Below are 57671 nucleotides of genomic sequence, written 5' to 3'. Positions count from 1 at the left end.
CAATCTGCATCTTTAGATTGATCTTTAAACGCTAATCTAATTGCTCTTTTCCAGCTTTGTGAAGATACTCTAGATCTAGTAACCCCACCGTAAATTGCGGTCTTAGGAGTTCCAGTATCATCACGGTTAATATTTGAAGATGGTACAGTTTGCAATACATTGATATCAAGATATAAATTTTTCATTTTTACTTCTCCTTAGATTTATTTTCTTTTTTATCGTTATCGTTCCAATAATAGTAATCTTGTCCCCATTTTAGGGATGTTTTTCTAGCGCTAGTTCTATCTAGTTGAATAAAAAATAGGTCACTTGCCAATTGAGCAAAATCCACTTTAACTTGTACATTGTTATTTTTACTTTTAAGAATCCTTAATAAATGTACTACGGAGTTAATAACACTAGTTGGATTTGACATCGCTAAAGTCATATCAACTCTTTTATCAAGGGATGTCTTAGTTGCTTCATCCATTTTAGAAGTTAAATTACTTATTTTACGCAAAGCTGAAAACAATTTCTGACCTCTCTCAGCTTCATCATCTTCTTGAATAGAACCGAATACTTTTTGATCAGTTCCCTGCTGAAAAATGGCATAGCAACAAAGTGCAGTGTAAATAGCTGTTTCAGCTATAGTCGGAGTGCCATCTTGAGAAAGAACTTGATTTACCTCTTTCTTTTCATAAGCTTGGTTAATAGCATCAAATATCATTGGCCAAACTACTGTTGCATAACGGTCATTTAAAGACTTAGAATTTCGTAAATTTGCAAGGGCAGCTTTATCCATATTTCCATTATTAAATAATCGATTAATACAAATTGAAGTTGCATTATAAACTCTATTTTTCATTTCTACCTCCTATTTTTCTTTTTTCGTTTATCAAGGTGAATAACTACATTTACGTGGAAACTATTATACGCAGTGAAGATATTTTCTCTTGATTTTTTATCTTCTTGATCTCTACCCATAATGGCTTTAGAAGGAACATTTGCCACTATTGCTTTAGCTTCTTGAGCTGCCACTTTTTCAAGTTCATTTTTCCACTCTAATATTTTTTTATCTTGATTATCGTCAGCAGATATACTAGCTAGCCACCCATAAAACAAGTTGTTTAATCTATCATAAAAATGACTTGTAACCCTTGATGCAAACGTACTATCAGACAGACCTAATAGGACTGCCGTTTTTTTGGCAAAAATCCATAAATCTTTTCCGACAGTTTGTGTTTGATTGATAGTATTGTCTATTCTTATAGGCCACTTATTTATCAACTCTGGATTTTCATCAAATAAAACATTAAGTTTAATACGCATATTATCTACAACTTCTGCATATGGAGATTGAGAAGTAGCATTTCCATCGCTTATAAGAGAAACAGAAACTAAATCTACATCTAAAATAGAATCAATTATTTTTTTATCTTTTAATACTTGTAACCAATGCATTAACCCTGGCATCAGTTGTGGATTATTTTTACTGTCTTTTTTATATTGATTTACACCAATATATTGGCCAAAGTTTCGCCACATCGCCACATCTAAGTTATTCTTACTTTTTACTGCCGGTTTAAACTTATCAATTTTTTTATCATATCTCCAAGTTGTCATTGGTTCAATACGCGCTTCAACACTATCGACTTTAGGCAATCCCGCAGTAAATATAGTTGGTTCACCAGCATCTGACCATTCAATATGAAGCATTCTTGACCATAAAGTATAAAGTTCGCTAATATTATCAGGAAGTTCTGCTCTCACACGTTTTCTTAAATATTCAGATATGTCATATTCCCAAACAGGCTTTTGCTCCTCAACATTAGTATCAGGATCTAAAACTAAATTATACATTAGGGTTTTAAATAGATTCTCTTGTTTTATAAAAAAAGGATTTAGTCCATATAGCCAACCTGATGAAACAGAGAATTTGTCTTTACTGAGCATCTTAGTCTTATCAGTTACTCCTGTATAGTTTTGGTAGGAAATAATCCAACGAGTAAATTCTGCTAAGCTTACTTTATTTTTATAACTTTCAGATTTAGGGGAGAAGAGAGATGGAGTATTATTACTTTCTGAAACAGTTCTATTCATTTGCTTAATAGCTACTGTTCCTTTTCCATTTTTTATTTGCTTTTTTGGCTCAACATGTTGGTTATACACTTCTTCAGTAACTTGATAAAAAGGTTTTTCACCAAATAAATCAAAACTATCTTTATAACTATTTAAATAGTCGAATACATCTGGTGTAAATTCATTAGACTGATAAAGCTTATTCCATTTTTTAAGTAGTACATTTTTATTATTAGAATCAAAATATACTCTAGTCAAAATAGCCAATAAAAATCTTAATATTGCTAAATCTTGAGACTTAGTATCACCAGCTAACTGACGATACTGCGAAGCATTTTGAAAAACTTCAGATAAAGAAACCAGTTGTTCTTGATCAGCAAAATCAATTACTTTTATCCAAGGTTTCTCAACTAAATTAAAACTAGTATTCATTCAATTTTGTTTCTCCTTTACTATTCAATAAAGTAACATATAACATTGCTATAAAGTAATGATAGTTCTAAAGTAATTAATAATCAAGAGTAAAATAAAAAAGATTATGATTTTATACAATCATAATCTTTTAACCTCATAAAAATGAGGAATACTATCCATAAAATACCAAATAACAGGGTCACCCTCACAAAAGTGAGGAATACATTTATTCTTTTGAATAACTTAAACCATACTTAGATGAGTACTTAATTCTATAACCATTTAAGGTTGCTTCCAAATTTTCATCCAAAGGCAAAATCAAAGATCCTTTTAGCCATACACTATCTTTGTATAAACTATAATAATATTTTTGAGTCAAATTTTCTAATTTTTTGATTGATTTATCAATATTATAAGTAATTGCTCTAGGAAGTCTAATGATTTGTGTAGCAATAATTTTATCTTTTTCAAGACTAGGCAGCTCTTCAATATTTGTACCATCAATTAAATAATCTTTATTTTTAGTATGTTTAAGCAGAATTACTTCAATTGTTTCTTCAATATCTCTAACAGCTGCCTGTGCCTTACTTTCATCTTTATCAACATCTACTTGAGATGAACTTAACCAACCATGTATCGTATCATCGCTATTAGGTTCACAAATTTGAAAAGCTCTTGAGGCTTGTAGCTTCTTTTTATTTTTAGCTTTAAAATCATAATAATCATCTTCAATGTCTTTTATATCAGCATTATTTTCTTCAGAATAAACTAATTGTACCAATTTTGAAATGTCAGTAGGTAGAATTAGTTTATCTTTTAAAAAGTAATCTGTTTTCATTAATAAATATTTATCATAAATTGCCTCATTTGCATCTCCGTAACTACCAAAATCATCAATCCCCATTACATATAATTGTGGCTTTTTCAATTTTTTAGGACGTGAAATATTATGACGATGAAGTCGTCCTGTTCTTTGAAGTAACAAATCCATTGGAGCAATATCAGTAAACAAAATATCAAAATCAATATCTAGAGATTGCTCCAAAACTTGTGTTCCAATCACAATTAATTTTTGTGGTCTTTTTCCATCTTTACCAATTAAATTTTGCAATTTTTGTTCAAGTTTTTCCCTTTCAGTTGCTAAATAAGCTGAATGCAGAACAAGAATATTAACATCATTTGGTAAAAGATCTGTTGCTATTTTAGCTAGTGACTGAGAACGTTTAACTGTGTTTACAATTACTCCTGCTACTCCACCGTCTTTAATACTTTGATATATTTTTTCAACAGTAGCTTCATCAGCAGCAACTAATCTTTTAACAGTAACATCAGTAGGAGAATTAGTACTCTCAAAATCACTAATCTGGGTTAATTTGTCTCCATCTAAAATACTCATTAATGGATATGCACAATTATCGTTCCAACTATCGTCAGCATCTATATTTGGAATTAAATATTTTCCTTCCGCATAAGCCTCTAGTAGTTCATTTCTTCTTTCAATTGGTAAAGTAGCAGATAAGGCAATTATTGGCACATGATAAGAACCCAACCACTTTATTACTTTTTTAAGATAGGAATTCATATATGTATCATAAGCATGAATTTCATCAATAATGACGATTTTTCCACTTAATCCTAAATGTCGTAAAGATAGATGTCTTTGTTTTAATCCCATCAAAAGTAAATGATCAATAGTTCCAATAGTAAAATCTGTCAAGATAGACTTTTTACCAGAAAACCAACTATTAATTACTACTGAGCCTTCATCATCAACATTTTGTGCATCGGGAATTTTTTGGTACTCTTTATTAAATTGTGCTTTACCATGCATCAACTTAATCGGTAAATTTTCTTGTTCTTCCGAAGCAATATTATTTAACCAATCTTGTACACGATTAAACATTGCATTTGTAGTAGCTTGAGTAGGAAGACCAAAAAATAATTCATTTCTACCAGTTTTAGTTGCTAATTCTTCCGCAGCAGTTAATGCTATTTCTGTTTTTCCAATTCCCATTGGAGCTTCAATTATTATCATGCCTGGATCCGTACTATTCTGAATAGCTTCAGACATTGTATATTGAATATTTCTAGGGGTAAACCCAAAACGCTTTTGATACAGTTCATCTGAATCAGTTATAGACTCAGGTTCCCACTTACCAGTATTACTTATCCAATTAAGGATTCCATCTTTAAGCCTCTCATTCATATCTAAATCTAAAAATTTTTGATCTAAAGATATTAATGGAAAGCTCGAAGCTAACCAATCTGCCATAATAACTAAGCCATTTAAAATAACAGCTTGAGATTGACTAACTTCTGGTAAATCATCTAAGCTTGATAATTCACAAATATCTAATCCATATTCAATTAATTCTTTTTGAGTTGATTTCCATTTTTCTTGGATTTCATTATTTTCACCATCATATTGTACATAATTACTTAAGTATTCTTGATATTCATCATCAAAGTCAAAAAACTCTGCTTGAGGTATACCGTGGTGTCCACCTATGATGGCTCCTAGACTTTCATTTAGTCCATTTTCTTCTAGAATAACTTCTCCTGCTTTAGCATGAGGTGTATCTCTATCAGAAAATTCATCCATTACATCCTCTAAATTCTCAAATCCACTTTCAATTAATTGCTCTATTAACTTATCATCCAAATCTTGACTATGATTATACGATTGTTTAGTTTGAAAAACTGGAGTCGCTTTACCTATATCATGAATAAAGCCTAAGAATTTAACTAAATTTTGAGCTAATTCTTCATTATCAATACTTTCTTGAATTATTCGTCGTTGTCCTTCATTTAAATAATGGTTATACAACCAATTAATCACATTCTTAGTATCAATCATATGAGCAATTAATGGAAGCCAAAGTTCGTTACCATCTTCATTTATTGATTTTTTCCCCCACAATGTTTGAGCTGCTATAGATAATCTTTTCATTTTTTCCTCCTAAAATTAATAATTATATTCTATCACTATTAATTTTTTATTCTCAAATCACAACTAATTATGGTAAACTAATTTTGAAAGTGATTATTTTTTGAACTTTCGTAAGATAAGAATGGCTTTAAATCAAGGATTGTGTAGGTATTCTCCACGTATGTGGAGGTAATCCTTTTACGTCTGAAGTTTGTGCTAAAGTATTGGAGTATTCTCCACGTATGTGGAGGTAATCCCTGTCTTATCAGCTTTATAGCCATCAAGAGATGGTATTCTCCACGTATGTGGAGGTAATCCAAGATAGCTATTATGAAGCTCTTCCTAATGAGTGTATTCTCCACGTATGTGGAGGTAATCCTTAACAATACTTACACTGACATTAAATTATACTGTATTCTCCACGTATGTGGAGGTAATCCCGTTAAAGATGACGATGTTGAAACTATGTTAAAGTATTCTCCACGTATGTGGAGGTAATCCCGAAGACGACCTTATTGATTTTCAAAACGTTAAGTATTCTCCACGTATGTGGAGGTAATCCCTTTAGTGTCAAATAGCCCACAAGCTAATTATTGTATTCTCCACGTATGTGGAGGTAATCCAGTTAAGGAGAGCTTAACAAAAACAGCACTATTGTATTCTCCACGTATGTGGAGGTAATCCTATCACGTCTGTTAATTCAACTAATTGTTTATTGTATTCTCCACGTATGTGGAGGTAATCCTCTTATTTGGAGACCAGCAGCTAAAGCTCTTAAGTATTCTCCACGTATGTGGAGGTAATCCCGGATATTGTCAACATTTTTTACATTGCGTGATGTATTCTCCACGTATGTGGAGGTAATCCTAATTGGGTCATGTGTGATTTCTTGCGGCAATAGTATTCTCCACGTATGTGGAGGTAATCCTCTAGCAAGTTACATTGTGAATGGAACAAAGTAGTATTCTCCACGTATGTGGAGGTAATCCTGAGAGTCTAGAAGTTTTGAAGCAAGACGATTTGTATTCTCCACGTATGTGGAGGTAATCCCTTTGTTCTAGCTAAAACACCAAATTTAGTATTGTATTCTCCACGTATGTGGAGGTAATCCTCTTAATGTATAGTTGACTTGTTGAACTGCTTCGTATTCTCCACGTATGTGGAGGTAATCCTAGAAAAAGGTGTCGATATATTCTGTGAAAAATGTATTCTCCACGTATGTGGAGGTAATCCCCATTTATTAGTATATGATGGAGTTATAAAGTCGTATTCTCCACGTATGTGGAGGTAATCCTGAGTTCTTTTCCTTACCTCAGCTTCTAATTATGTATTCTCCACGTATGTGGAGGTAATCCCGTGTACGGCGGCAGCTTTTACTTCAACCGTGAGTATTCTCCACGTATGTGGAGGTAATCCTTTTAAGCGTGTATATATGCGACCTTATAAAGAGTATTCTCCACGCATGTGGAGGTAATCCTAGTGTTGGAGATGCAGTTGCACATGCTACACAAGTATTCTCCACGCATGTGGAGGTAATCCCGTGACCGTAAATTTTACGACTTACAGCGTTTTGTATTCTCCACGTATGTAGAGGTAATCCTTTAATACATATTCCATATTTTTATTTAAAAAAGTACCTCATAATCATTAGACCCATGTCTGACAATTATGAGGTATTCATTTTTAAAATATTTTTTTATAAATAACCAAATATTTTGACTTGAAAAACAAACGACTTTCAAGTCAAAATAAATATGAACCCTAAGATCTTTGTGAATCTGAAGGTTCATATTATTATTAAGCTAACTAATTAAACTATTTGATCATAATTTAAAGCTTTTTGAGCTGCTAAATTAATTAAATTCCACTGTTTATCAAAGCTTGGTGAGAAGAAGAAATCAGCTTCTGCTAAGTCTTCTAGTGTTAACTTTTCTCTAATTGCTAAACTTAATACATTAGCTTGTGCCGTAATATCATAACTAGAAAGAGTAGATCCACCTAGAATTTGATGACTATCAGCATCATATACAATTGAAAGATATCCCTCTGGGTTATCTTTTTCTGGAATATATGCGGGTCTAAGATGGTCTTTAAAGATAACTTCACAAGCATTAATACCTGCACGTTCTGCCATTTTTTCACTTAATCCTGTAGTAACAGCATGCATGTTAAATGCTTCTAAGACCTGTGCTCCTACAATTCCAGCAAATGGACGAGATGGAGTTGTTTCAAATAAGTGTTCAACAACATATTGTGCTTCATGACGAGCGGCAATTGCTGAAGGAATTGGAACACGGCGGTTAGCTGGAATACTAAATGGAAATACTGCATCACCAATTGCATAAATATCTGGAGCACTAGTTCTAAAGTATTCATCTGTCTTAATGTAACCATTATCATATAGCTCAACAGTTCCATCTAACCATTCAGTATTAGGATTTACTCCTACAGCAATAATTACTAAGTCAGTCTTAATATCCCCATTATCAGTTTTAACTGCTTCTACTTTTTTATCACCGCTAAAACCAGTAACCTTAGTTTCCATTGCTAAGTTGACACCGTTTTTGGTTAAAACTTTCTCAAATATATCTGTATAGGTATTATTCAAATAATTTTCAAGAGGTTTTTTGCCAGCATCAATTAAAGTTACATTCTTACCGGCTTTAGCCATCACTTCTGCAGCAGCAATTCCGTTACCTGCACCAATAATTGCAACATTATGGATAGAGTCATCTTTTTGAGCTTCATCAATTTTTTTAGCCCAATAATATCCACGCATTAAATCAATATTTTCAAGATTTGCCCCTGGCAAGCTTAACTTAGCTGGGTTTACTCCTGATGAAATTATTAATTTATCATATGGAAATTTTGCTTCTTCTCCAGTTTTAACATTTTTAGCAGTAACAGTATTTTCAAAAGTATTAATGCTTACTGCCTTTGTATTATTATAAATGTGTCCATTTTTATTTTGTAATTGTTCAGGTCTAAAGTTTCTTACATCATTAATACCTGTAGTTTTTCCTTCTAGATAAAGTTTCATTCCACAAGACATAAATGAAACATAATCAGATTGTTCTAATATAGTAACATCTACATTTTGATAACGATTTAAAGTTTCAAAAGCAGCCTCATGACCACCATGTGAAGCACCGATAATAACAACTTTGCGCTTTTCCATATAATAACCTCTTTCTAGTTATTTATTAGCAATAGTAATTCTTTCTCTTGAATGTTCTGGCTTAATTATTTCTTTAATCACAACTTCAGCCATTGTTCCTGAAGTAAGCTTTGAATCGCCTTTATCATTATAAAGAAGTTCATCTTTGCCCAAAATGTAGTCAGTTGCAGGACCTGCTTCAAACTGCATTGCAGGAGAAATGCCCAACCAATCAGCATCATCAACTTCTTCAAGGTATTCAAGTTCTTTTAATTGTTCTACTGGTGTATTAATCCAAGCATCTGAACCTGGAAGAGCTTTAATATCTTCAACTACTCTGTGGTGATCTTCTCCAGTATGAAGACTACCTGCACCTAAAATGAAAATTACTCTAATATTATTTCTACGAGCAATGCTGATTAATTTTTTAGCTAAACGAATATGAGCAGCAGCATTATCTGGCGTAGTACCAAATGCATCTACTATTACATCAAATTTGTTGAGCATACTTTCTGGCATATCAAGAATATCACCAGAAATTAAATCAACATTATCACCCAATACTTCATGAGCTTTCTTTTCATTTCTAATAATTCCAACTGGGCTTAAATCTGAATTTTCTTCGGCAGCTTTGAAGATTGCACTGCCTGCCATGCCTGAGGCACCTATAATACCTATTCGTTTCATAATGATCTCCTTTTTTAACGTCTTGAATACACTTTCAGCATAACACTTAATTATCAATTTTTTTAATAATAAGTCTTAAAAGCGCTACCATTTTTTAAAAAAGGTGTTAAAATAGTATTTGGAGCTACTAATATAGTAACTCTTCAATTCCCATATCTTTTCAGATATATTCCATATTTTTATTTAATTCATATTATGTATTTTAGCAAGATTCACCTCTAAATATTGCTAAAAGCTTATATCACTCATATTCAATAAAAAAGGAAGGCTAATGTAGCCTTCCTTTTTTATTGGTTTAAAAGAAGTTATCAGTTAATTCACTCAAATCTACACCTATAAATTCTTTTTTCAACCATTTTTTATTATTATTCTTAAAAATAATAACTGAATCAATATCCTTACGAAGCCAGTTATCAAGTTCTGATTTTAATTTTTCTAACTGTGCTTTTGTTAATTCTCCTTCAAAAACTGATTTCTGGACATGACTTAGATATTTCTTACATATTTTAAAAATATGACGAGAAACTTTTGCTCCTACTTTGTCTTCTGATGAAATATCATATACTAATATTATATACATAATTAATTACCACCAAATTTTAAAGGGTTCATAAACTTCACCCTCAATCAAAGATTTAATTAATTTATAGCATTCTAATCTAATCAAATGGCGATACGAAACTTTTCGGTGTAAGGTGCGATGATGTATTTTATTTTTTAAATAATTATCATATTCACGTAAAACTTTTTGTTTTCCTTTATTCTTTAAATAACAGTAATTAGATTTTTGCTCAAAATCTTTTTCAGTAATTATTTTTTTATTAATCAAAGAAAAAATCAATCTATCTACAATAAGTGGTTTAAATATTTCTGATATATCTAAGCACAACGAAAATCGACGTTCCATAGTGGTATGAAGATAACTGATTGTCGGATTAAGTTGCGTGACGTAAATTTCTGATATACAAGTTGTATACATTAATGTATTTAAAAAAGAAATCAATGTATTAACCATATTATCTGGCGGTCGCCTAATACGTTTAGTAAAATCTGCCTTTCCATTAAAAATGGTATTCCATGCACTGTAATATGACTTATGAATTAAACCTTCTAATCCCATTAATTCTTTAATATCTTGTACACTATTTATTTTTCTCTGGAGCTCTTCTATATTATCAATATAAGACTTTAAATTAAATTTTTTTCGATTATAATATTTTAAATTTCTAAGCAAATTTTGTGTAGCTCCCAGCACAAACTTCTTAGCATAATATAATCGTCTTGTACTATTTTCATAAGCCATCACCTGTCTAATTAACAAGGTACCAGATACATTCTGTTCTCGAGGATAAAATGAGCCTGTATAATAACCATAATAGTTGAAAAAGTGAATTGGAATTTTATTTTGTGATAAATAATTTAAGCAATCTGTATTCACTTGTAATTTACCAAATATATAAATATCTCTTGTAACTTCTATTTTTAAGTCTTTATATTTACCATCATCTTTAACCATTCTGATAGTATTATCTTTTCTTTCGAGTTTTCCGCTTGAAAATAAATAATAATCTTCCATAATTTATCTCACTTAGAAAAACAGTACTCATAAAATGCACATGACTTACATATTGGCATAAGGTGGGGCTTTTCGGGCTTTTTTTGCTCACAAATATATTTTATATCTGCAATATATTTTTCCATTTGCTTTCGGTCGTCATCTGTATAATCAACTTTCACACACTTTTTAAGTAAAGGATAATCTAATAACCCCTTCGAAATATTTATTCCCTTTTTACGTAGATAATAGATGTAATACTTTAATTGCCAGAAAGATGCTGGTTCAATAGCATTACTTTTCTTTACTTCGTGAACAGTTTGCCAATTTTGGATTAAATCAATATTTATTTGATTGTCCATGGCAACATGGTGAAGACCTTCATTTACATAACTCGTTTTATCAAGTATGCTTCCAAGTTGAACTTTTTGACTAGTCTCTTCAAATTGAATTTGATGAGTAAATAGCCATAACTTTCTTTTACAAACAAAATAGTAATTTACCATATTTCCCGTAACTCGCACTTTTGTATTCGCCTTCTTTTCATAGCATATCATAATGCGCTTACATATAATTATTGCACAATATTAAGAAAATTACGAATAACTATACTATAGTATAATAAATAGAATTTTCCTTAGGTTAAATAAAAACTTGATGAAGCTGGAATTCTTTTTAATGCTCGTGATATTTACATTCCTCTTAGGTTAAATAAAAACGACTTATCACTTGCAATATCAGTTACTCGTGCGTGATTTACATTCCTCTTAAGTTAAATAAAAACAAAGAGAAGGATCCAGAAAGGCTTAAATTACTCAAATTTACATTCCTCTTAAGTTAAATAAAAACTTTTCTTTAATAAAATTTTTCCTAGCTATCTTATGAATTTACATTCCTCTTAGGTTAAATAAAAACAAGAATCTCAGCATGAATTGTACTAAATAGTTAGGATTTACATTCCTCTTAGGTTAAATAAAAACCATACCCCTGCAGTGTACGCTTTGAAAGTCTAAAAAGATTTACATTCCTCTTAGGTTAATAAAAACGTCATCTTCAGTTGTAGTTGTGTAGTAAGCCTTAATATTTACATTCCTCTTAGGTTAAATAAAAACCCTAAACATCGTGCTATGTTATCAGCATTAAATTCATTTACATTCCTCTTAGGTTAAATAAAAACGTGAAATATAGTTTCAGTGTTCCCGGTCAACCCGTATTTACATTCCTCTTAGGTTAAATAAAATTAGGTTAAATAAAAACTACTGCTGACCAGCTCAAGGCTGTATCTGATGCGTAATTTACATTCCTCTTAGGTTAAATAAAAACAAGAATCTCAGCATGAATTGTACTAAATAGTTAGGATTTACATTCCTCTTAGGTTAAATAAAAACCATAAGCTAATTTTTACCTGCTACCTCAACAATTATAGACCTATTTCTGTCTATCTGTCTAATTTAACTAAAAAATATACTATAATTTTTAGATTCTCCACCAAATCCTTTTACAGTAGTGTTTATAGCATCTGTCTAACTACAGGTATAATTCACTTATTGGACATCGACAGACTTTAAATAAAATTATCATCTTCTTCCTCTTTTGACTTATTCAAAGATAACCCAGTTTCTGAATTATAGTTAAAAACTTTAGCTAGAATAATATATCCCAGTTCTTGTAAATCTTTATTTTTAATTATTTCACTTTTATCAAGTAGATAAACAGGAAAACTTACAGTCATAGAATTTAAATAATTTTTTAGTTTTAAATTTTCTATTTTCAACTTTGTAATATCATTTGAATTTTTGTTTTCGTTCTTATATAAAACTCTTATTTTTTGTTTATTACGATCAAGTTGAATCAACTTATCTGTAATTTCAACCTTATTATCTAAGTACACTTGCTCAGGAATTACATCAACATTATTAATTCCTCTAAATCTAGAAACTATATCTTTCTTTATAAGTTCCGTTTCTTCAATATCTTGTAAATACTTAATTGAATTTTCAATTCTACTAATAAAATTATCATCATCTACTGAAATTTTTTCACTAGTATAGTTCGTATTAATTAAATTAATCTTATCTTGCTCTGTTAAAACACCATTCAAATTTTTAACTGCATTTTTACTTATGCTGAACATTGTCCAATCAACTATAGAATGCTGTCCTCTCTTAATCCCTGAAGTAGCCTTATTACCACCATCAAAAATATAAACGTTGGGATTTTCTCCTTTATAGTTTCGTTTACGATAACAACGTCCCATTCGCTGAAATAATCCATTTAGTTCTGATAATTCTGTCAGTAATAAGTCAAAGTCAATATCTAAAGAAGCTTCTACAACTTGAGTGCCAATCCAAACTTCTAAATTATGATTGGTCGTTTTGCCTGCATGAATAATTTCGTTTTCTTTTATACTGCGATCTTTTCTAATAAATCTACTATGAATTAAGTGAACATCAACACCTACTTCTTTTAGTTCTAAATATAACTTATTAGCCTTCTGAACAGTATTGCAAACTACTAATGTTTTCTTTCCTTGAGCTTTTTCTAAAATATCTTTCGATTCTAACTGAGCATGGATAGTTTTTACATTATGACGATGGTTAATTTTTGAATCTAAAAATGGTTTTTCAGGCATTGTAAATTTTAATCCATGTATATTCAACAAATCTAATATGAATGGGGCCAAAGTTGCCGTCATGATTTCAAACTTTCCACCATATCTTTGAATTTCTTTTAGACCATATATAATATATGCTAACAATGTAGGAGAATACATTTGTATTTCATCAATTACTACTTTAGAATAAGCTAAAGTTGCCATCTTAGGTTCATAATTAGAATAATGATAAACAAAAGAAAAAACTTGATCTAGAGTAGCAATGGACAATTGTTTTGACCATTGTTTTTCTTCTTCAATATATTTTTGAAAGTCACTATAGTTATTCTGATTACCAAATTCAGCAATAGCTTTAGAAACCATGTCAGAATGTATTAATCCAAGTGAATTATATGATTCATTGTTAAAGACAACATTCTTAATTCGATGATAAATAGCATTTATTGCACTCTTTAAAGGTAATACGAAAAATGACTTTCCATTTCCTAACCATCTTAAAGCAGCTTCTGTTTTACCTAATCCTGTTTGACCAATAACAATAATACTTTCATCTTGATGTTTGAAAGTCCATTTCTGCATTTCATTCCAATTAGCCTGAGGTTCAGATTTTCTCCAATGTTGCAAAATATTTTGAGATAATATTACTCTTGGAGATGACTCAACTTTATAGTGGCCCGAAGCAGCATAATCTAAACGATTAAGCAGACCTTTAATTTTTACATATTCGTCAAACTTATGACGTATTTTTAATTCATCTGCACCAGGCTTTTTTAACTCATTTTCAAGTGTCAGTTGTGATTGAAAGTTAAAATATGTACGACTTACATTTTCAGGAATTTGTAATTCTACCGGAATTTTTAATTTGTCTATTTCATTAGCTAATTTTTTTCTAAAGGTTTTAAAGAATCAATATCTTTTTTGTCTATTTCTTTAAAATCTCTTTTATGATGCCTTGCTACTGAATTAATTAAAACCCAAATTTGCTCTTCAGAAAATTTTCCTTCTAAGTCTTTTGCAGGAATCAAGGTAATACTGAGCAATCCATGAGGAATTTCACCATCTATATGCCATTTGTTTTTGCGTATTTTTTCTTGGAACTTATCATTAATTTTACCTAAGTCATGATATGCGCAGGCTAGCTGTAATAACTCCCAATCAGACCTAGTTAAAATCTCAGGATATGTATTTTTCAAAATTTTTAACTGACTAAGCAAATTATTAGTATGATCAATTAAAGTTTCTCCATTTGATTTTGCTAAAAATTCCATCATGCTAAAAAGACAGGCTCTCCCTCATTATCAAAAAGAAATACTTTATCTTTTAATAAATAAATATCAGAAGCGTACAGTACATGAACTTTTTTCCATTTGCGATAATGTTGCTTACGTTTTAGCGGAATTAATTTATAAGTTTTATTAATATTGTAATAAGTTCCATGTCCATTTACATCAACATTGCCATACATTGCATTATCATCTGGTTGGAAACTAACATAGTAAGTTTTCTTTACTTGAAAATCTTCATCTAATTTCTTTTTCTTTAAATCTACTACTTTTATACTTGTAATATTTACTAAGTCTTCTCGACGACCAAGATTAGGATATTCTTTAGGATACTTTAACGCTTGATATATTTCATCAACTTCATTTTGATTATCTGGGACAATATGAATGACCAAATTTACATCAACTAAAAGTTGCGTGTATCCAATCCCACGACTAACACCAAAGCCTTCAGCATCCAATTGATGACGTTTAGAGTCAAACTTATAACCATTTTTAAATTCATATCGAGTATACATATCACTAACCGTAGATGCATAGTCTCCACCAATACTTAACTTCATTTCATGATATGACTTAAAATCACACAAATAATGAATCATTCCTATAACAGTAGAATAAGGTGGAAGTGGATAACTTTCTCTAAACAAATGACTATTAGGTACTCGATAATTTGCTGTTTCTTGATGAATAGTTAATTTAATTGCTTTTAACACCATAAGAATTTGCAACTTCCTTCTTAAGCTTATTCATAAATTTAGCAACACTAATAGCACTTAAGTCTTCTTTAATCTTATTACTATTCTTAAAGATTCCATCCATTAGTCCTACTTCAGTATTATCTGCAATCTCTTTATCATCTAATAAACTCTTAATTGCTTCAATATCAACTTGATTATCTTTTATATTTACAGCATTTTCAAAAATAGGATTCTTAATATTATAAACCCCTCCAATAATAAACAAAGGCTTCAAATCTTCACGACGACCACGAATATCACGGTAAAGATATTGAATAGTAGATAATAATTTTGCTACTCGGCGATTTTTTTCTCCGTTATCTAAATTCGTACCATCATTTTCATCAATACCAATTTGATCTAAATCAATAGTAAGTGTGTAACAATAGAATGCATCTTGGATTTCAGACTGAGCAATACTATTACTAATCGAATTATCTTTTTCTGCTTTTCGAATACGACTAGCCAAACCCATATTAGTTAAGAAATCCATATCACCTCTATATGGTTCTTGACTAATAGCATTGGATAAACGAACTTTAGCAGAGCGAACTTTCGAGTTATTGCCTTTTTCTGTTTTCATATAACCAAAAAAGTCAATTTCTGGATAATCTTTTATTGAAGCATCCTTAGCAAACTGAATAACTTTTTTATCTCCGCTTCCATCAGTAGAAAGTGTTGCTACTGGCTCTCCTAGCTGTTCAATAATGTTATATCTCAAAGCTTGTCTTGAAATATAGGTATATTGTTGACCATCATTTCTAGTAAGTTTCTTTAAAGACGACACATTACCCAAACTTTCACCGTAGTTTGCACTTGAAGCTTGAAAAATAGCTGTTAATGTTAATCCTTGTTTAGTCATTTTAATTTTCTCCTTTTAATTCATCTACATTTCCAATAAGTCCTGCAACAAAAGCATAGCCATATTCTTCAAAAGCCTTATCATCTTCTTGATTATTAATAAACTCTTTAGGTACTATTTTGCCTAAATACATATAGGCATTTAATAGTAAATTTAAGAATTGCTGATGATTATTAGCTTTTAATGCTGTTAACATTCTATATGCTAATGTTTGGGCTTTGTTGGGGTTGTCATAGCCCTTACGAATTGCTATACCATAGCTTCTAACCTTACTAAATTCTCCCATATCAATACTCATACTGTATTCTCCTTTTTTTAAATTAAGTTGGTTTATAAATTCTTCATTTATCTGCAAAACTGCCATAATGTGGAAATTATTATATCTGCAACTAGATGGATCGCTTAATTTCATTAATTCCATTACATGTACTAAATCAATTAATCCCGTACTATTTAATAATCTTCGCACAACTTCATCAAAAATACTATAGTAATTAATTTCTTTATAACCTTTAATACCAGCAAAATACAAAGATTCTAAAATACTTTTTCCATTATGCAACTTGTTTTCACTAATAAGTGTGAATACTTTAGAAGCAATTGTGGGAACTATTTGAAAAGAATACTTTTCATTATCAAAACTTATGAGCTGAATATTACTCATTATATTTTTTTGCCGAGTTACAGCAGCTTTTTCAAAATTAGCAGAAAATGCACGATATGGTGTTGCATAGGCATTATTTTCCATATCTATGGTCATTTCATCGAGAACACTATCATTTTTTTTAATTAGTTCTTCAATTCTGCTATCATCATTAATGAAAATACCCCTATTTCCCATATTATAAGTAAATCCAGCGCTTACAGTTACATACAATAATTGGCAAATTGGGCAGATATACAAGTCATTCGTAAAGTTCCAAGCATTACTTGTCTTTCGATTTAAGTCATATCCCATCCCATTTAAAAATCCATAAGAATATGTCTGTTTCGGCATAGTACGATTACAATTTGAACACGTATACTTGTCTTTTTCAGTATCTCTATTTAAATATTCTTTTACTGGATCAACAAAATAATGTTGAAAATCATCATAAAAATCCAAATTCTTAGCTTGCGGATTTAAAAAGGATACCCCATCCCATGCATTTCTAATAACAAGATAACTTAATGTTTTAGCAGGGAAATACTTTTTAGAAATTGGAGTCTTAAAATAGTCAATTATTTCTAATAATTGTGGAATTAATTCCTTTAGAGTATTAAGTGTTTCATCATATCTTTTGGTTAACTCATTTTTCTTCTTCAACGTTTTAATTAACTTGCTACAAGCTTTTGTCTTATTAATTACATCAAAGTCTGAGTTGATAAACTTTATCACTTTAACGTAAGATTTACTATTTATCGAATATTTTAAAGTATTATCGAACCAATCCGTTAACTGATTTAGATTTTCTTGATTAAATTCCTCATAGTCATTATCTTGCCAGGTTTTTAATACTAGTTCCATAGATAAAATACGTTGAAAACGAGTATATTTTCCATATTTATTAATAAAATATTTAAAATATCTATCTGCAAAACTATTCAAAGCAGTAGATTTGACTATTAAAGCTGTTTCGTTAATTTTATAATCTTCTTTAGATAAAATCCTAGTTAATCCTACAATACCCGCATTTTCAAGCCAACTATTTGTACTAAATTTAATTGACTTTAATGTATTAGTTTTAACTTCTTCCATTTTTTCAATTACCTTTCTATACCGGAGAAATCATCCCGCTAAAAGTTCCAGTTTTTTCGCCTAAACCAGTATTCTCCAAAAATGTTAATAAAGCAGGATTCCCTTTAAGCATAAAAGTTCCAACTGTACACTCCACCATAGTATTGAAAGATTTACGAACAGTTTTCCGAGTTTTAATTGGGATAAAAGTTAAATCTTTTACCATAGATTGTAATTCTGGTTTATTTTCAAGTTTAGTCAAAGTATTTCTTCTAAGGGCAATATTATATGCTTCAATTTTATTTTCATTATCACAAGAGATAAACATGCCCTTTTCATCACGTAATACTAATGGTGACATGGTTTTAAATATAATATTATTACTTATGATAGGTTTTAATTCAATTATATATAACTTGCCAATATCCGCGTTTAAATTTGGTCCAAAGGTAAGATTCTTATCATGACTCAATTTAACAAATGCATTGTAATAGTTTAATCCTAAGTAAGTATCATCTGTTGAAAAGAAAAGCTTCATTTCTCCCTTTTCATTTAATATAATTTTGTCTTTGGTAAACTTTGAATTTGGAAAATATAAACTAGTTGTAAATAACTTTTGAGTTGGTTTTAAGTACAATTCTTCAAATAATTCAGGATTTACTTGTTGAAGTCCATGTTTAATCAAAGATAAAACTTTAGCATCATAATCAATATTAATTACAATATTACCTACTTTTTCAGACTTAGAATGTAATTTTATCGGTATTCCAAATTTCATTTGTTCCTCCTAATTAATTAACCATGTTTTTTTGTTTAAATAAATGATATCACTTACAATAAAAAAAGACCATTGATTTTTAATCAATGATCTATATTTCTCAAAAGTTATATAAATATATTTATACAAATAAACATTTTACATTTTTCACAAATTAAATAAACTATTATTAGTATAACACTAATACTCATTAATTTATATTTTTATAGAAAAATCACTTCTCTTAATGTTATGTTTCTAATATATGCTACAATCAACCTATAAAGCTTTTAAGAGAGGGCAACAATTTATGAAATTAAAAAAGAAATTAGCATTACTTTTAAGTTTAGTTTTATTGACAATTGGTCTTAGCGCATGTAGCAACATTGAAAATTGGGAACTTTCTATGCGATCAAAAATCGGTGCATTGCCATTAACCGTTTCAACTTATGATTCAAATGGTCAAAAAATTGATCAGATCAAAGCTAAGTCAGTCAACATTCACACCGATAAAAAAATGTCTCAAAAAGACACTGGTGGCAGTGAAAAATCAAGCGTAATTGATGTTGACTATGGACACAATCGTATGACACATGTTGGTTCAACTTTAATTGCTTATGAAGGACTTAAAAATTATGAAGATCTCTTTAATAAACATGTTAAAATTAAAGATCAAAATTTTGCAGTTCCACTTTTAAATACAATGTATCAAGATTTTAAAAACGATTGGAATGGTCAAGAAAAGGTAGTTATGATTAGAAGTCAGCTTGGAATGCCAATTGCAGTATTTGCTGGAAAACATGTCTCAATTCATAAGAGTGATATGAAAAACGCTACTCAATTCGTAATTGATGGTCATCGCTTATTTGCTTATCGAGCAGATTACACTATTTATCCAGTTTCTAGTTTAAAATAAATATTAAAAAAGCAGATATTCACTTCTATATGTGAACATCTGCTTTATTTTTGTGATCGTTTTCTCAATAAATACCGAAGATGACGAATCTTCTTTTTCATTTGTCTATTTTGATTTCTAAGTAATTCATTATGCCAATAATACAACGATACGGCAATCGCTAACTTATTGTACCAAGTATAGTTATGCTTTAAATAATTAAATGCATCTGAATAGTTTTTTAAATGTTCAGGGGTAACGAACTGGTTTCTAGTCCAATGATAATCTTTAGATCCATAATGTAAAATACGTATCTTAGTAACTTTTCCTACTTTTAGTCGAGCACGGCCATTGATATAACGACTAATTGAAACTGTGATATAATTACCGATCATCGTATTTTTCCAGAATTGGTTTACCGTTCTTTCAGCAAACAAAGCTTCTCTTAAAACGCGACTTACACAATACCATTCTTTATGATTATCCGGAAATTCAATCAAAAGCCAAATAAATTCTTTTCTACATTTTCCCATAACTCACTCGTTCCAATATACTTTTGTATTAATTTTACCACAAATCGTCATTTAAATTCTCTAATATTGAGTGAACTATTTTTTATTAAAAAAGCAACTCATGTTTAACATATGAATTGCTTCAAATCGATTTTTATTATAAATACTTATTAAAAAACTCAATCATTTTATCAAATGGAATAACGTGATTTTTTCCACCATCATATAAATCAGTATGTACTGCATTTGGCACAGCTAAAAATTCTTTATTATCAGTATACTTACTTTCATTAATCATATTTTTATAAGCATCTTTTGAAAAGTAATATGAGTGAGCTTTATCACCATGTATCATTAAAACAGCGCTTCTGATTTCATTACTATATTGCAAAATCGGTTGATTGATAAATGACATCGTACCAATTACATTCCAGCCATCAGTTGAATTGACTGAACGAGGGTGATAACCTCGACTTGTTTTATAATAGTCATGGTAATCTTTAACAAAGAATGGTGCATCTTCTGGTAATGGATCGACTACTCCACCAGCACGCTTATATGTTCCTTTTTTATAATCGAGAGTTCGTTGTTTATTTAATGCTAGTTTATTTTGATAGCGGTTTTCTTCTGAATCTTGTTCATCAAAGTAACCATTTGCATTAATTCTACTCATATCATACATGGTTGAAGTAACTGTCGCTTTAATTCTTGTATCAAGTGCTGCTGCGTTTAAAGCCATTCCACCAAAACCACAGATTCCAATAATACCAATTTTTTCTGGGTCAATATTATCTTGTGTGCTTAAAAAGTCAACCGCAGCTTGAAAATCCTCAGTATTAATGTCTGGAGAAGCCATATAACGAGGACTTCCACCACTTTCTCCGGTATATGATGGATCAAAAGCAATTGTAATAAAGCCATTTTCAGCCATAGTTTGTGCATAAAGACCCGAGGCTTGCTCTTTAACTGCTCCAAAAGGACCACTAACTGCAATTGCTGGCATCTTATCATTTATATCTTTGGGAGTATACATATCTGCTGCTAATTCAATTCCATATCGATTATGAAAAGTTATCTTACGATGATTTACTTTATCACTTTTTGGAAAAGTCTTGTCCCACTCTGTTGTTAATTTTAAATTTGACATATAAAAATTTTCCTTTCTTCAGCTAACTATTTATAGTTTAAATTAAATATTCTATAATGTTAAAAACTTATTAATTATTGATTACTATAACTATTTTTTATAGAAAAACTGCATATATTAATGAATTTAACTAATATGCAATAATACATTAAAAAAGAAGATAAATGTTAATTAATACATTTACCTTCTTTTAATTAAATATATTTTAGTCTACGCTAGCATATTTGTAACTCCATTGAGTTCCTGCAGTATTATGAATTACGCCATGAACTCGAGGTTTTTGCAAGTAAGCTGTAGTTTGTTGATAAATTGGAGTAATAGCTTGTTCTTTATTAACAATTTTTGCTGCAGAAACTAAATCATTCCAACGTTTATTGCCATTATTTGCGTCGCGGTCACCAGCATTTTTAACTAATTGGTCATAATCATTATTTGACCATTTACCATAATTATAAGAAGTTCCAGTTTTTGGAATTTGCATAAAAGTCATTGGATCATTAAAGTCTCCACCCCAATGAGAAAGATAAATATCAAAGTCTCCTTCTTGTGCACGACTAGTAGTTGACTTATCAGGAACATTAGTTACATTAATTTTTACACCTTTAAGTTCCTTAGTCCATTGAGACTGTAAATATTGGGTAAGTTGTTCACTATCTGCTTCATCATTTGAGGATAATAAGTTAAAAGTTAATTGCTTTTCACCAATTTCTTTTAGACCTTGCTTCCAATACTTCTTAGCTAAAGTTGGATTATACTCGACGGTATTTTTTACAGCTTGTTGCTTCGCAAAATCTTCTCCAATAGAAGGATCATGAGCTAAGTCAGTTGCTACAAATCCAGTTGGCAAAGTTGAACCATTTCCTAAAACTTTCTTAGTTACAATATTTCTATCAATTGAAAGTGATAAAGCTAAACGAATATTACGATTATTTAATGCTTTTTTGTTAACAGGGTTATTATCTTTAAAGTTATACATTAAAAATCTAACTAATGAATATGGGTAAGTAGTGAAATCTTTATTACTCTTTAAATTTTTAACCTGTTCACTTGATAATGGCGTAAGGTCAAGCTTTCCTTGCTGATACATTTGATAACCGGTATTGTTAGACTTCACTACTTGATAATTAATCTTATTAAGTTTAACAACTTTTTTATCCCAGTATTGATTATTCTTTACAAATGACCATGTATCATTGGTTCCGTTCCATCCCTTAATTTTAAATGGTCCAGAGTATACTTGGTATTCTGCTTTAGTGGCGTATTTTTTACCATACTTTTTAACTACTTTTTCGTTTTGTGGTCCAAATAATGGGTAAGCCATTAATACTTTGAAATAAGCGATTGGTCTATTTAACTTTACTACTACAGTGTCTTTATTAGGAGCAGAAATTCCAACCGCACTAGGCATCAATTTTCCACTTGCAACTTGATCAGCATTTTTAACTCCACTAAAAAGATATGAATATGGTGAAGCGGTTTTTGGATCAAGGCTGCGACGCCATGAATATACGAAGTCTTGTGCGGTAATCGGATCACCGTTTGACCATTTAGCATTACGTAATTTAAAAGTCCAAGTTTTTCCATCTTTTGAAACTGTTCCACTTTTAGCAAGACCAGCGGTTGGCTTACCGTTTTTTCCTAATCTATAAAAACTTTCAAATACGTTTCCAGTTTGACCATAACCTGTTGACTTACTAATATCAATCGTATCAAGGGGAGCCGTAGTACTTAAATTAAGCGTCTTAGCTTCACCGCTACTTGAATTAGAATTACTACCACATGCTGCAAGTACCAAAGCGGTAGAAACAGTAACCATACTTGCAACAAATGTCTTAAACTTCATGATAAATTTCTCCTTTTTAATTTTTAACAGCAAAAAAACGAGCTGTATCCCAACTTGGAATACAGCTCGTTAACTTATATTAAATCTAATTAATTTTAATTAGATTTCAATACTTGTAGAGATGTGTCGCACGTTGGGCATGACAAATAAATTGCAGCTAGTGCAACAACATACAGTATTTTGCTTTTGCAATTTAATATTACGTACCAACATGTTCTTCATCTCCTTTTGCTAAAATTTATAATTAAACTATAACCGGTAAAATTATCCCTGTCAACAGTTATTTCTGATTTTTTGTAAGTAAGTTAAAATCTTTACTTCAAACTATTTAACATTTTTAATGCAGTTTCAGTATCATGTGCTTCTAACTTGTAAACACTATTTCCATCTTGCCAAGCAATAGTAGTATTAAGTGAACCTACGCTATCACCCATAACTACATTTAAACTACCATGACTTGTAGTGTTTGGAATTCCATATTCATTAACAAGTGCCAAAACTGACTTTGCACGACCTGTTGGATCTTGCTTTAGTTGGCTATTGCCCTTAACAACATATGACCACTTACCTTTGTTCCATTGGATATACTTAGAACCTGCAGCTCCTTGGCTGGTTGCCTTAGTATTTGAATCTAAGTTAACAGTTGGTAAGCCACTTTCAGCTGGCATATAGTTAATGATGCTATCAGCATCGCCATTTTTAGTTTGAGTAAGTACTGCAAATGGCTTTTCATTTTTTACGCTAGCCGCATTAAAGTCTGCTGGAGAATTACCAACACTGTAGTAAACAGTATTAGTATCATTAGACTTAGTATAGCGAACATTTAAATTGTCACTACCTGCTCCTAAACCATCTTTAGTTGGTAAAAGCATTCCTGGAAGAGCCTTATGTAACTTAGCAGTCATTTGACTCATTCTACTCTTAGGTGCTTGTGAAGAAGGTTCATTTGCTTTAGATGATGAACTTGATGAAGCACTACTATTGGTAGTAGAAGAACTTGAAACAGAATTAGATGATGAAGTTGAACTTGATGAAGTAGAGGTTGAACTTGACTTCTTTTCAACTTGAGCACTAGTTGACTTTGATTGACTTGAACTTGAACTCGATTGATTACTATTAGAACAAGCTGATAATGAGATAGCTGCTAAAATGGCAGCAGCAGTAATACCAAATTTCTTTTTCATTATAGATATAACTCCCTCGAAAATATTAATATCTTTCTTTTCTTAATTGTAACAGAGATTGTGCTTCAAATATATTAAGAAATGCTTACGTATTAACACTTTCTTTACAAATTCGTAATCTCTATTTAACAAAATAGTTTAACATATTTTTCAAGTTATAGTTCAATTATAGTAAATTAATTATTAAATTAAAATTTTATTTTACTTAAATTTACTTTCTACGCTCGTAATTTTACGATAGTTATTTGGATCTGTATCTCCTTCTGTACTTAATACTATAATTCTAGAATCTTTATCAATACCTAGTTTTTTACGTAAATTTGATAATTCATTATTTGATAAAATTTCGTAAACATAAGCAAAACTAGCAGCCCCTGACTCTCCTGAGATAACTTTTGGGTCATTTCCTAAAGGATGAGATAGTCTATCCATACCTTGTGCATCCACATCTTCGCTAATTGTTCCATAAAACTTTGCGCTATCTTTAATCACTGGCCATGCATCTATACTTGGTGTTTGACAATTTAAACCTGCCATCATTGTTCTTGTCTTACCGTGAATACTGTGACGAGTTCCATCATCTTCTTCAGCAGAAAGATAATAGCAAGCTACATTTTCTGGTTCCACAATTGTAATAATTGGCATTTCTTCAGGAGTCATTCGTTCTTCTAAACCCTTAATTATTCCAGCAGCAAGAGAACCAACACCAACTTGCAAAAAAATATGAGTTGGTGTTTCTTTCATTTGATGTAATAGTTCATCAACAATTAAGCTGTATCCTTTAACTATCCAACCAGGAATCTTTTCATATCCTTGCCATGCAGTATCTTGAATCATAATACCATTAGGATCATTAGCACATAATTCACGAACTTCTTTGACCGTATCATCATAATTTTTATCTGTAATTTCGACACTAGTATTTTGAATTTTACGAATATTTTCGGCTCGAACTTCTTGTGACCCATATGGCATTTTAATTACGGCGTGAGTTCCTAATTTGCTTGCACTCCAAGCAATTCCTCGACCATGGTTGCCATCGGTTGCGGTATAAAAAGTAATTTTTTCTGCAACTTTTTTGACTTCAGGCTTCATAAGCTCATCATAAGTAATATTGTCTACATCAAGACCAGCTTTTTCAGCAATGCAACATGCCATTGCATATAAGCCACCTGCACCCTTAAATGAATTAATTCCAAAGCGGCTACTTTCATCTTTAACCATAATTTGGTTAACATTTAACTTTTTAGCAAGAGTTGGTAAATTTTTCAATTTTGTCGGTTCATAAAATGGTACAGAATCAAAAAAATGAACTACTTCATGATCATTGTTCAATGTTGGAGCTTTATATTCAAAAGGTGATTTTAATAATTTTACTGTTTTCATAATTTTGCTCTTTCTATTTATATATACTTCTTTTTTCACTTATCAGAATACCACATTTATTGGTAAACGGTTACATTGTTTTACTGTAAACAAAAGAAATATGATGAGTTTTATTAAAAATAATGCAATTATAAATATTATTAATATTATGAATATTTTAAAAATATATAATATAAAAAATACACCTCATATGAATGAGATGTATTAAATACTAAATATTTATAATTTATATGGTATTTCTAATACTAATCCTTGACTTTAACAGCCATAATAACCTTGGTTGATAACATTTCTTCTTCACCGGTTTTAGCATTTTTAGCAGTTATGAAGTGATTTTCCCATTTACTACTTGCGGTGCTTGAAATATATTCTTTTGCTTCTTTGAAATTTTCAAACTTATCATTGTAATAAATTCCATCAAAAGTAGTAAGCTGAATAATAATATTTCCTGTAGAATTAATTTCTTCAAGATTTTTAGTTGGAACTGTCTCAACCTTTTCTTCTTCAGTATGTAACTTTGCCTTTTTATTAACTGGAATTTTCTTTGATGGACTTACAGTAGTAACTTTATTATTTGGAATTTCAATTACTGGGCGACGATCTGCCTTAGTAACAAACTTAATCTTAGAGTCAGTTTTTGGTGTTTGAACTTCTAATTCTTTTTCTGGTATGTTTTCAGATTTAACAATTTCAGCTGGTCTAATTTCAACTTTATCAGCTTCAGATGTTTTCGCAATTTCTTTTGTTTCTTGCTTAACTGCTTTAGACTTTTGAACAATTTGTTCTTTCTTTTCTTCCTTTTTAGCAGTTTCTTCAAACTTATCTACATAGCTGACATCACGCGGAATTTCTTTAGTAATGCGGATATTTTGACGTGGAGGAAGCAAACTCTTAGCAGTTTGGCTAGTTTTAAACATTTTGTAAACGTTAGGACCATACAGATTTACTTTATAGTGCCAGCCGTTAAGTGGTTGATATGAACTAGTTCTAATTTTATCAATAATTTGTTCTTCAGGAATATTGACCAAATGAGAAATATCCATAGTAGTGTAAAGATCATACTTTTCTTTAACTCTTTGCGCAGATTCATTATCTTGAGCGGATAACAAGTCAACAAAAATATTCCAAACATCTGGACCATATGTCCTTACTGCATTATTAACTTCAACTGGCTTAATCACACCTTGACGGAATACATTATAAATTCTTCCTGCTGAAATTCCTAACTTTTCAGCTAATTCTTGCTCTGTTAAATCATGTGTTGGCTTTTCTTTTTCAAGTTGCTCTTTAATTTCTTCAACATGAATACCATGAGTAAGAGCCCATGTTTGATAATTAAGAACCAATTCTGGAATATTATCTTCAGTTGGATGAAGCCACATAATATATCCTAGGAAAGTATTTGGATTGCATTCTGGAAGTGGAATAAACGAATGCTTTGAAGGACGAGTTCCAATTCTAAACTGCGTCATCATACCAAAACCATTTGGCATTGTTGGGTTTTGTGAACTATGGAATAAAACAATATCTCCGGGAACCACTTCTCCCATTTTTCGTGCTTCTTCAATATAAGGCAAATCAACTACAGGCATAATTAATCTACCATGCGGATTGGTAATATTTTTTAAACGAAGCTTAGGCATATTTTTGGGTTGTCCTGGCTTAGTTCCTTTTGCAATATAAATTTTTTCAACTTCTGCATGATATTCAGTTTCTTTAGGGCTAATTAATGGTAAAACTTCTTCTGAAGTTTCACGTTCCGTTTCTTGTAAGCGGTCACGATATTTTTCATAACGACTTGGTTGAAAACGTGCTTCAACATGTCCAGGTTCATTAACTAGGTCTTCTTTATTTTGACTTTCTTCATATTTATTCCAAGCACGTTGACCAGCAGTTGAATTATCAATTTCAAGTACCCAATCATCTTGACGATCATAATTACTTACCAAAATGTCTGGTTTGTCCACGCCTTTATAAATACCTGCTTTTACAATTACAGTAGTATCTAATCCATATTTATTACCGCTATAGCGTTTAATTTTACTAAAACCTTGTACAATATCTCCAATACCAATCTTTTGATTTCCACCTTGAATATATTTTACATTTACTAAATTTAACCAAACATGATAATCTAATAATTCTTGATTATCACCTGTCGTTAATTTATCTAATAAAACTTCTCCAGTTAAATTATTGATAGCATTAGGTAAAGTTAAATCGCTAAGTACCCCAATCCAATGAAGCCAAGTTCCGGAGTCATAGTATGGTTTTAATCTAATATGTTGAGAATCTGGGTGATTATATTTATTTAAAACTTCTTTTGTATTTTGTCTTCTTACTTTATTAAAAGAAGCTGTCATTCCATCTGATTTAATTTGATTGATAGTAACAAAATTTAATTTTAATTTATCATCAATTTGATAATCATATTCTTCTTGATTTGAATTATTTACACTATTTGTACTAGATTTAAACTCCTTGCGCGCATGAAGAAGCTTTTTTAACTTCTTTTTTTGCATTTTTCATTCCCCTTTTTAATTGAAATATTATAATAAGTTTCCTGAAATTAATTATATTCTAAGAAACGATACCTCCGTATTATACCAAACTATAAGGGGAATACGCACTTTTATATCAAAACTATTGCTTTTTCAATATATTTATACTTTAAATTTCAAGCAAAACATTAAATACTTCTTGTGGTAACTCTATTTTTTCATGAGCTGCTCTTCTCTTATTTAAACTTTGTCGTCTTAATAAAGCCTGTTTTTTAGAAATACTTTGTTTTTCACCACTTACTGCTGCATTTTTTCTTAATGGTGGAACATCTATTCTCGCAACTGCTTTTCCTTCAACAATCGCTTGAACAGGAGTAGGATAAAGTTTTTTAGGCATTGTATATTTTAATTTATGAACTAACTCTTGAGTCATTTCAGCTACATCTTGACGATGAATAATAAATGACAATGCATCTACATTGGAGTAATTTACATCAACTTCTACTTTAACCAAGTCATTAGTTTCATAATCTAAAAATTTCATATCTAAATTTGCATACCCATGAGAGACTGATTTTAATTCATTAAAAAATCCATTAGCTACCTTAAATAGAGGAACTTTATAGAATAATTTTACCAAGTCTTCCTCATTGCCCATATCCAGCAATTCCCCCATATTTTGTTCTACTAATTTCATAATTGCACTGACGCTCTGGCTAGGAGTAGTAATTTTAATCTTCATATATGGTTCTTTAACATAAGCAATCTTTTCAAAACTAGGAAAATCAACTGGATTATTTACTTCTTTTTCAATAAGTTGACCATTTTCTTGTTTCAAAAATACTTTATAAGATACATTAGGAGCTGTAACTAGAACATCTAACTTATACTCATCTTTTAAACGTTCTCGAATAATTTGTAAATGAAATTCACCTAAAAATCCACAACGAAATCCACTCCCTAAGGCCTCTGAAACTTCTTCTTTATAATGAAAGGATGGATCATTAAGGGCTAATTTTTCAATTGCATTCTTCAAATCTTTATAATCACTATTTTTGGGATAGATTCCAGCAAATACCATTGACTTTGCTGGTTGATAACCTGGAAGAGGTTTAGATGCAGGTTTTTCCAAATTAGTAATTGTATCTCCAACGCGGACTTTTTCAGGATCTTTAAAACCTGTAACCACATATCCTACTTCCCCAGATGTAAGTAAGTCAGTCTCTTGCATATTAGGTGTAAAAATCCCTATTTTTGCATTGGTGATTTTTTCATTTTTAGCCATTAACTTTAGATTTTGATTTTTCTCAATTTGTCCATCAACAATTCGAATATGGGCAATAATTCCTTTATACGAATTATATTCAGAATCAAAGATAATTGCCTTTAAAGAGTGAGAGTTATTTCCGGTAGGCGCAGGAATCTTATTTACTATTGCTTCTAATAATTCATCGACATTTTTACCACTTTTAGCAGAAACTTTATAAATTGTTTCATCTTTAAACCGTGGATCCAATGCCAGTATTTCTTGAGTGGTTTTTTCTATTTGAGCTGCTTGAGTATCAATCTTATTAATTACTGGAATTATTGGTAAATTCAATTTTTTAGCTAATTTAAAATTAGCTACAGTTTGAGCTTGCACGCCTTTAGTTGCATCAACTAATAAGATCACTCCATCACTTGCTGAAAGAGATTTAGAAACTTCATATGAAAAATCTACATGCCCGGGAGTATCAATTAAATTAAATTCATATTTCTGACCATTTTTGGCTTGATAAATGTTACGAACACTTCTTGCTTTTACCGTTACATTATGTTTTTGTTCAACTTGCATACTATCCAAAAGTTGATCACTTGCTTCTCGTTTATTGATAGTTTTTGTCATTTCCATGATTCGATCAGATAAAGTCGATTTTCCATGATCAATATGAGCAATAATTGCAAAATTTCTAATATTCTTTTGTTTCATTTTTTCCTCTCAGTTTATCTTTTAAGTAACTTTTAAATACTTCTGTTGCTTCTTTAGTAACATCTATATTTAAAGATGGTAAGCTTTGACCAGTCGGCTTTCCTCTAAAGTCCTCTAAACCAGCCAAATTAAGCATTCCACTGATAATTGCACTTTGAATTACAAAAATATGATTTAATTCCTCAGTATCAACTTGCCCAATTTGCTTATTAATCAAATTACTTACTTCGTCACTTCGTTGATATAACTTCTTTCTTTGAAGTTTAGTTCGACTTAAATTTGCTTTTCCTTCGAAAATTGGTCCACGCAAGGCATTTAGTCTTACAAGAGATGAATAATTCTTTATTAGATTACTCACTTCACCAATTAAAAAGATTTCCAAATCTTTTTTGCTTTTTAAAGGGTTTTGTTTTAATCTTTCGTATAATTCAACAAAATATTCTTGATATCCTACCAAAAGAAGCGTCATAAATAAATCTTCTTTATTTTTATAATAATTAAATAGAGTTCCTTTTGATAATCCTGCATTTTTTGCTATCTGATTCATTGAAATTTGATTATAAGAACTTTCTTTAAATAATTTAATAGCTACTTTTGCAATTTTAGCAGCATTTTTTTCTTTTTCTGCATCAGTTAAAACATTTGCCATTAATATACCTCATTCCAAAATTGACCGTCGGTCATTTTTAACATTATAAATTATCTACTATTGACTTTCAAGTGATAAAAATATGCAATGCTAAATATAGTTTATATTTAAAATATAATTACTATTTTACATACTAAAACTATATTCAATATTATTTAAATTATATATTCTTTTTGCTTTATATTTGAATTTGCGCTACAATGCCTTACCAAGGAGGCATTTTTTGAAAAAATTAAATTCTTTAGATGAAAAAACAGTCTTGACAATTGGACGTATTGGATCTGTATTATCTATCTTGATGTACATTTCTTATATTCCTCAAATTATAAACAACCTACATGGCAATTATGGTAGCCCTATTCAACCATTGGTAGCTGCAATTAATTGTTTAATTTGGGTTCTTTATGCAATATTGAAGAAGAAAAAAGATTGGCCCCTTTTTGTAGCCAATTTCCCTGGAATTATTTTTGGACTTATTACATTTGTTACTTCCTTACATTAATAATATAGATAGAAAAAAGCGAAAACTGTAGTTTTCGCTTTTTATTATATTTGCTTTTATATTAATATTAATAATATTATTTAAATATTAAATATAATAAAAATTATTAATATCTATTTTTTATTATGCCTAAAGAACATAAACCTGAAATAATCACAATTCCAATCCAATTTAAAATATTTATTTTCTTTTCTGAAGTTGCAGGAAGCTTTTTAGTTACAGGTACATTAACATAATCTGTATTTTTAAGACTCTGATTACTAATCTGTGTAACTAAGGAAGGTGCTTTATTTATTTTACTTATAGGTAAATAGCGCGGTTTTTTTATATCTCTATGTACTAATTTTTGATTAATTTTACTTCTACAGATTTTATTTTTTTGCGGTTTATTTGCCAAGATATTAACATCATTAATATCCTGGCCATGTTTAGCAAGCGGAGGATAAAAAATAAAATCATCTGTTTGATTAGTTTGTGATTTTAAATCTTCTGTTTCTTTAGTTGAATTAGACAAATCAGAGGAATCTAATGGAGGTAAAGGAGGATTGTTTATTTCTCCATTATCGTTAGAGTCATAGTTTTCCTTATCATCGATTTCAGAATAATTGTTATTAGAGGAATTATGAGATTCATTTTCTTTTATTTCAAATTCTGGTAAGTCATAACTTGGTGCGTTATGTGGTTTATCTTCTTTTATATCAAGTTCCGGTAAGTCATAACTTGGTGCGTTATTAGGAATTGCTTCCTTATGATTACCATTTTTTGGATAATCATTATTTTCTGGTAAAGTTGAATCTTCTATAAAATCTCCAGGGTATTGATTTTGTCCTGAATTATTGGCTATCGTAACTAAATCCCATCGATGACTTTCTCCACCAGAAATAGAAACCTCTTTACCAATAATATTCCCATCAATATTTACATTTCCAAAGATTTTGGTCTTAGGCGCTAAAACACTTCCCATAAATCTTCCTGAATCAAAACTTAAACTATCAATTTGTGTACCAAAGTTCCACAAAAGTTGATTTTGCTCAAAATGGGATTCACTATTTGGAAGTGGTTGATTTGCGTTTCTATAATACAGTTTGGTCTCAGTACCTATACTTAATTGCTTATCTGTATTTTTAACATTAATAACTACAGTTGGAATTTTATTATTTTTCTTTATTCCCAATCCTTTAATATTAATTGGGCGATTTTTCAATAAGTTTGCATCAATAGTTACGAATATAAAGTTATCTTTGTTTATTTCTGCATCTGTGAGATCAATAATACGATTATTCTCATCTTCAAAATAAGTTTTAACTCCTTTGGAATTTTGTGAATTAGTATCCATCCAATAATCTGACTTTTTTGATAATTCATCTAATTCAGAATTAATATCAATATATTTATTATTTTTGGTCTCAGTCTTAGTTTCGTTTAAATTTAAATTGCCTTGTTCAATATAAAAACTTTTCCCATCTTTTTGATTAAAGACAATTCTCTTATCTTTATTAGTACTTACATTAATATCAGAACCCATAATGACTTTGTTATGCTTATTTCTAAATGAATTTGGCTTAATATTACTAATATGGTTAATATAATTAATATCACATTGAGAATTGTTAATTTTAGAATTTTCTTCTGTATCACTTCCTCGTGTTCCAAAATCTACATTTGAATTTAAGTTATTAGTTGCAACATTCCCATTAATATCAACATTTAAAGTAGTGTTTTGGGCAAAAATATGAAAAGTAGATGCAATTCCTAATGCATTTTCTTTATTAAGATAATTAGCCATTTCTGCAATTGTTTTATGGTTATGACTATGTAATTCTTCATTATCAAAATAAATACCAGATTGAGTTTTGGTCTGATTATTTGCATTATTTTTTCTTACATCTACTTTTTGTGTTGTTATTATGTTTTTATCAGTTGCACAAACTTCAGAAAACGTCTGTGTAGCATGCACAAGATTAAATGATGACAGGTAGCTTACACATGTAAAACTAACCATTGTTGCAATCTCTATCTTTTTAAAATTTTTATTCAAAATGTTATACCTTCTATTATCTCTATATCTTTATATCTCTTTTTGTAGTTTCTTTAGTAAAAAAGAAATTACAAAAATAATTATACACACAATTTATTACATGTCTACAATAAAATGATTTTATTTTTATGTTTATATAAAAAATAATAGTTTATATATTAAAATATTTTTCGTTATAGATAACCATTAATTAACATTAATTAATATAATAAAAATTACGATAAACAAAAGTATATTAAAAATATAAATAGCATTATTTATATTAATATAATTACAAATATTATTAATTTTATTAATATTATAAATATTTCTTATTTTTCGCATAAAAAATAGCACAGAAAAAAATTCTGTACTACAATTTTTATTCAACATCATCATCAAAGAATGACATTGTTTCTACCCCTGATTGTCCAAAATCAAGCGTCAGATTGCTTTTTACATCTTTGGAGTATAAATCCCTACCCTCTGCATTTAAATTACTTAGAACGCCATTTTTGGCGTTTTCAGCGATTTCAACTTCTCCCTTAGTTTTTTCAAAACCAAGTTTAATTAACTCTAAGTCTTGTTTATCCTCGTCAGTAAGTAAGCCTAATTTATTTACATGCTCGTAAACATCAATCAATTGTCCAAATTGTACATGCTTATATTGCGTAAGCGGCTTAAGATCTGTTCGATTAAAAGCTGTTCGCTTTCGTTTAGCATGAAGCTTGTTTGGAAGGAAATAGGAGCGTATGTCGCCTCTTTTTTGCTCTTTAAGTGATGTACCTAGGGTAAATCCAAAAAACCTGTCTAAGGCCCTAAATTTTTCCTTCTCGGTTAAATTTTCGTTGGACTTAATATAATACACTGAATTTGTGCCCTCAATACTTGAGTCATAATAAATATCTTGTTGATTCTTCATTTCAGGTACCCAAGTAAAAACATAGGACTCCAATTTTCGCCCTCGAACTCCTTTACGATAATTTTTGCTAATTTTAAAATTTTGAAAATTAGCACTCAATTCTTCCTTGCAAATCGTCAAAACACGTCGATCAATATCTGTCGGACGATATGACTTCGGTATTTGCAACCGTTTTCTAAATTCCTCAATTGGATACTCTTTCTTTCCAGTAGTTCGCCATTGTTTGAGCAATCTAAACAGCTTTCGCGAATAATTAGAGTGCAATCTAACGTATTGTGTAATTGAAAATCGTGTCCAGTGTTCTAAATGATTAAACAAATATAAAAAACTATTGCTTACCTCAACACTTGTTTCAAGAGTATCTGTATCAACAATTGATTTTTGAAAAATATTTTCACGTGTTTTAGTTACATGTCCTGTTTTTTCATCCACATCTTCTTTAGAAAGCTGAATAGTCAATAATTTTGAAAAGGTATCATCCACGTTTTTAGCAATTTGCTTATTTGAAATATGACTGTTATAACCAATTTCCCGCTTAATTTGTTCAGGAGACAACGTAATTAAATTATTACCTTGGTCTTTTACTTGGGCTGCAATTAACCAAAATATATTGCTATTGATTTCAGGCAAACTATCTATGGGTTCAAAAATCGGATCGTCATTAAAGCGATTATCTATTTTTATTATTTTTTGTACAGGTCTTTTTTTAGCTGGCATTTCTTGTACCTCGTAATAAGCGACTTTTAATTTTACTGACGTCGTTTTTTATATTGACACTATAAAACATTTATAGCACAACGGCAAGAGCTAAAAAGCAATTTACTCCATGAGATGACACCCCTATAAAAAAATATTCCATGAAGTGACACTCTTATTATTTTTAATTATTAATTTTTCCGCATGGTGACACCCCTATTACAACTTACTCCATGAGATGACACTCTTAATTTAAAAATGCTGAAAAATCAGTATTTTTAAATCAAAAACAATCAAGAACTATGTTTATATTTTAAAAAATGTTTCACAAAACAGTGTATAAATTAATAATTATATTGCTTTCAAGAGCAATTATAGCTTATTTTTTGTACTTCCAGATGACGTCACCCCTTAATCCATAAAGTGACACCCTTAATAATCCATCATTGATATAATCGCTTTTATAAAGCAGAATAGTTAATCTTTTTTATTAAAATTTAACTCTCCATGAGATGACACTCTTATTATTTTTAATGATTTTAGGTTATGTAAACGAACTCAAAGTAAAAATAAAGAAATATAGCTGTTACGTTCCACGTCACGTCGTTTATTAAAGTTATCCACAAAAGCTGTGGATAACTCATCTCCACAAGGTGTCACCCTTATTTTTTTACCTACTTTTTCAGCTCCATGATATGTCACCCTTATCTCCACGCCACGTCGTTTATGATTCCATGTCACGTCACTCTTATTAAAATAGCAGTTCGTACTTACAGCGCCAACGGATTAAGTTGATTTTTTCAAAAAATCAGCTCCATGAGACGTCACCCTTATCAAACTTAATTGAAATAGCCTTCAAACCCGCACCACAACTGCATTTATAGCACCTTTTTTAAGTTATCTTACTCCATGAGACGTCGTTTATTAAGTCTGAAATCCCTTGGGGCTGTAAGGCTCGCTGAAGCGCTAAAGGGTAATATAAAGGGTATATATAAAGGGTATATAAAGGGTTTATTTAAAAGTCCTCCATTTTTCAGTAGATTTCAAAAAATTGGCTCCTAAGACCTTATAAATTTATAAATAACACATTCTGCGAATAAAATAATAAACTAATATTTTTATTTACTATAACTACTATTCTAACTAGATATAATAAATATTATAAATATTTACAATATTTTATTTACTTTACATATCAAAAATATTTAATAAATTTTAAATATGTTCTATCTAATATAAATTAATGATATAATAAGTATGCAAAAAATAAATCCCTCTATAATAGGAATTACGAGGTACAAAATGAAAATTATAACAGTAACAAATCAAAAAGGTGGTACAGGAAAAACAACCACTTCTTTATTTTTAAAAGATGCTTTAATTGAAAAAGGTAAAAAAGTTCTTCTAATTGATTTGGATCAACAAGCTGATGCTAGTTACGGAACTGGTGTTGAATATGATTCAAGTAAAACAACTTATGAATTACTAACTCAAGATTTAAGCCTTGATGATATTCTTATACATGTCAACAATCAACTCGATCTAGCTCCTGCGGGCAATCAAATGGCTAAACTTGACGTTACTTTAACTCAAGATCATATGCTTGATGCTCAATTTATTTTGTCAGATAAGCTTCAAGACTTTGATGGTGATTATGATTATGTCATCATTGATACTCCTCCAGCTCTTAGTATGGCAGTTATGAACGCCTTAACTGCATCAGATACAGTAATTGTTCCTACTCAAGCTGATTTATTTTCTTTAAAAGGATTAGGAGACTTAGGCTCAACTGTGGCAGCAATTAAACGCAGAAGCAACCCTAAATTAACTATTTCAGGAATACTGATAGGTAGATTTAATTCGAGAACGATTTTTAGTAATGCAATGTCAGATGCTTTAAATGATGCAGCAAAATCACTTAAAACACATGTATTCAATACAAAAATTCGTGAAGCAATCTCTGTAAAAGAATCACAGAATGCATTTCAATCAATATTTGAATATGATCCAAAAAGTAAAGTTACTAAAGATATCAGTGACTTTGTAGATGAATTAATGGAGGAATTAGATAATGAGTAAAAAAATAAATATTAAGCAACCTGCTTCAGTACAACGCGCTGCTCAAGAAATGAATCCTGCAGATGCATTAGTAGATAGTATCTCTAGAAGAGAAAGACCTGCAGGAAAACGAAATGAAGAAATTGATCATCGTAAGAAACCAGTAGAAGAATTACGCTCCGAAAAAAGGGTTCTTTCAGTCACTAAGCAAATTGACAGCGATTTGCGCATTATGGCTGCTTATTATGGTGATAGTATTAATGAAGTGGTAAATCAAGCTATTATAGATCTCATTAAAAAAACAGATAAAAAAGAAGAATTTCAATCAGTATTGAAATTCCTTGAAAAGTCTAATAAGACTGAATGGAAAATATAATAGATGTTTATAATATTACATATATAAGTATTTTAGCAGAAATAAAAATACTTATAGCTTAACATTTGGTAAAAAAGCGACTATCATAAGGAAGTGGATCGAGTCCTTCCTTGAGAAGTGCATTTTTCTTCATATCGATTTATATCTCCAAAAAGATGTAGTGGTCAATCTACTACATCTTTTTAGTATCTAAAATAATGTTTCATATGAAACTTTTAATTAAAAATCAAAATATTTATTACTAAATTCTTTTATATCATTTTTAACCTGCTAAAATAGTAACTTGAAACTAGTAGAAGGGTTAAAAACACAATGAAAAAGAATTTGCAAAAAACAATAATTTCTGTCATCGCTGGAATAAGTTTAGCAACTAGTATACCAGTTGTTCACCATGAGACTGTTTTTGCTGCCAAAAAAGCAAAAAAGAAGCAATCAATGCGCAAATATGTTCAAAATGCAATGGAAAAAGGACATGTACGGGGCTCTATTGTAGTGGTAAAGAATGGAAAAGCTGAGCAAATTAGTCATGGCTATGGGTATTATAAAAAACGCTTAGGAGCCGGCAATCCTAAAGTACTATATCCATTAGGATCACTTCAAAAGGTAATGACAGCTGCAATGATTACTCAGCTTATTTATAAAAATAAGTTTAATCAAAATACTAAAATTTCTAAATGGTATCCGCATATGAAAGGTGCATCAAGAATTACAGTTGGGAATTTGATGACACATACTTCAGGAATTAATGTAGTTGGAACTGAATCTAATGCTGGTGTTAACTACTCTGAACAGGGTGCAATTAATCGTGTAATAAGCCAAGTTAATGCTCAAAGTATGACAAAAAAGGGACGCTTTAACTATAATAATGCCAATTATATTTTACTTGCAGGAATTATTCGAAAAGTAACTGGCAAGTCATATGCAACTAATCTAAAAAATAGAATAGTAAAACCTTTAAAATTGAAGGATACTTATGTATATACTCAAATTCCTAAGAATAAAACTGACGGGATTTCATATACTTACTTACATGGTAAAAATTATCAAAATCCTAGAGTAGTACCTAGAACCTTAGCAACACAACTAGTTGGTGCTGGTGATGTATTTTCTACTCCGATGGATTATTATAAAATTATCTGCGGTCTTCAAAATGGTAAAATTTTGACTAAAAAGCAATTTAAATATATGACACACTTAAAAGCCAAATCTAGCGAAACAACTTATTCTGGCGGTATTTACATGCGAAGGAATGGCAAACTTGAAGTAGCATATGGTAATTTTGGTGATACTTATTTTGCTAATTGGTTGCAATTAACTTCAAATAATAAAAATGGAATAGTAATGTTTTTGAATCAAACGGTTTCTAAAGATAAGAACAAGGATATTGGTTATAAGATTTTAAAGAAGATTAAAGCTGATACTTTTGTTAATCGCTAATGAAAAATGTCGCAGTTAATAACTACGACATTTTTTTGTAAACATTTTGAAAAGAATTTTAAAATATTACAGTGCTACAATAACTTTATATACCAAATATAGGAGTTTAATATTTATATGGAGTCAAAAATAAAACGCAGTGTAATAAAGTTGGTCACACTTACAACAATGTTTGGAGTAGTAGCACCTGTTGCTCTTAATAAAACTACTAAAGTTGAAGCAGCATATGATAAAAGTGAAATGCGTAGCTTTGTGCGTAGTACTTTATCTAGAAATAAAGTTCGTGGAACTGTTGTTGTAGTCAAAGATGGACAACCACAACAAATTAGTTATGGATATGGCTATTATGGTCGCCGTCTCGGTGCTGGAAATACTAAGGTAGTTTATCCAGTTTGTTCTTTGCAAAAAGTTATTACAGCAGCTATTGTTACTCAATTAATTTATGCTAAGAAATTTGATCAAAATACTAAGATTTCCAAGTGGTATCCTAATTTGAAGAATGCTGAGAATATTACTGTAGGAAATTTACTTACTCATACTTCCGGAATTGTTACTACAGGTACTGAAGTAAATCGTGGTCGTGTGATTTCTGAACAATCGGCAATTGATTGGGTAGTTAACAAGATTAATTCTGATAAGCAGGGTACAGCTGGTAATTACTACTACAATAATGCTAATTATATCTTGCTTGCTGGAATTATTCGTCAAGAAACTGGTGACTCATATGCTAGTGCAGTTAATAATCGTGTGATTAAGCCACTTGGACTTAAGAGAACGTTCTTTTATGAAGATATTCCATTTAGAACAAAAACAGATGCCATTTCTTATACTTATAATTACTATACTCGTAAAAATTATAAAAATGCAGAATATGTAAAAGAGTCTTTAGCTAGTCAATTGCCAGGTGCAGGAAACTTATTCTCAGTTCCAATGGATTATTACCGCATTCAAGTTGGATTAACTAATGGAAAGATATTGACTGAAGATGAATTTAAGTTTTTGACTAATATTCAAGCAAAAGTTACTCAATATTCAGGTGGGCTTTACATTAAGAATGATGGCAAGCTTAAAATGGCTTATGGCAATCTCTATGGTACTCATTTTGGTAATTGGTTCCAAATGACTACTGATAACAAAGATGGTATGATTATGTTCTTGAATCAAAATCAGAATAATGAAAGTCAAAATAAAGCAGTTGGATATGAAATTTTAAATCATGTAAAGGCAAATACTTTTACTGAAAGATAAATTTAATGTTGATAGCTTAGAAAGTTAAAAGTTTCTAAGCTATTTTTTTGCCAAAAAATAACTATTATATACAATATTTAACATATTAATAATAGTATTAATATTATTAATATATTTAATATTAAATATTTTACAATAAATAGTTATGTTATGTAAAATTATTGTAAATAAAAACACTAGGAGGATTAATTATGTTAACTATTTATGATTTAAATAATCAAAAAATGATAGAAAAACCAGATTTTTTTGAGTTGATTGCAGATTATAGCAGTTTTAAGGGAGTGAGCTTTGTTGGCAGCTTTAAAATAATTGAAGAAAAGCTGCTACCTAATTTTAGGCAGATTAATTTAATTCTGGGTATGGAAGATAGCCAAATTGGTCAAAATCTTGATCAACTTTTTAATGTTCCTCGTAAGGTAAAAGAAATTTCTAAAATGAGTGATGAATTCTTAAATCGAGTTGAGAATAAAACTTTACAGCTTAGATTCACTAAAGATCAACTTTTTCATAGCAAATATTTTATTGTAGAAAATGATAATAACTTTATCATTTTTAATGGTTCAATGAATTTGACTCAAAAAGCTCTTAATAAGAATCATGAAATGATGTGGATGTATGAAGGAAATAAAGAAAATAAGCAAGATCAAGTAATTTATCAAGCTCATCAAAAGTTATTTGAAAAGAACTTCATAGAGGATAGTGCAGAATATCTAGATAGAAAATTAATAAAACAGATTCGTAATCAGAATACTAAGCAGATCACCAATGTTATTACAGATGACATGCTTGAAAAAGCTGATAATGTTGTTAAAGTTCACTCAGAAGATATTGTTCAGTTAACAAGTCAAGCTAAAAAAGACCAGGTTGCATATGAAATGTTTCCTGAAGCAACTGAAAAAATCGTTAATAATATTTATACTCCAAAGGGACATAAAAGGCGTAATTCTACTAAAATCAAAGAAAATGTTAAGAAAATAGTTTATAAAGATTTTTCTAAAGCTGATGATGAAAAAGTTATTAATGCAGAAAGCTTATATCCCGAACCAATGTGGAGTCATCAAGATGAACAATTAGTGGTACGAGATCCTTATGATAATTTATATCGTCCTCTTGAAGTTCCTAAAGTTGAAAAAGATGATGTAAGAGTTTTTGTTGAAATTATTAAGAGTTTTAAATATAACAAGGTAAAAGATGAAAGTAATCAAGCTCTGTCTGCTTTCATGTACTTAATGACTTCACCGCTTATTTGGAAAATTAGAGAAATTTATCATCAATCTAACTTTTCTAAAAGTGCTGACCAAGTTCCAGTATCAATGGTGCTTATTGGACGAGGCACGACAGGAAAGACTCTATTAGTAAGTGATTACTTTAAGAAGTTTACAGGGGATACGTCTAAGAGTATTCAATATTCTGAAATTAATGGAAATTCTGCTCAAACAAATAAAGCAGTAACCTTTTTAGATAATTATTTAAATTCTGGTCGTTTTGTTTCTCCGATGATTATTGATGAATTGAATGGTAACTTCTTACATAGTAAAGTTGCGACTAATGCAATTAAACAATGGTCGAATACAATTACAGGTATTCATAATGTAAATATTTTTGCAATGAATCATAATGCTGGAAGCAAGGAGATCAATAACTTAGAAGAAATTACTAAACGAGTTTATTATTTATCCTTTGAAGCACCATGGCTTCCACAAGCACAACAGAAGTATAATTATAATATTTTAATTAATGATAATAATGACCATATTTATAAATATGTAACTCATGAATTAAATAGGCGTCTTTGTAATTTAACTGGAGAAGATGAGGCTAACCTAGTTAAGGATTATTTAAGTATTACAAAAGAAATTGTTTGGAACCTACTTAAAAAGTTTGGTTATCAAAATGAATTAGCTGATATTATTAATAAAAACTATGATTATAAGGTTGATCGTAATCGAATTACTTGGAAGATGCTAATTAAGGATGACAATTTTGAACATGTATCTGTTTCAAAAACAAATCCTGATCAGTTTGTAGTTTCAAAGGCGATTTTTAATAATCTTAAGGCCAATAGCTATGAAAATATTAATCAGACTTTAGATAATTATTTCAATATGTTTCCAAGAGAAGCTGGAATTGCGATTGAACAATATGATAATGGAATGATTTTAAATATTAAAAAGTTTGACAAATTTATTGGTGAACCTCTTATTCAAAAGTATTATGATGAAGTTTATAAAGATGATAAGCAACAGGACACGATGACGGCATTTTTGAAAGCACAGGAAAAACGTGATGAAGCTAATAATCAAATAATGCAAACTTTAGTTAAACAAGTGGCAGAACAAAATAAGCCTAAGAAGAAACAAGGACTTATTTCAAAATTATTTAGAAAGTAAGATTATGCAAGGATTAAGATTAAAAAGTTCTGATGGTGAACTTGAATTAGTAAATTTCAAAGATGATATTGAAATTCCTAAATTATTATCAGCCGAAAAAATTATTTCAGGAAACTATTATATAGGAAATTATAAATATACTATTTATTTTGATCCTATAAGTGAAGAAAAAAATGTCTCATTGATGGATCTTCGTAGAGAAGAATTTGTAATAGGAGACTTGATCATTGTTCCTCAAATTGGAGAAGTTCATGATTTTGACTATGAAGCAATAAATTCTGCTATGGCAATGAGTTATGACGGAGGGCCAACATTATTCGTAGAACCTGCAGAAAACTAAATATTAATGATTTATATAGTATCTAATATTTATAAAATATTTAATATCTTATAAATATTAGATATATTTTAGATATAAAAAAGTCTTAGGAATCAAAATATCCTAAGACTTTTCTTAATAAATTTCATTAAAATTCAAATAACTTGGTTGAAAGATAGCGATCTCCACCATCTGGGATAACAGTTACTACATTTTTTCCTTTACCTAACTTTTTAGCAAGCTCTATGGCTCCTGCAATATTAGCTCCAGCTGAAATCCCAGGTAAAAACCCTTCTTTTGCGGCAGTAGCACGTGCAGTTTCCATGGCTTTATCAGTAGAAATTTCTATAACTCCATCATAAATATTTTGGTCAAGATTTTTAGGAATAAAACCAGCAGCAATTCCCTGAATACCATGTTTACCAGTTTTGCCATCTTTTAAAAGAGGTGACTCTGCCGGCTCAAGGGCGTAAATCTTAGTTGATGGATCAGCTTTTTTAAGACTTTTACCAATTCCAGATAAAGTTCCACCAGTGCCTACGCCAGCAACAAAGGCATCAATTTTTTTACCTGATCCTTCCATAGCTGCGATGATTTCTGGTCCTGTTGTCAATTCATGAATATTTGGGTTAGCAATGTTTTCAAATTGCATTGGTATGAAGTAGCCTTTCTCTTTAACTAGTTCTTCTGCCTTTTTAATTGATCCTTTCATACCCTCTGAACCGGGAGTAAGGATTAATTTTGCTCCATAGCCCATCATTAACTTACGACGCTCAATACTCATTGTTTCTGGCATGACTATGATTACTTTATATCCTTTAGCAGCTCCAACGGCGGCTAACCCAATACCTGTATTACCGGAAGTAGGTTCAATGATGGTGTCACCGGGTTTGATTTTGCCTTCGTGTTCAGCGGTTTCAATCATTGCTAATGCAATTCTATCCTTGATTGAGCCGGCAGGATTTTCAAATTCGAGTTTTACATAAATGTCTGCCGCTTCTTCTGGAACAACATGATTTAATTTTAATAATGGGGTATTCCCGATTACTTCTGTAATTGAATTATAAATTGTTGACATAGTTTTCCTCCTAAGATGCTAGAGTTAGTTTTAATTTCTTGGCTTCATCAACTTTTTTTATCCAATTAGTAAAAAATTGACGTTGCGTTTTTTTCCAATTAAAAACTGGATTACTTAATGAATAATTTTCTGGCTTTTTGAATGCTTTTTCTGGATGAGCTGCAATTTCTCGATGGTATTCATTAGCTAAAGCTTCTTTATCATACTCTAAATGTGAGAAAATAAAGTCTTGTTCTGGACTTTTAATTGAAGAAATTGAAAATAAGTCTCCAGTGTTTGTAATTGCATCTATTTGCAATCGTGAATCCTGCAAAATTTCTTCATGATTCATTTCGGCGTAACGAGCATGAGGAGCAAGAAAGCCAGAATCAATGCCCTGAAGCAAGTCACTATGATGAAGAATATGATGAGGATAAATTCCAAAAATTTTTTCGTTAAGCATAGTTTTATGGATGCCGTAACAATAATTAAGAGCTGCCATAGCTCCCCAGCAGAAAAATAATTGCTGAATATGGTTTTTTTCGAGCTCTTGAATTAAATGTTGGAACTCATCAATATATGTAATATCATTAAAATCAAGCTGTTCAATTGGTGCACCAGTTATGATAAAGCCATCAAAGTTTTTAATTTGTTTTAGATCAAGTGGATTAGAAATTTTAGCGACTCTTTTTGGAACTGGACGATTTAGGTAATGCATTTTAGGATAAAAGAACTGCAAAGTAATATTTTGATTGATTGAAGAAAATATCTTATGATAACGATTTTGGGTGTCTTTCTTATCATGCATTAAATTAAGAATTCCAATTTTGAGTTGTTGATTAGACAATATTTTTTTCGCCTCCTTTTGACAATTAATTATCTAGATTATAACAGCTTACAAAAAATAAGTAAACATTATTGCTTGTATTTAGTTTGCTTACTATTTTATATATTTATAATTTCATCTATATTCACTATATGTAAAATATTTATAATTTGATAAATATTTTATATATTATTAATTAATGAGAAAGGAAAAACTATGCAAGGTGTATTGTTTAAGAATAATGGAGCCGAAGTTGTAAATCTTAAAGATGAAACAGAAATTCTTGAATTACTTTCAACTTCTAAAGTTATTTGTGGTAATTATTATTTAAATAACTATAAATATACAGTCTATGCAAGTCCTAATACTGGTCTAAAAATTTCATTAATAGATGACTACTCAGGACAAGTTATGCATGGAGATTTAGTAATTATTCCACAAATTCAAGAAGTTCATGATTTTGATTATGAGGCAATTAATTCTTCAATTATATTAATCCATGGTCTTAAAGTGTTAATTGCTACACCAGCAGAAAATTGAATATTATATATAAATATAATATTTTATATTTATAATATTAATAATATTATAAATGTTTGATATATAAAAATAGTCATGCAGACATTAATTTGCATGACTATTTTTTCTAAACTTGATTCAAAATTGCTTGTTGTGTCCTTTTACCTTGTTCAATCCAATTTGTAATTTTTTCATCATCAACTCTGAATACTGGAGCACTAATACTAAAAGCACCAAAAATGTGATCATGCTTAACGATAGGGAAACCAATGCAGTAGATACCATCTTGGTTTTCGATATTATCAACTGCATAACCACGCTGGCGAATTTTTTGAATATCTCCTAATAATTCTTCACGAGTGGTTAAAGTGTTAATTGTTTGAGGTTTTAGCGCAGTATGATCAATATATTCATTTAATTCATTATCGGAATAATATGACAAAATAGCTTTACCCATTGCTGAAGTGTACATCTGCATAGTACCACCTAAAGTTAAATCTAGACGAATATTGTTTAAGCTTTGAGCACGATCCAACAAAACAATTTTATTATTTTCAACAATTCCCAAGTTTACTGCTTCTGTAGTACTATCTCGTAGCTTATTTAGAAACGGCATTGCTATTTTCTTTAAATCGAAACTATTTGCTGCCTTGTCACCATATTTAATAAATGTTGTTCCTAAATAATACTCTTTATTTGGACCAACTGCTCTAACAAATCCACAGTATTCTAAAGTTTGTAGAATTTTTAAAACTGTAGGTTTAGATATTTCAACTCCATTACTTATTTCCTTTAATGTTGGTGACATTTCTGAATTAGAAATGAAATCTAAAATATCTTTTGCTTTTAGCAAAACGCTGCCATATAAGTGCTTTTCAACCATTTTATAACCTCCTTAGTTCTTATTATACAGTTATTATATTTAAAATAAATAAGAAAACGCTTGCAAAAAAGCGAAAATGAATATATGATATAAGCGAATTAAGGAAATGCAATTTCTTATAAAGAAATTAATTACTGGATAAGGAGGACATAAAAATGTCAGAAATTCACGAAACAGAAGAAGAAATTAGACAACATGAAGAAGAATTGAAGAACAACTTTAGCATGGATAAGTTTAGCCTTAAAGGTAAAGTTGCAGTTATCACCGGTGGTAACACTGGACTTGGTCAAGGTTATTCAATTGCAATGGCTAAGGCGGGTGCTGATATTTTCATTCCAACTTATGGTAAGAAGGAATGGGACAATACTCGTAAGTTAATCGAAAGTGTTGGTCAAAAAGTTGAATTTATGGATTGTGACTTAACTGATCCAGATGTTCCAAAGAAAGTTATCGATACTGCTATTGAAAAGATGGGACATATTGATATTTTAGTAAATAACGCAGGTATGATTAAACGTAATCCACTTCTTGAATCAAAAGATGAAGATTGGGTACGAGTAATTGACATTAACTTAACCGCTGTATATCGCATGTCACTTGAAGCTTGCAAGGTATTTGCAAAGCAAAAGTACGGCAAAATTATTAATATTGGTTCAATGCTTTCATATCAAGGTGGTAAATTTATTCCTTCATATACCGCTTCAAAACATGGTGTAGCAGGACTTACTAAAGCATTTGCTTCCGAAATGGGTGTTTATAACATAACTGTTAATGCTATTGCTCCAGGTTATATTAAGACTGAAAATACCGCTCCGATTCGTGCACAAAAAGATCGTAATGCTGAAATTTTAGGTAGAATTCCAATGGGTCACTGGGCAGAACCTTATGAATTAATGGGTCCAGCAGTATTTTTGGCAAGTGATGCATCAGCCTATGTAAATGGTGCAATTTTACCAGTAGATGGTGGTTACTTGGTTCGTTAAATTAAGAAGAGATACTCTCTTTGGAGGAGAAGTATTATGGGCGTTGTAAATTACATTATGTCCTTAGGGGCAAGTGTTATGATGCCAATTATATTTCTAATACTTGGTCTTTGTATTGGAATGGGATTTGGTAAGTCACTTGTTTCCGGACTTAAAGTGGGTGTTGGTTTTGTAGGATTAAGTGTCATTACACAATTACTTTCAGAAAATATTGGACCAGCTGTTAATACAATGGTAAAAATTTATCATTTGCATTTGTATACTTTAGATATTGGTTGGCCAGCTGCTTCACAAGTTGCTTTTGGTACATCAGTTGGTGCAATTATTATTCCATTGGGATTAGCAGTTAATATTATTATGCTGATTATTGGTACTACTAAAACTTTAAACATTGACCTGTGGAATTATTGGCACTTTGCTTTTATTGGTTCTATTGTATATTTTGCTACTAACAGTTTTTGGTGGGGCATGTTTGCTGCAATTGTGACGATTATTGTTACTCTAATTGGAGCAGACAGATCACAAAAGAAAGTAGAAAAGTTTTATGGCAAAGATTTAACTGGTATTTCAATTCCACAAGCATTTTGTGTCAGCTTTATTCCTTTTGCAGTAATTGTTAACTGGATAGTTGACCGAATTCCTGGCTTAAACAAAATTGATATTGATGCCGATAAAATGAAAGAAAAATTTGGAGTACTTGGTGATCCAATAGTATTAGGTGTAATTATAGGTGCATTAATTGGAATGTTAGCTAGATATCCAATTGCTAAGATTTTACAGCTAGGTGTTGTATTATCTGCTGTAATGGTATTGATTCCAAGAATTACTAGTCTATTTATCGAAGGATTAGCTCCAATTGCCAAAAAGACTCAAGAAATTGTTAAAAATAAGTTTAAAGGTAAAGAGTTCAATATTGGTATGACACCAGCCCTAGTAATTGGTAATCCTGTAACTTTAGTATCAAGTTTACTTTTAATTCCAATTATTCTATTTTTGTCAGTTATGATTCCTGGAAATCAATTCTTACCACTTGCAAGTTTATCAGGATTAATTTATATTTTTCCTTTAGTACTTCCTTATACCCATGGTAATGTGCTTAAGTCATTACTTGTCGGAATTATTAGTTTGATTTTAGGTGTGCTTTCAGCAACAACATTAGCAACTATATTTACTAAAGCGGTTAAGATTGTCCAAGCAAGCTTGATTCCAGCAGGAACTTCTTCAGTAGCAAGTATTGACTTTGCTGCTAGTCCTCTTGCATGGATAGTGTATGAATGTACTGTAAATCTTCCAATTGTTGGCGCACTTATTTTGAGTGTAATTGTAATTGGTTTAATGGTTTGGAATAGAAAACAGATTAAAAAAGGATTGTAATATAAAATTTTCAATTATGAAATTTAGTTGAAAGGAAAAATTATGAGCGAATTTATTACAATCGGTGAACCACTTGTCGTATTTTGCTCAACTCAATTGGATAAGTCTATAACAGATTCAACAAACTTTAATAAAGTAATTGGGGGTGCTGAGCTTAATGTTGCAATTGGTGTAAGTCGGTTAGAACATAGTACGCAATATATAAGCCAAGTTGGAAATGATCCGCAAGGGCAATTTATTAAAAATCAAATTACTAGTAAAAATATTGATACCCAATATCTTAATAGAAGTGATAAATACTTTACAGGATATCAAATGAAACAATTAGTATCTAAAGGAGACCCCGATGTTTATAACTTTAGAAAAGGTTCAGCTGCAAGTCATATTAATTTTGATTTAATTGATGATATTAATTTATCTGGGGTTAAAGTTGCTCATTTAACTGGAATTTTTCCAGCAATTTCAAAAGATGCTAAAGAAAGTAGTTTTTATTTAGCTAAAAAATTTAATCAAAAGAAAATAGTATTAACTTTTGATCCTAATTTGCGACCTGCATTGTGGAGTAATAAAGTAGAAATGGTTAAAACAATTAATGACTTAGCCCAATATGCTGATATTGTGCTTCCGGGTCAAAATGAAGGAAAAATTTTAACTGGAACAGATAATCCGGAAGAAATTTGTAATTTTTATCTTAAAAATCAACAAACTAAAGCAGCTTTTGTAAAAGTGGGAGCTAAAGGTTCATATGTTAAATTAAAAGGAGAAGAAAAAGGAAAGTTAGTTCCTGGATTTATAGTTAATAGAGTTGTAGATACAGTTGGAGCTGGTGACGGTTTTGCACTAGGTGTAATTACGGCACTCCTAGAAGGAAAAAATCATCTTCAAGCTGCTTGTCGAGGTAATGCTATTGGTGCTATGCAAGTTCAAACTCATGGTGATAATGATGGCTACCCAACGAGAAAAGAATTAGCAGAATTTTATAGAAAGATGGAGTTAAAGAACTATGCGTTTGTTTAAATTTGAAACTCTAAGAAGTTTACGAAAAGTCGGAATTGTAGCAGTTATTCGAGGATATAGTCAAGAAAATTCTTATAAAACTGCTAAAGCCTGTATTGATGGGGGCATAACTGCGATTGAATTAGCATTTACCTCCCCAAATGCTAATTTAACGATAGAAAAATTATCAAAGGCTTATTCTCAGAACAATGATGTGATAATTGGAGCTGGAACAGTATTAGATGCGACAACTGCAAGACTTGCGATTATAGCAGGAGCTAAATTTATAGTAAGTCCATCTTTTAATAAAGATACAGCAAAAGAATGTAATCTTTATGACATTCCGTATATTCCTGGGTGTTTTAGTCCAACAGAAATTCAATCAGCTTTAACATATGGATCAGATTTGATCAAAATTTTCCCTGCTTCGATAACCGGCAAAGGAATAATTAACGAAATTCAAGGTCCCTTCCCTTATGTAAATGTTATGCCAAGTGGGGGAGTATCCTTATCAAATATGCAAGATTGGTTTGAAAGTGGGGCATATGTACTTGGCGTTGGTGGTAGTTTAGTAAGTCCTGCTAAAACTGATGATTATCAAAGTGTACGTAAAAATGCTTTAGCTTTTAAAAACGAATTCAATCGACTTATATATAAGCATTCAAATATTTCTCAAAATAAAATTAAAATGCCAGTAAAGGCATAATAAGATTTTAGATTGCTTACAAAAAATAAAAGGAGATGTTCTCCTTTTATTTTTTATATGTTAAATATTTTTTATACTATATTTATACTAAATATTATTTAAATATATAATATTTAATATTTCTACTATATAAGATATTAAATTCAATAGTAACTATTTATTAGAATTTAGTTTAAATTAACTTAGCCGCTACTCTACCAGCAATTCTACCAGAATTCCATGCAAAGGTATTGCTCAAACCTTCAATTGTTGGATAAGATGAATCAAATAAACCACCAGCATTGTTTCCCACAACATAGACACCTGGAATAACTTTTCTATCAGCAGTTAAGGCTTGGAAGTCTTCGTTTACTAATCCACCACCAACTGTGCCTAATGTAGTTGAGTTAGCTCTAACAGCGTAGAATGGACCATCTTCTACTGGAACATTCATGAAGCGACTGTCTTTGTAGAAGTCAGTATCTTCGCCTTTCTTAACAAGGTGGTTGTATCGCTTTATACTTTCTTGCAAAGCAGCTTCATCTAAGCCAGCTTTTTTGGCTAATTCAGTAAGACTATCAGCCTTAAAAGCTGCACCTTCATTAATAGCTTCTTGTAAGTCGTTTTCAATATTTTTAAATGGACCAACTTTATAAGTCATTGGTTGGCCATCTAATAATCTAAATGTTCTTTCAAATGAATTAGTCCAGTTTAATGAATTACTCTTTAGATAATTCACTAATTTTTGATCAAGTAAAAAATAATAATAGCCTCCTGCTTGATATACAGTATCACCCCATAAAGCAAAGTCATAAACAATATCTTCGTTAGTGAATCTTTTGCCCTCTTTATCAATCCAAAGAGTAGGGAGATTAGTTAAAGTGAAAATAGTATTATTGTGCCACTTAAGATTCTTCTTAGAAAATACTGTAGCAGCGTGATTTTCAAAAATACGTTTGTAGTTACTTACGCCACCAACTTCTTTAAGCATACGTAAACCGTCACCATCAGCTTTTCGTTCACCCATTGAATACATGTCTTCGCCATTTACTTTAGCATATTCGTCTACTTCATCTTTATTTCCAACAAAGCCACCATCAGCTAAAATAACTGCTTTAGTATTTAGTATCTTTTCTTTACCTCTGGAACTTACTTTGACTCCTGTTATTTGACCATTATTTTGAATAATTTCTTTCCCAGATGTTTCAGTTAATAAAGTACCTCCAGCTTTCAAGAAATTATCTATGATTCGCTTAAAGCCATTGAACTTATCAATAAATTGATGGTAAGTTCTTGGATGATTTTGGTGAACTTCTTGCGTATTTGTTACTAATTCACTATTTAATCCATTTTCTTTCATCCAATCAATTGTACTTGCTGATTCACGCAAGATTGCTTTAGTCATTCTTGCATTTGAAGAGTGGTGAGTATAATTCATGATTTCTTCGTAAGCATCTTTAATAGTATATTCTTCACCGTGTTCAAGTTGTTCTTTACTTCCAACTGCAAATAATCCTTGAGCGCCAAACATTCCTGCGCCACCAAACTTATCACCTTTTTCTAGTAAAACAACTTTAGCACCATTTTGAGCTGCGCTTAATGCGGCACTAATTCCAGAAGCACCAGCACCAACAACTACTATGTCATAATTCATAATTAAAACCTCCTAATTACTTGTTTTAATTACATTGTATGCGCTTTTATTAAAAACGGAGAATTGATTGAATTGCTGCAGCGTAAAGGCTATACTTTACTCAAGGTGAGAATATGTATAATCATGAAATTGATACTTTTTTAGAAGTTGAACGTACTGGTAGTTTTTCGAAAGCAAGCAAAGAATTGTATATTTCTAAGGCTGCAGTTGCTCAACAAATTACTAATTTGGAACACAAATTAGGCATAAAGCTATTTATTAGAACTTCACATGGTGTTAAATTAACGAATGGTGGAGAATACTTTTTGATGCATGCTAAAGATATAGTTGATCTATGTAAACAAGTAGAAAAAGAGTTAGAAACATTTAAACCACACTTAATAGTGGGAGCTGGCTATCTTAATAAACAAACATTGTTACAAAATATATTAAAAAAGATACATTTAAATAAAGAGAATATCATTTTTAAAGAAATATCAGATTATAATCATATACCAGCAAATGTTGAAATAATTGAAATGGTAAAAAGCAAGGAGCCTATAATTAAGCAGGGTTTTACATTTATTCCAATTAAGAAAATTCCTTATGTTTTAGCAATGCCCGCTGGTTTAAATAAAAATGATAAAGTTCGTATACAAGAGTTGAGCCAAATGACGATTGCAGTTCCAGATAATAATATTACTGGAGACTCAAAAGTCATTAAAAAGTTGCAGAATACATATATTCCTATAAAGGTTCGAAATTATAAAATTTTTAATCGTGCGCAAATAAATCAATGTCAATATAGGGGAGAGTTATTATTAATTCCAAAAGTATTATCAGATTTATGTTTTCCCTATGAAATTAAAGAAATAAATATTGATTTATATACAGAATATGGCTTTTATGTTAGAAATCGAAATACTGATTTAATTTCTAATATAAAAGAAGTTAGTTCTAAGATAAAGAACAAAAACTAAAATAATATCCATGCTAATAGTAAAAATATAGCATGGATATTATTTTAGTTTTTAAAGTAAATGAAATATTATATAAATAATATATAATATTTCATTTATTGCGTATTGCACTAGGCTTGGTATTGAATTTTTCTTCAAATTTTTTATAAAAAAATGTTTTATTACTAATTCCTATTTTTTCGATTATGTCTGTAATTGGTAAGTCAGTTGTACTTAATAAATCATACGCTGATAATAATCTTTGTTCAGTTAAAGCATATGAAAATGATTGACCTGTTTCCTTTTTGAATAAACTTCCAAGGTATGAACGATTATAATTTGTTTTTTCAGCTAATAGATTAAGAGACACAGTTTTAGGATTTTTTGAAATTTCTTTAAGCATATAAAGTACAAGATTTGGAGTTTGAGATTTAATTACTTTATTAGAATTTAAACTAGTATTTCTTGATAGTAAAATCATAAAAGCATTAAGATAACAATCCATTAATTTTTTAGAAAAAGTTTGTGGATTATAGTATTCTTCTATAATTTGATTAGCAATAATTTGTATTTGATCTTCTGTATCTTGGCAACGATAAATAAGATACTTACTAAATTGACTATTTGCTAATAAAAATTTAGAAATAATATTTCTATCTTGTCCTAAACTACGAATATTTGAAAGAGAAAAGCTAATGTCATTTTTAAAAATAATGTTAAGTAAAAGATCATTTGATCCAAGAGCATTAATAGAGTGGCTAGTTCCAACATCAAGAATTAAGATATCTCCCGAATTTAAAACTACTTTTTCACCACTAATGTATTCTGTTGCATGCCCATTAATCATATAATTCATTTCGAGAAATGTATGAGTATGGTTAGGGTAGTCTGCATATCTATTATGCTTTGAAATATATATTTTTTGATTTTTAAAGAAATCCTCAGTAAAAACAGGAATTTTATAATAAGAATTTGAACTCATAATGGACTTATCGGTGTAATCAGAATAAAATTTATGAGATTTTAATTGTTCTTTTTCTATATCAGTTAGTTCCATTAATTTATTTAGTAATTTTTTATTCATAATGTACCTCTTGATTACAATCTTATTTAATCACTATTATTATTAAAGAACTCTTGATTAATTATTATATATTTAACTTTATTATAAAATATATGAATTTTAGTTATAACATTTAAGTAAAAAAATCTACCTAAATGACATAGTTTGTATATTTAAATGTTACTTTTTTGAATTAATACAGTAATTAAATATAATAAACAAAAATATTAATCTTTTTTGTCTACCAAAATGTTACTAGTTATTAGTTTATATGACATTGTAAGCGCTGTCAAATAACGGTATAAATAATGTGTAAGGTTTGAAAGCGTGGTGAATGTAATTGACAAACACATATGTAGCAGTTGATATCGGTGCTTCAAGTGGTCGTTTAATGTTATCTCAAATAAAGAATAACAAAATGACACTTAAAGAAATGCACCGTTTCAAGAATGGATTTTCTTATAAAAATGGACATGATCGATGGGATATTGATCATATTATCAAAGAAATTTTAATAGGACTTCAAAAAATAAAAAAAGCTGGATATAACAAAATTTCATTAGGAATTGATACATGGGCAGTTGATTACGTACTAGTAGGCAAAGATGGGAAAAAGTTAGAAGAGCCTATTAGTTATCGTGATTCAAGAACTGAAACTGCAATTAAAGATTTGACAGCAGAAGTATCAAAAGAAGAAATTTATAAAAAAACAGGTATTCAGTTTTTAAACTTTAATACTTTATATCAGTTATTTACAGAAGATAAAGACTTACTTGCTAAAACTGACAAAATTTTGATGATTCCTGATTATATTGGATATGTTTTAACAGGCAACGCAGTTTTAGAAGTGACAAATGCTTCTACAACTCAAATGCTTAGTTTAAGAGAAGGATTGTTTGATAAACATTTACTTGAAAAAGTAAATGTTAAGCAAGAACAATTTCCAAAGTTAGTTGATGCAGGTACTCCTCTTGGAAAGCTTGATAAGAGCAAGTTTCCAAATTATGATTTGCCAGATACTGACATAATTACAGTAGCAACTCATGATACAGCTTCAGCTGTAGTAGGCTCTCCGGGAATGGGACATCATTGGGCATATTTAAGCTCAGGTACATGGTCATTACTTGGAACCGAACTCAATGTTCCAGAAAATGGGCAAAAGGCATTTAAAGAAAACTATACCAATGAATGGGGTGCTTATGGCACTTATCGATTCCTTAAAAACATTATGGGTCTTTGGATGATTCAATGTGTAAAAAGAGAATTAAATGATAAATATTCGTTTAGCGAGTTGGCAGAAATGGCGGAAAAAGTTAAACCGTTTCAACAATTTATTAATATCAATGATGAGCGTTTCGTAAATCCTCAGAACATGATTAAAGAGATTCAAACTTATTGCAGAGAAACTGGACAAAAAATTCCAAAGACGCTCGGTGAAATTTGTATGGCAATCTATTCCAATTTGGCATTGTTTTATGCTCAAGAAATTCAAAAATTAAATGATATTTTAGGCTACAAAATTGATACTTTAAACATTGTTGGTGGTGGCTCTAATGTAGCATTACTCAATCAATTGACGGCAACAATTTCAGGAATTGATGTTTACGCAGGACCTGATGAAGCAACTGCAATTGGAAACTTAACAGTTCAAATGATTACAAAAGCTGATATATTAAATGTTTATTTAGCAAGAAGAATCATTAGTAATTCTTTTAAAGTTAAAAAGTACATTCCAGAAATAGGTAAGTATCAAGGAGTATTAAATAACTATTTTGACTTCTTGCATAATATAAATCAAAAGGAAGTGAGTTAAATGACGGTCAGATTAGGACAAATGATGCATGTCAATCCAAACTATTTTGACGAGTATGAAAAGCGACACAGAAGTTTACCTACTAAATTTCCTCAAATGAAAAAAGCATTGGAGGAAGCAGGTGCACATAATTACTCAATTTATTTAGATAAAAAAACTGGTACCTTATTTGCCTATCTTGAAGTAGATGATATTGAAAAATATAAGGCAATTGCAAAAACTAAAGGTTGTAAAGAATGGTGGCATTACATGGCAAAACTGATGGATGTTAACCCGGATGAAAGTCCAGTTACTTACGACTTGCATGAAGTATTTCACATGAATTAAAAGGAGAATATTATGGTTAGCGAAAAAGAAGTAGAAACAGCATATCAAGTAGCAAAACAACGTTACGCAGAAGTGGGTGTAGATACTGAAGAAGTATTAAAGAAATTACAAAACATTAGAGTATCACTTCCTTGTTGGCAAGGTGATGATATTCATGGCTTTTTAACACCAGATCAAGCTCTTTCAGGTGGTATTGGTGTATCTGGTAATTTTCCAGGAGGTGCTAGGACTCCTGATGAATTAACAAGTGACTTGGAAGAAGCTTTCAAGATGATTCCGGGTAAGCAAAGATTACAACTTCATCAAATTTATGCAGTAACAGATGGAAAAAAGGATGTTTCTGAAGTTGGACCGGAAGACTTTAAGTATTGGGTAGATTGGGCTAAGAATCAAGGAATTTATCTTGATTTTAATCCAACATTTTTCTCAAGTCCTAAAGTTAAGGAAAACTGGACTTTAGCTAGTCCTGAAAAGAGTGTACGTGATTATTGGATTCAAGTTGGTAAGAATGCACGTGCGATTTCTAATTACTTTGGTGAAGAACAAGGTGCACAATCAGTAGATAACTTCTGGATTATGGATGGTTATAAAGATGAGCCAATTAGTCGTTTAGCACCACGTGAAAGATTAGTTGAATCTCTTGATGAAATTAACAAGAAAGAATATCCAGTTAAGAATACGATGGAAAGTTACGAAGGTAAACTGTTTGGTACTGGTATTGAAAGCTATACTGCAGGTTCTCACCTATTTTATAACAACTATGCCTTAACTCGAGATAAGTATTGGTGTATGGATATTGGTCACTTCCACGAAGCGGTCGATCCATCAGACTATTTATCATCATTCCTTGAATTTGGTCGTGGCATGTTTTTGCATATTTCTCGTCCAGTACACTGGGATAGTGACCATGTGCCTGCAATGAACGATATGCTGATTAGAATGATGAGAGCTTTAGTAAGAGATAATTTCCTTGATAAAACAACCATTGGTCTTGACTTCTTCGATGCTACTATTAACCGTGTGGGTGCATGGGTAATTGGTACTCGTTCAGTTCAAAAGGCACTTCTTCTTGGTTTGCTTGCTCCAATTGATGAATTGAAGGATGCAGAAAACCATTATGACTTTACACTTCGTTTGGCTGAAACCGAAGAATTGAAATCATTCCCATTTGGTGCAGTTTGGGATGAGTTCTGTTTGCGTAACAACGTTCCTGTAGGTATGGATTGGTACAAAGAACTTAAAGATTATGAAGTAAATGTTCAATTAAAGAGAAATTAACTTTAGGAGACAATGAAGAAAAATGGCGAAGTTTATCGATTCAATTTTTGTTAGAGATATGAAAAATATCACCCATCAAAGTTATGATAATGGCTGGGATGAGCGAAATGGAGGTAATATGAGTATTCGTATTACTCCAAAAGAATTGAAGGAATATGATGATGTTCAGGAAGTTAAAAAAACGTTTAACCTCGGTTTTGATGCTAGTGCCGTGGCAGGGCAATACTTTTTGGTCACGGGAACGGGACGCTACTTTAGGAATGTATTTCAAAATACTGAAGAAGATCTGGGGTTAGTTCGTATAAGTGATGATGGTCAAAAAGGTGAAATTGTTTGGGGCTATATTGATGGTGCAAAGCCTACCAGTGAGTTTCCAACTCATTTAATGGCGCATATTGCAAGACTTAAATTAGATTCAAAGCAAAGAGTTGTTATGCATTGTCACTTGACT

48 protein-coding genes and 2 CRISPR repeat arrays (2 of these 50 cut by a window edge) are annotated in these 57671 nt (G+C 30.4%); of the genes, 18 read left to right on the top strand and 30 right to left on the bottom strand.

Annotation, left to right across the window (positions count from 1 at the left end):
- The 15 genes from cas7e to cas6 all read right to left on the bottom strand — a co-directional run.
- Positions 1-185, bottom strand: partial view of a type I-E CRISPR-associated protein Cas7/Cse4/CasC gene (gene cas7e, locus ACTHPI_RS02635; RefSeq protein WP_445352630.1) — the start only. 919 nt of this gene lie to the left of the window's left edge; only the first 185 of its 1104 coding nucleotides appear in the window; it begins with the start codon at positions 183-185; its stop codon lies off the left edge, out of view.
- Between the two features lie 2 nt (positions 186-187).
- A complete protein-coding gene (gene casB / locus ACTHPI_RS02630) occupies positions 188-844 on the bottom strand; it encodes a type I-E CRISPR-associated protein Cse2/CasB (protein WP_445352629.1) in 657 nt (218 codons plus the stop codon).
- Positions 845-846: 2 nt separating this feature from the next.
- Complete coding sequence (locus ACTHPI_RS02625) at positions 847-2490, bottom strand: type I-E CRISPR-associated protein Cse1/CasA (RefSeq protein ID WP_445352628.1); 1644 nt, start codon at positions 2488-2490, stop codon at positions 847-849.
- A 208-nt stretch (positions 2491-2698) separates the two neighbouring features.
- The gene (gene cas3, locus ACTHPI_RS02620) at positions 2699-5422 is read right to left on the bottom strand and encodes a CRISPR-associated helicase Cas3' (RefSeq protein ID WP_445352627.1); all 2724 of its coding nucleotides are present in this window, start codon (positions 5420-5422) and stop codon (positions 2699-2701) included.
- Positions 5423-5569: 147 nt separating this feature from the next.
- A CRISPR array of direct repeats spans positions 5570-7001; the repeat unit is 28 nt; unit sequence GTATTCTCCACGTATGTGGAGGTAATCC.
- 210 nt (positions 7002-7211) lie between these two features.
- On the bottom strand, positions 7212-8579 hold the full coding sequence (locus ACTHPI_RS02615; RefSeq protein WP_445352626.1) for an FAD-dependent oxidoreductase: 1368 nt from the start codon (positions 8577-8579) through the stop codon (positions 7212-7214).
- Between the two features lie 18 nt (positions 8580-8597).
- Entirely contained in the window at positions 8598-9245 is a 648-nt protein-coding gene (locus tag ACTHPI_RS02610) for an NAD(P)-dependent oxidoreductase (RefSeq protein WP_445352625.1), read from the bottom strand.
- A gap of 295 nt (positions 9246-9540) precedes the next feature.
- Positions 9541-9825 (bottom strand): CRISPR-associated endonuclease Cas2, encoded by a 285-nt coding sequence (cas2, locus tag ACTHPI_RS02605; RefSeq protein WP_445352624.1) that lies wholly within the window; start codon positions 9823-9825, stop codon positions 9541-9543.
- Positions 9826-9831: 6 nt separating this feature from the next.
- Positions 9832-10821 (bottom strand): type I-B CRISPR-associated endonuclease Cas1b, encoded by a 990-nt coding sequence (gene cas1b, locus ACTHPI_RS02600; protein WP_445352623.1) that lies wholly within the window; start codon positions 10819-10821, stop codon positions 9832-9834.
- A gap of 8 nt (positions 10822-10829) precedes the next feature.
- Positions 10830-11324, bottom strand: coding sequence for a CRISPR-associated protein Cas4 (gene cas4, locus ACTHPI_RS02595; protein WP_445352622.1), 495 nt, complete (start codon positions 11322-11324; stop codon positions 10830-10832).
- A 165-nt stretch (positions 11325-11489) separates the two neighbouring features.
- Positions 11490-12188: direct repeats of the CRISPR family, unit length 30 nt; unit sequence ATTTACATTCCTCTTAGGTTAAATAAAAAC.
- Between the two features lie 176 nt (positions 12189-12364).
- A complete protein-coding gene (gene cas3, locus ACTHPI_RS02590) occupies positions 12365-13993 on the bottom strand; it encodes a CRISPR-associated helicase Cas3' (RefSeq protein WP_445352621.1) in 1629 nt (542 codons plus the stop codon).
- A gap of 299 nt (positions 13994-14292) precedes the next feature.
- Positions 14293-14685 carry a CRISPR-associated endonuclease Cas3'' gene (locus tag ACTHPI_RS02585; protein ID WP_445352620.1) on the bottom strand — a complete coding sequence of 131 codons (393 nt, stop codon included), beginning with the start codon at positions 14683-14685 and terminating at the stop codon, positions 14293-14295.
- Positions 14682-15416 (bottom strand): type I-B CRISPR-associated protein Cas5b, encoded by a 735-nt coding sequence (gene cas5b, locus ACTHPI_RS02580; protein ID WP_445352619.1) that lies wholly within the window; start codon positions 15414-15416, stop codon positions 14682-14684. Before cas5b ends, ACTHPI_RS02585 begins: the two co-directional genes overlap by 4 nt.
- Positions 15397-16299: a type I-B CRISPR-associated protein Cas7/Cst2/DevR gene (gene cas7i / locus ACTHPI_RS02575; protein WP_445352618.1), complete on the bottom strand. Its 903-nt coding sequence runs from the start codon at positions 16297-16299 to the stop codon at positions 15397-15399. Before cas7i ends, cas5b begins: the two co-directional genes overlap by 20 nt.
- A gap of 1 nt (position 16300) precedes the next feature.
- Positions 16301-18037 (bottom strand): type I-B CRISPR-associated protein Cas8b1/Cst1, encoded by a 1737-nt coding sequence (cas8a1, locus tag ACTHPI_RS02570; RefSeq protein ID WP_445352617.1) that lies wholly within the window; start codon positions 18035-18037, stop codon positions 16301-16303.
- A gap of 16 nt (positions 18038-18053) precedes the next feature.
- A complete protein-coding gene (gene cas6, locus ACTHPI_RS02565) occupies positions 18054-18794 on the bottom strand; it encodes a CRISPR-associated endoribonuclease Cas6 (protein WP_445352616.1) in 741 nt (246 codons plus the stop codon).
- Positions 18795-19083: 289 nt separating this feature from the next.
- Here cas6 and ACTHPI_RS02560 point away from each other — a divergent pair, with 289 nt between their 5' ends.
- A complete protein-coding gene (locus tag ACTHPI_RS02560) occupies positions 19084-19689 on the top strand; it encodes a DUF5052 family protein (protein ID WP_445352615.1) in 606 nt (201 codons plus the stop codon).
- Between the two features lie 44 nt (positions 19690-19733).
- Here the strand turns inward: ACTHPI_RS02560 and ACTHPI_RS02555 are convergent, their stop codons facing one another.
- The 8 genes from ACTHPI_RS02555 to ACTHPI_RS02520 form a co-directional block, all read right to left on the bottom strand.
- Positions 19734-20201 (bottom strand): DUF7679 family protein, encoded by a 468-nt coding sequence (locus ACTHPI_RS02555; protein ID WP_445352614.1) that lies wholly within the window; start codon positions 20199-20201, stop codon positions 19734-19736.
- A 136-nt stretch (positions 20202-20337) separates the two neighbouring features.
- Positions 20338-21327, bottom strand: coding sequence for an alpha/beta hydrolase (locus ACTHPI_RS02550; protein ID WP_445352613.1), 990 nt, complete (start codon positions 21325-21327; stop codon positions 20338-20340).
- A 205-nt stretch (positions 21328-21532) separates the two neighbouring features.
- Positions 21533-23170 carry a peptide ABC transporter substrate-binding protein gene (locus ACTHPI_RS02545; RefSeq protein ID WP_445352612.1) on the bottom strand — a complete coding sequence of 546 codons (1638 nt, stop codon included), beginning with the start codon at positions 23168-23170 and terminating at the stop codon, positions 21533-21535.
- A gap of 314 nt (positions 23171-23484) precedes the next feature.
- Positions 23485-24354 carry a hypothetical protein gene (locus ACTHPI_RS02540; protein WP_445352611.1) on the bottom strand — a complete coding sequence of 290 codons (870 nt, stop codon included), beginning with the start codon at positions 24352-24354 and terminating at the stop codon, positions 23485-23487.
- Positions 24355-24555: 201 nt separating this feature from the next.
- Positions 24556-25740, bottom strand: coding sequence for a diaminopropionate ammonia-lyase (locus tag ACTHPI_RS02535; RefSeq protein ID WP_445352610.1), 1185 nt, complete (start codon positions 25738-25740; stop codon positions 24556-24558).
- 245 nt (positions 25741-25985) lie between these two features.
- Positions 25986-28262 (bottom strand): helix-turn-helix domain-containing protein, encoded by a 2277-nt coding sequence (locus tag ACTHPI_RS02530; protein WP_445352609.1) that lies wholly within the window; start codon positions 28260-28262, stop codon positions 25986-25988.
- 148 nt (positions 28263-28410) lie between these two features.
- Entirely contained in the window at positions 28411-30210 is a 1800-nt protein-coding gene (lepA, locus tag ACTHPI_RS02525; RefSeq protein WP_445352608.1) for a translation elongation factor 4, read from the bottom strand.
- Positions 30191-30859, bottom strand: coding sequence for a TetR/AcrR family transcriptional regulator (locus tag ACTHPI_RS02520; protein WP_445352607.1), 669 nt, complete (start codon positions 30857-30859; stop codon positions 30191-30193). The genes lepA and ACTHPI_RS02520 overlap by 20 nt, the downstream gene beginning before the upstream one ends.
- Positions 30860-31082: 223 nt before the next feature.
- Here ACTHPI_RS02520 and ACTHPI_RS02515 point away from each other — a divergent pair, with 223 nt between their 5' ends.
- Complete coding sequence (locus ACTHPI_RS02515; RefSeq protein ID WP_445352606.1) at positions 31083-31361, top strand: SemiSWEET family transporter; 279 nt, start codon at positions 31083-31085, stop codon at positions 31359-31361.
- Positions 31362-31467: 106 nt separating this feature from the next.
- Here ACTHPI_RS02515 and ACTHPI_RS02510 read toward each other — a convergent pair whose 3' ends face one another.
- The gene (locus ACTHPI_RS02510; protein ID WP_445352605.1) at positions 31468-33399 is read right to left on the bottom strand and encodes a hypothetical protein; all 1932 of its coding nucleotides are present in this window, start codon (positions 33397-33399) and stop codon (positions 31468-31470) included.
- 361 nt (positions 33400-33760) lie between these two features.
- Positions 33761-35017 carry a replication initiation protein gene (locus ACTHPI_RS02505; RefSeq protein WP_445352604.1) on the bottom strand — a complete coding sequence of 419 codons (1257 nt, stop codon included), beginning with the start codon at positions 35015-35017 and terminating at the stop codon, positions 33761-33763.
- Positions 35018-36298: 1281 nt separating this feature from the next.
- On the opposite strand from ACTHPI_RS02505, the gene ACTHPI_RS02500 reads away from it, so the two are divergent.
- From ACTHPI_RS02500 to ACTHPI_RS02475, 6 genes are all read left to right on the top strand, one after another.
- On the top strand, positions 36299-37075 hold the full coding sequence (locus ACTHPI_RS02500; RefSeq protein ID WP_445352603.1) for a ParA family protein: 777 nt from the start codon (positions 36299-36301) through the stop codon (positions 37073-37075).
- Positions 37068-37430 (top strand): hypothetical protein, encoded by a 363-nt coding sequence (locus ACTHPI_RS02495; RefSeq protein ID WP_445352602.1) that lies wholly within the window; start codon positions 37068-37070, stop codon positions 37428-37430. The genes ACTHPI_RS02500 and ACTHPI_RS02495 overlap by 8 nt, the downstream gene beginning before the upstream one ends.
- 312 nt (positions 37431-37742) lie before the next feature.
- Complete coding sequence (locus ACTHPI_RS02490; protein WP_445352601.1) at positions 37743-38867, top strand: serine hydrolase domain-containing protein; 1125 nt, start codon at positions 37743-37745, stop codon at positions 38865-38867.
- Positions 38868-39035: 168 nt separating this feature from the next.
- On the top strand, positions 39036-40115 hold the full coding sequence (locus tag ACTHPI_RS02485; RefSeq protein ID WP_445352732.1) for a serine hydrolase domain-containing protein: 1080 nt from the start codon (positions 39036-39038) through the stop codon (positions 40113-40115).
- Between the two features lie 191 nt (positions 40116-40306).
- The gene (locus ACTHPI_RS02480; protein WP_445352600.1) at positions 40307-42505 is read left to right on the top strand and encodes a phospholipase D family protein; all 2199 of its coding nucleotides are present in this window, start codon (positions 40307-40309) and stop codon (positions 42503-42505) included.
- Positions 42506-42509: 4 nt separating this feature from the next.
- The gene (locus ACTHPI_RS02475) at positions 42510-42845 is read left to right on the top strand and encodes a hypothetical protein (RefSeq protein ID WP_445352599.1); all 336 of its coding nucleotides are present in this window, start codon (positions 42510-42512) and stop codon (positions 42843-42845) included.
- Between the two features lie 127 nt (positions 42846-42972).
- Here the strand turns inward: ACTHPI_RS02475 and cysK are convergent, their stop codons facing one another.
- Entirely contained in the window at positions 42973-43902 is a 930-nt protein-coding gene (gene cysK, locus ACTHPI_RS02470; RefSeq protein WP_445352598.1) for a cysteine synthase A, read from the bottom strand.
- Positions 43903-43912: 10 nt separating this feature from the next.
- Positions 43913-44728 carry a homoserine O-succinyltransferase gene (locus ACTHPI_RS02465; protein ID WP_445352597.1) on the bottom strand — a complete coding sequence of 272 codons (816 nt, stop codon included), beginning with the start codon at positions 44726-44728 and terminating at the stop codon, positions 43913-43915.
- A 195-nt stretch (positions 44729-44923) separates the two neighbouring features.
- Between ACTHPI_RS02465 and ACTHPI_RS02460 the strand changes: the two genes are divergently transcribed.
- Positions 44924-45247, top strand: a complete 324-nt coding sequence (locus tag ACTHPI_RS02460) for a hypothetical protein (RefSeq protein ID WP_445352596.1) — start codon at positions 44924-44926, stop codon at positions 45245-45247.
- 106 nt (positions 45248-45353) lie between these two features.
- Here ACTHPI_RS02460 and ACTHPI_RS02455 read toward each other — a convergent pair whose 3' ends face one another.
- Complete coding sequence (locus ACTHPI_RS02455; RefSeq protein WP_445352595.1) at positions 45354-46109, bottom strand: IclR family transcriptional regulator; 756 nt, start codon at positions 46107-46109, stop codon at positions 45354-45356.
- Between the two features lie 155 nt (positions 46110-46264).
- On the opposite strand from ACTHPI_RS02455, the gene kduD reads away from it, so the two are divergent.
- From kduD to ACTHPI_RS02435, 4 genes are read left to right on the top strand one after another with little or no spacing between them, the layout of a single operon-like run.
- Positions 46265-47092 carry a 2-dehydro-3-deoxy-D-gluconate 5-dehydrogenase KduD gene (gene kduD / locus ACTHPI_RS02450; protein ID WP_445352594.1) on the top strand — a complete coding sequence of 276 codons (828 nt, stop codon included), beginning with the start codon at positions 46265-46267 and terminating at the stop codon, positions 47090-47092.
- A 36-nt stretch (positions 47093-47128) separates the two neighbouring features.
- Positions 47129-48466 (top strand): PTS galactitol transporter subunit IIC, encoded by a 1338-nt coding sequence (locus tag ACTHPI_RS02445; RefSeq protein ID WP_445352593.1) that lies wholly within the window; start codon positions 47129-47131, stop codon positions 48464-48466.
- A 42-nt stretch (positions 48467-48508) separates the two neighbouring features.
- Positions 48509-49483: a sugar kinase gene (locus tag ACTHPI_RS02440; protein WP_445352592.1), complete on the top strand. Its 975-nt coding sequence runs from the start codon at positions 48509-48511 to the stop codon at positions 49481-49483.
- Positions 49470-50168, top strand: a complete 699-nt coding sequence (locus tag ACTHPI_RS02435) for a bifunctional 2-keto-4-hydroxyglutarate aldolase/2-keto-3-deoxy-6-phosphogluconate aldolase (protein ID WP_445352591.1) — start codon at positions 49470-49472, stop codon at positions 50166-50168. The genes ACTHPI_RS02440 and ACTHPI_RS02435 overlap by 14 nt, the downstream gene beginning before the upstream one ends.
- A gap of 172 nt (positions 50169-50340) precedes the next feature.
- Here the strand turns inward: ACTHPI_RS02435 and ACTHPI_RS02430 are convergent, their stop codons facing one another.
- Positions 50341-51801, bottom strand: a complete 1461-nt coding sequence (locus tag ACTHPI_RS02430) for an FAD-dependent oxidoreductase (protein ID WP_445352590.1) — start codon at positions 51799-51801, stop codon at positions 50341-50343.
- A 113-nt stretch (positions 51802-51914) separates the two neighbouring features.
- Here ACTHPI_RS02430 and ACTHPI_RS02425 point away from each other — a divergent pair, with 113 nt between their 5' ends.
- Complete coding sequence (locus ACTHPI_RS02425; RefSeq protein ID WP_445352589.1) at positions 51915-52760, top strand: LysR family transcriptional regulator; 846 nt, start codon at positions 51915-51917, stop codon at positions 52758-52760.
- 91 nt (positions 52761-52851) lie between these two features.
- Here ACTHPI_RS02425 and ACTHPI_RS02420 read toward each other — a convergent pair whose 3' ends face one another.
- Entirely contained in the window at positions 52852-53823 is a 972-nt protein-coding gene (locus tag ACTHPI_RS02420) for an AraC family transcriptional regulator (RefSeq protein WP_445352588.1), read from the bottom strand.
- A gap of 370 nt (positions 53824-54193) precedes the next feature.
- Between ACTHPI_RS02420 and rhaB the strand changes: the two genes are divergently transcribed.
- The 4 genes in view from rhaB to rhaD are tightly spaced (at most 22 nt apart) and all read left to right on the top strand, a layout consistent with a single transcriptional unit that may run on beyond the window.
- Complete coding sequence (gene rhaB / locus ACTHPI_RS02415; protein ID WP_445352731.1) at positions 54194-55615, top strand: rhamnulokinase; 1422 nt, start codon at positions 54194-54196, stop codon at positions 55613-55615.
- Positions 55616-55942 (top strand): L-rhamnose mutarotase, encoded by a 327-nt coding sequence (rhaM, locus tag ACTHPI_RS02410; RefSeq protein WP_445352587.1) that lies wholly within the window; start codon positions 55616-55618, stop codon positions 55940-55942. It abuts the gene before it with no gap.
- Positions 55943-55954: 12 nt separating this feature from the next.
- Entirely contained in the window at positions 55955-57220 is a 1266-nt protein-coding gene (locus ACTHPI_RS02405) for an L-rhamnose isomerase (RefSeq protein ID WP_445352586.1), read from the top strand.
- 22 nt (positions 57221-57242) lie between these two features.
- Positions 57243-57671, top strand: the 5' portion of a protein-coding gene (rhaD, locus tag ACTHPI_RS02400; RefSeq protein ID WP_445352585.1) for a rhamnulose-1-phosphate aldolase. 393 nt of this gene lie beyond the right edge of the window; 429 of the gene's 822 nt are visible here — the first part of the coding sequence; the start codon lies at positions 57243-57245; its stop codon lies beyond the right edge, outside the window.

It is taken from the genome of Lactobacillus sp. PSON (assembly GCF_052615405.1).
The sequence above is the reverse complement of the archived record's forward strand: the minus strand, read 5'-3'. Positions and strand labels throughout refer to the sequence as shown.

What these genes read in the sequence shown, in the direction of transcription:
- kduD (WP_445352594.1), top strand. Translation starts at nt 46,265, where the DNA reads ATGTCAGAAATTCACGAAACAGAAGAAGAAATTAGACAACATGAAGAA.
- ACTHPI_RS02555 (WP_445352614.1), bottom strand. Translation starts at nt 20,201, where the DNA reads ATGGGAAAATGTAGAAAAGAATTTATTTGGCTTTTGATTGAATTTCCG.
- cas3 (WP_445352627.1), bottom strand. Translation starts at nt 5,422, where the DNA reads ATGAAAAGATTATCTATAGCAGCTCAAACATTGTGGGGGAAAAAATCA.
- ACTHPI_RS02585 (WP_445352620.1), bottom strand. Translation starts at nt 14,685, where the DNA reads ATGATGGAATTTTTAGCAAAATCAAATGGAGAAACTTTAATTGATCAT.
- ACTHPI_RS02430 (WP_445352590.1), bottom strand. Translation starts at nt 51,801, where the DNA reads ATGAATTATGACATAGTAGTTGTTGGTGCTGGTGCTTCTGGAATTAGT.
- ACTHPI_RS02445 (WP_445352593.1), top strand. Translation starts at nt 47,129, where the DNA reads ATGGGCGTTGTAAATTACATTATGTCCTTAGGGGCAAGTGTTATGATG.
- ACTHPI_RS02405 (WP_445352586.1), top strand. Translation starts at nt 55,955, where the DNA reads ATGGTTAGCGAAAAAGAAGTAGAAACAGCATATCAAGTAGCAAAACAA.
- ACTHPI_RS02520 (WP_445352607.1), bottom strand. Translation starts at nt 30,859, where the DNA reads ATGGCAAATGTTTTAACTGATGCAGAAAAAGAAAAAAATGCTGCTAAA.
- cas6 (WP_445352616.1), bottom strand. Translation starts at nt 18,794, where the DNA reads ATGAAATTTGGAATACCGATAAAATTACATTCTAAGTCTGAAAAAGTA.
- ACTHPI_RS02500 (WP_445352603.1), top strand. Translation starts at nt 36,299, where the DNA reads ATGAAAATTATAACAGTAACAAATCAAAAAGGTGGTACAGGAAAAACA.
- ACTHPI_RS02455 (WP_445352595.1), bottom strand. Translation starts at nt 46,109, where the DNA reads ATGGTTGAAAAGCACTTATATGGCAGCGTTTTGCTAAAAGCAAAAGAT.
- cas7i (WP_445352618.1), bottom strand. Translation starts at nt 16,299, where the DNA reads ATGACTAAACAAGGATTAACATTAACAGCTATTTTTCAAGCTTCAAGT.
- ACTHPI_RS02435 (WP_445352591.1), top strand. Translation starts at nt 49,470, where the DNA reads ATGCGTTTGTTTAAATTTGAAACTCTAAGAAGTTTACGAAAAGTCGGA.
- ACTHPI_RS02480 (WP_445352600.1), top strand. Translation starts at nt 40,307, where the DNA reads ATGTTAACTATTTATGATTTAAATAATCAAAAAATGATAGAAAAACCA.
- cas8a1 (WP_445352617.1), bottom strand. Translation starts at nt 18,037, where the DNA reads ATGGAAGAAGTTAAAACTAATACATTAAAGTCAATTAAATTTAGTACA.
- ACTHPI_RS02550 (WP_445352613.1), bottom strand. Translation starts at nt 21,327, where the DNA reads ATGTCAAATTTAAAATTAACAACAGAGTGGGACAAGACTTTTCCAAAA.
- ACTHPI_RS02440 (WP_445352592.1), top strand. Translation starts at nt 48,509, where the DNA reads ATGAGCGAATTTATTACAATCGGTGAACCACTTGTCGTATTTTGCTCA.
- rhaM (WP_445352587.1), top strand. Translation starts at nt 55,616, where the DNA reads ATGACGGTCAGATTAGGACAAATGATGCATGTCAATCCAAACTATTTT.
- lepA (WP_445352608.1), bottom strand. Translation starts at nt 30,210, where the DNA reads ATGAAACAAAAGAATATTAGAAATTTTGCAATTATTGCTCATATTGAT.
- ACTHPI_RS02505 (WP_445352604.1), bottom strand. Translation starts at nt 35,017, where the DNA reads ATGCCAGCTAAAAAAAGACCTGTACAAAAAATAATAAAAATAGATAAT.
- cysK (WP_445352598.1), bottom strand. Translation starts at nt 43,902, where the DNA reads ATGTCAACAATTTATAATTCAATTACAGAAGTAATCGGGAATACCCCA.
- ACTHPI_RS02495 (WP_445352602.1), top strand. Translation starts at nt 37,068, where the DNA reads ATGAGTAAAAAAATAAATATTAAGCAACCTGCTTCAGTACAACGCGCT.
- ACTHPI_RS02535 (WP_445352610.1), bottom strand. Translation starts at nt 25,740, where the DNA reads ATGAAAACAGTAAAATTATTAAAATCACCTTTTGAATATAAAGCTCCA.
- ACTHPI_RS02420 (WP_445352588.1), bottom strand. Translation starts at nt 53,823, where the DNA reads ATGAATAAAAAATTACTAAATAAATTAATGGAACTAACTGATATAGAA.
- ACTHPI_RS02460 (WP_445352596.1), top strand. Translation starts at nt 44,924, where the DNA reads ATGCAAGGTGTATTGTTTAAGAATAATGGAGCCGAAGTTGTAAATCTT.
- ACTHPI_RS02615 (WP_445352626.1), bottom strand. Translation starts at nt 8,579, where the DNA reads ATGGAAAAGCGCAAAGTTGTTATTATCGGTGCTTCACATGGTGGTCAT.
- ACTHPI_RS02485 (WP_445352732.1), top strand. Translation starts at nt 39,036, where the DNA reads ATGTTTGGAGTAGTAGCACCTGTTGCTCTTAATAAAACTACTAAAGTT.
- ACTHPI_RS02425 (WP_445352589.1), top strand. Translation starts at nt 51,915, where the DNA reads ATGTATAATCATGAAATTGATACTTTTTTAGAAGTTGAACGTACTGGT.
- rhaB (WP_445352731.1), top strand. Translation starts at nt 54,194, where the DNA reads ATGTTATCTCAAATAAAGAATAACAAAATGACACTTAAAGAAATGCAC.
- casB (WP_445352629.1), bottom strand. Translation starts at nt 844, where the DNA reads ATGAAAAATAGAGTTTATAATGCAACTTCAATTTGTATTAATCGATTA.
- cas1b (WP_445352623.1), bottom strand. Translation starts at nt 10,821, where the DNA reads ATGGAAGATTATTATTTATTTTCAAGCGGAAAACTCGAAAGAAAAGAT.
- cas2 (WP_445352624.1), bottom strand. Translation starts at nt 9,825, where the DNA reads ATGTATATAATATTAGTATATGATATTTCATCAGAAGACAAAGTAGGA.
- cas5b (WP_445352619.1), bottom strand. Translation starts at nt 15,416, where the DNA reads ATGGTGTTAAAAGCAATTAAATTAACTATTCATCAAGAAACAGCAAAT.
- ACTHPI_RS02545 (WP_445352612.1), bottom strand. Translation starts at nt 23,170, where the DNA reads ATGAAGTTTAAGACATTTGTTGCAAGTATGGTTACTGTTTCTACCGCT.
- ACTHPI_RS02560 (WP_445352615.1), top strand. Translation starts at nt 19,084, where the DNA reads ATGAAATTAAAAAAGAAATTAGCATTACTTTTAAGTTTAGTTTTATTG.
- ACTHPI_RS02540 (WP_445352611.1), bottom strand. Translation starts at nt 24,354, where the DNA reads ATGAAAAAGAAATTTGGTATTACTGCTGCTGCCATTTTAGCAGCTATC.
- ACTHPI_RS02490 (WP_445352601.1), top strand. Translation starts at nt 37,743, where the DNA reads ATGAAAAAGAATTTGCAAAAAACAATAATTTCTGTCATCGCTGGAATA.
- ACTHPI_RS02610 (WP_445352625.1), bottom strand. Translation starts at nt 9,245, where the DNA reads ATGAAACGAATAGGTATTATAGGTGCCTCAGGCATGGCAGGCAGTGCA.
- cas3 (WP_445352621.1), bottom strand. Translation starts at nt 13,993, where the DNA reads ATGCAGAAATGGACTTTCAAACATCAAGATGAAAGTATTATTGTTATT.
- ACTHPI_RS02625 (WP_445352628.1), bottom strand. Translation starts at nt 2,490, where the DNA reads ATGAATACTAGTTTTAATTTAGTTGAGAAACCTTGGATAAAAGTAATT.
- ACTHPI_RS02475 (WP_445352599.1), top strand. Translation starts at nt 42,510, where the DNA reads ATGCAAGGATTAAGATTAAAAAGTTCTGATGGTGAACTTGAATTAGTA.
- ACTHPI_RS02530 (WP_445352609.1), bottom strand. Translation starts at nt 28,262, where the DNA reads ATGCAAAAAAAGAAGTTAAAAAAGCTTCTTCATGCGCGCAAGGAGTTT.